Genomic DNA, 47,467 nt, shown 5'->3' with positions numbered 1-47,467 from the left:
GACCCCGGCACCGGCCGGATCGCCGTCCGCCCTTCGCCGTCCGTCCTTCGCCGCCCGCCGCCCGCTGCCCGCCCCGCTCTAGGACGGCCCCGGGCGGCGCAGGCTCAGCGGACGGAGATCGGTCCAGTGCGCCTCGACGTAGGACTCGCAGGCGTCCTCGGTGCCGGTGAAGCCGGCCGGGTGCCAGCCGGCGGGCACGGGGAGATCGGCGGGGAAGAGCCCGTGCTGCAGCTCGTCGTTGACCAGCACGGTCCAGTGCGCGGCGGGGCGGTCGTCCACGGGTGCTCCAGGCGAAGTCGGGGAGTCGGGCGGGTCGGGGGGCCGGGAATCGGGGGCCGGGCGGGTCGTCAGCGGAAGCCGCCGTCGATGCGGAGGACCTCGCCGGTGATGTAGGCGGCCCGGTCGGACACGAGGAAGGCGATCAGCTCGGCGACCTCCTCGGGACGGCCGAGCCGGCGCAGCGAGACCTGTTCGAGGGCGCGTCCGACGGCCTCGTCCGGCAGCCGGGCCACCAGATCGGTGTCGATGTAGCCGGGGGCCACCACGTTCGCCCGGATGCCGAACCGGCCGACCTCCTGGGAGAGGGACTTGGTGAACCCGATGATGCCGGCCTTGGTCGCCGCGTAGTTGCTCTGCCCGGCGTTGCCGCAGATGCCGGCGACCGAGGAGAGGTTGACGACGGCGCCGGACCGGCGCAGCACCATGCCGTCGATCACCGCACGGCAGGCGTGGTAGACGCCGCTGAGGTTGACCTGGAGGACGTCCTGCCAGTCCTGGTCCTCCATCAGCAGCAGCGGTGCGTCCCGCAGGATCGCCGCCGAGGTCACCAGGGCGGTGATCGGGCCCAGCGCGTCCTCGGCGCCGTCGACCAGCGCGCCCACCGCGGCGGCGTCGGACACGTCGGCCCGGCGGACGTAGGTGTTGCGGCCGAGGTCCAGCAGCTCCTTCTCCAGGGCCCGGGCGGACTCCGCGTCCGCCCCGTAGCACAGGGCGACGTCGAAGCCGTCCCGGGCCAGCCGCAGTGCGGTGGCGCGGCCGATCCCACGTGTCCCACCGGTGATCAGAGCCACCGGCCCGGCCGTCCTGGTCATCGTGTTCCCCTCTCCTGTCGGGTGCGGTGCTCGGTCTGCCCGGCCGAGTCCGGGGCGGGGGGTGGCGGTGCCGTGCGCTCCCGGACCAGGCGCCTCAGCTCGGCGATCCCGAGCTCCGGCCGCTGCGCCAACAGTTCGAGCAGGAACGGCCACTGGCGCATCATCACGGCCATCGCCCGCGGCTCGATCCGCTCCGGGGAGTACAGCCACAGGCCGCGCAGGCCGCCGTCGGACTCGTGCATCATCAGGTACAGGTCGGCGTTGTGCGGCCGCATCTCGGTGATCAGCTCGGGGATCACCCCGTCGTCGCCGACGTTCAGGTTCAGCGGCGCCGACTTGAGGCCGTGCAGGTCCAGCGGCTCACCCGCGACGTTGAGCAGGTTGAACAGCAGCCGCAGCGGGTTGCGGTCCTCCCCGGCGTCCCGGCGGAGCCGCCGCAGCGGCACCTCCTGGTGCAGGTGGGCGTCCAGCACGCCCGCGCGGACCGCGGTGATCAGGTCCCGGACGGTCGCGTCCGGCGAGGGCCGAGGGCGCACCACCACCGGGTTGATGAAGAAGCCGATCATCTGCTCGGTCTCCGGGTGCTCCCGCCCGGCCAGCGGGAAGCCCACGGCGAGGTCGCCGTCCGCCACCCCGCCGTCCGCGCCGCCGCCGTCCGGGCCGCCGTCGGCGTAGGTCTGGAGCAGCAGGTGGAACGCCGAGAGCAGCACGATGAAGAGGGTGACGCCCTCCCGCTGCGCGGCGTCCCTCAGAGCCCCGGTGACGGCCGGCTCCAGGACGAAGCCGGTGGTGAACCCCTCCGCCGCGCCGGCCTTCTGGTGCTCCGGCGCCTCGAACCTCGGCAGCGGTGGCAGACCGTCCAACAACCGCTCCCAGTAGGCGACGTGCTCGTCCAGCGCGCCGTCGGCCAGCCGCCGCCGCTGCCACGCCGCCCAGTCCGGGTACTGGACCATCGGCTCGGGCAGCGTGGACTCCCGGCCCAGGACCCGTGCGGCGTACAGCTCGCGCAGTTCGCGCCCGAGCAGCGCGTAGGACCACAGGTCGACCACGATGTGGTGCAGCACCAGCACCAGCACCCACTCGTCCGGGGCGGTGGCGACCAGGGTGCCCCGGACCAGCGGCCCCCCGGCCAGGCTGAACGGGCGGCTCACCTCCGCCTCGACCAGCCCCCGCAGCTCCTCCTGCCGGGCCTGCTCCGTCCCGGCCCGCAGGTCCGCGGTGGCCAGCGGCCAGCCCCCGACCGGATCGACCAGCTGCCGCCACTCCCCGGCGCCGTCGTCGACGATCCTGGTCCGCAGCGCCTCGTGGCGCCGCACGATCTCGTCCAGGCCGTGCCGCAGCGCCTCCCGGTCGAGCTCTCCGCTCAGGACGGTCGCGGTGATGACGTTGTGGTGCGCCTCGTCCGGGTCCACGGGCTGGTACATGATGTCCAGCTGGGCGAAGGACAGCGGGACGCCCCCGCGCCGGTCGGCCGGCGCGACGGCGCCGCCCCGCCGGTCGCCCCGGCCGAGGTGCCGGTTCCGGCGCCGGTCCGTCGGAGCGGGCCGGGCGACCGGCGGACCGCCCGCCCCGGGCAGGGCGGCGCAGGCGGCGACCGCCCGCAGGGCGGCGAACCAGGTCCCGGCCAGCTCGCGCACGTCCCGCTCGTCCAGCAGGTCGTCCGCCCAGGTCCAGCCGGCCGCCAGCTGCGGGCCCCCGGGGCCGTCGTAGGTGACCGCGTTCAGCTCCAGCGGGTGCGCGAGCAGGGTGACCTCCGCCTCGTCCCCGCCCGGGGCGGCTCCGGCGTCGGCCGTGACCGGTGCCCAGGGCGCGCCCTGCCCGGTGCCGGTGAAGCGCCCGAGGTAGTTGAAGGCGACCTCGGGGACGGGGAGCGCGGCCAGCGCGGCGGCGGTGTCCGGATTGAGGTGCCGCAGCAGGCCGAACCCCAGACCGTCGCCGGGCAGGGCGGCCAGCTGCTCCCTGATCCGGACCACGGCAGCGGCCAGCTCCGTCCCGGACTCCTCCACCTGGGCCCAGCCCAGCGGGCCGGAGGCGAGCCGGACCGGCTGGACGCCGGTGAACCAGCCCACGGTGCGGGACAGGTCGACCCCGGGCGCGAGGTCCTCGTGCCGGCCGTGGCCCTCCACGTCGACCAGCACCCCGCCGCCCGGTGCGCCGGGGCCGGGCCCGCCCCGGCGGTGGCGCCACTCCTCCAGGGCGATCCCGAAGGCGGCCAGGAGCACGTCCTGGACTCCGGTGTGGAAGGCCCCGGGGACCCGCCCCAACAGGGGCGCGGTGTCGTCCGGCGGCAGGGTCAGGACCAGCCGCCCGATGCCGGTCCCGGCCCGGGCGACTGGTCCGTTCCCGGCGGGTCGGTTCCCGGCGGGTCCGTTCCCGGCGGGTCCGACGGCGGCCGGTCCGCTCCCGGGCAGCGCGTTCTCCGGCCGGCGAGCCAGGAGCGGCGGGGCGCCGGCCAGCAGCCTCGTCCACTCCGGGAGCTCGGCGACGCGGTCCGGGGCGACCGCGTCGGCGGCCAGCAGACCGGCCCAGCGGCGCACCGAGGTCCCCACGGGAGCCAGCACCACCGGCCGCCCCGCGAGCACCGCCTCACCGGCGACCCGCAGGTCCGGCAGCAGGATCCGCCAGGACACCCCGTCCACCACCAGGTGGTGGAGCACCAGCAGCAGCCGCCCCGGTTCGCGCGGCCCGGCGTCGAACCAGACCGCCCGGAGCACCACCCCGGCGACGGGGTCCAGCAGCCCGCGGGCCACGGCCGCGTGTCCGGCGACCCGCGCCCGCAGCCCTGCCTCGTCCGGTACGGTCCCGCCCGGCCCGGTGACGTCCACCCGGTGCAGCCGGTCCTCGACCCGCACCGAGCCGTGCGGCCCGGCCAGGAGCGACCAGCTGCCGTCCGGCCGGACGGTCAGCCGGGAGCGCAGCACGTCGTGGTGGTCGACCAGCGCCTGCAGCACCGCGGTCAGCTGCCCCCGGCCGGTGCCCGGGGGGACCGCGACCACCGCCTCCTGGCTGAACCCGTCGATCGGGGTGTCCAGCCCGCGCAGCCACTCGACGATCGGGGTGGGGGCGATCTCGCCGGTCCCGATGTCCTCGGGACCCTCCGCCGCCTCCGCGTCGGTGGCCACCGTGGCCAGGCCGGCGACGGACTGGTGGGCGAACACGTCCCGCACGGTGACCGTCAGCCCGGCGGTCCGGGCCTGGGAGACGACCTGGATCGCCTGGATGCTGTCGCCGCCCAGGTCGAAGAACCTGTCCCCGGTCCCGACCTCGGGAAGCCCCAGCACCTGCGCGTAGATCCCGCACAGGGTCTCCTCGACCGGCGTGCGGGGCCGCCCGGAACCGGGCGCCGCCGGGAAGTCGGGAGCCGGCAGCCGCTCCCGGTCCACCTTGCCGTTGGCGGTGAGCGGCAGGTCGTCGAGGACCACCACCGCGGCCGGGACCAGGTACGGCGGCAGCCGGCGGGCGAGCGCGGCCCGTACGGCCGCGGGATCCGGCCGCGCCGCCGGGCGCGGGACCACGTAGCCGACCAGGATCCGGGTGCCGGGCCGGTCCTCACGGACCGTCACCACGGCCCGGGCGATCCCCGGCAGGGCGGCCAGGGCGGTCTCGATCTCGCCCGGCTCGATCCGGAAGCCGCGCACCTTCACCTGGTGGTCGGTCCGGCCGAGGAAGTCCAGCTGCCCGTCCGCCCGCCACCGCACCAGGTCCCCGGTGCGGTACATCCGCGCCCCGGGCGGCCCGTACGGGTCCGGGAGGAAGCGGCGTGCGGTCAGGCCGGGCCGGCCCAGGTAGCCCCGGGCCAGCCCGGAGCCGGCGACGTACAGCTCGCCCGGGACACCGACCGGCACCGGCCGCAGCCCCTCGTCCAGGACGCGCACCCGGGTGTTGGCGATCGGCCGGCCCACGGGCGGGACGCCGCCGCCCGACAGCGGCCCGGTCATGGTGGCGCACACGGTGACCTCGGTCGGGCCGTACGCGTTGACCATCCGGCGCCCGGCCGACCAGCGGGCGGCCAGCCCGGCCGGGCAGGCCTCGCCGGCGACCACCAGGGACAGCCCGGCGGGCAGTCCCCCCTCCGGTACGGCCGCCAGCACGCTGGGCGGCAGGGTCACGTCCGTGACGCCGTACGCGGCGCAGGTCCGGGCCAGCGGCTCGCCCGGGAGCAGCTCCTCCTTCGGGAGCACGATCAGCGCGGCGCCGGACAGCAGCGCGTCGCACCGCTCCGCCACCGAGGCGTCGAAGCTCGGCGAGGCGAACTGCAGCAGCCGGCTGCGCCCGTCCAGCCCGAAGCCCTCGGTCTGGGCCGCGACCAGCGCGGGGATCCCGGTGTGGGTGACCACCACGCCCTTGGGCGTCCCCGTCGAGCCGGAGGTGTAGATGACGTACGCGGCGTGCGCCGGGGTCAGGGGTTCCGCGCGGTCGGCGTCCCCGGGCGCGGTGGCGGGGCGGGCGTCGAGCTCCCGGAGCACCTCCGGCCGGTCCAGGAGCAGGAGCGGGACGCCGGTGTCCGGGAGCACGCCGCTCAGCTCCCCGGTGGTGAGCAGCAGGACCGGGCCGGCGTCCCGGAGCAGGAGGGCGATCCGCTCCGGCGGGTAGTCCGGGTCGACGGGCAGATAGGCGGAGCCCGCCTTGACCACGGCCAGCATCGCGACCACCGACCGGGCCGAGCGGGGCAGGGCCACCGCCACCGGCCGGTCCGGACCCGCGCCCCGGTCGATCAGCAGCCGGGCCAGGCGGTTGGCCTCCGCCTCCAGCCGGGCGTACGTCAGCTCCCGCTCGGCGTCGACCACCGCGGTGCTGTCCGGGGTGCGGGCCACCTGGGCCTCGAACAGCTGCGGCAGGGTGGCCGACGGCAGGTCGCGGTCGGTGTCGTTCCACTCGGTCAGCAGCCGGTGCCGTTCGCCGGGGGTGAGCAGGTCCACGGCGCCGATCGGCACGTCCGGGGCGGCGCAGACCGCCAGCAGCAGACGGCGAAGCCGGTCGGCCAGGACCTCGACGGTGTCCGGGTCGAAGACGTCGGCGTTGTACTCGACCACGCCGTCGATCCCGGCCGGTGCGCCGGCGCCGGGGCCGGGGCCGGGGCCGCGTCGCCCGGTCAGCGCGAACACCAGGTCCATCCGGGCGGTGCCGGTGCTCACCGGCACGACCTCCTCGGCCAGGCCCGGCAGGCCGAGTTCGGCGTCGGGGAGGTTCTGCCAGGCGAGCATGACCTGGAAGAGCGGGTGGTGCGCGGTGGACCGGGCGGGCCGCAGCGCGTCCACCAGGAACTCGAACGGGACCTCCTGGTGGGCGAACCCGTCCAGGCTGCGTTCCCTCACCCGGGCGAGCAGCTCCCGGAAGGTGGGGCGGCCGGACGCGTCCACCCGCAGGACGAGGGTGTTGACGAAGAAGCCGACCAGGTCCTCGGTGGCGGCGTCGGTGCGGCCGGCGACGGTCGCCCCGATCGGGAGGTCGTCCCCGCCGCCCAGGCGGTGCAGCAGGGCGGCCAGGGCGGCGTGCACGACCATGAACTCGCTGGTGTCGTGGCGGCGCGCCAGGGCGGCGACGGCGTCGTGCAGTCCGGCGTCCCAGCGGAACGCGACCGTGCCGCCGTGGTGGCTCGCCTCGGCCGGGTGCGGCCGGTCGACGGGCAGCGCGATCCGCTCCGGCAGGCCGTCGAGCGCCCGCCGCCAGTGGTCGAGCTGCCGGGCCCGGACGCTGTCCGGATCCTCCGGGCCGCCGAGGAGCCGCCGCTGCCACAGCGTGTAGTCGGCGTACTGGACGGGCAGCGGTGTCCAGTGCGGCGGCCGGCCGGCCAGGCGGGCGGTGTAGGCGGTGGCCAGGTCGCGCCCGAGCAGGGCGACCGACCAGCCGTCCGCGGCGATGTGGTGCACCACCAGGACCAGCGTGTGCCGCTCCGGGCCGTGGACCAGCAGTTCGGCGTGGAGCGGCGCCTCGCGGGCCAGGTCGAAGCGGTACCGGGCGGCGGCGGCCACCGCCTCGTCCGCGCCGGGGCCGGGGACCTCGGTCACGGCCAGCCCGGGGCGTCCGGCCGCGGGGTCGAGGACGTGCTGGCGTGGCACGCCGCCCGTGTCGGGGAACGTGGTGCGCAGCGGCTCGTGTCGGTCGGTCAGGTCCGCCAGCGCCGCCCGCAGCGCGTCCACGTCCAGGGCGCCGGTCAGACGTACCGCCATCGGGATGTTGTAGGTGGCGGAGGGGCCCTGGACGCGGTCCAGGATCCAGAGCCGCTGCTGGGCGAAGGAGAGCGGCAGCTCGGCGGGCCGCGGCCCGGGCCGCAGCGCGGGGCGGGGTTCGGGGCGCGGCGCCGGGGCCGCGCCGTCGTGTCCGACGACCTCGGGGTCGGTGCCGTCGGCGTCGGCGGCGAGGCGGTGGGCCAGGCCGGCCACCGACGGCGTCTCGAACAGCGCGCGGACCTGGACCTCCACGCCCAGGGCGGCCCGGATCTGCGAGACCAGCCGGGTGGCGAGCAGGGAGTGGCCGCCCAGGTCGAAGAAGCTGTCGTGGACGCCGACCGCGGGCACCCCGAGCACCTTGGCGAAGAGCTCGCACAGCGCCTCCTCCCGCGCGTCGCGTGGCGCGACGAAGGCCGGGCCCAGGTCGCGGCGGTCTCCGTCCGGCGGGGGCAGGGCCCTGCGGTCGGTCTTGCCGTTCGGCGTCAGCGGCAGGGCGTCGAGGAGGACGAAGACGGACGGGACCATGTAGGCGGGCAGCCGCGCGGCCAGGGCGGACCGCAGGACGGGGGTGAGCCGGCGGGCCAGGCGGCGCCGGGCGCCGTTGACGTGGCGCGCCGGGTCCTGGTCCCCGGGCGGCGGCCCGGCCGCGGGCGGCAGCCCGACGGCGGGCTCGCCGTCGGCGCCGACGCGGCGGGCGACGAGGTCCAGCGCGCCGTCCGGGCCGTGCCCGGACCAGTCGAGGTCGATCCGGTACCCGGTCCGGTCGGCGAGGGACCACAGCTCCTCCGGGTCCACGGCCCCCTGGGCCGGGGGGACGGGGGAGGCCGGAGGGTCCGCCGGGTCGCCGGCGGGCGCGGCGCCGAGCCGCCCGAGGGCGTCGGCGAGCGCGCGCACGCGGGCGTTGGGCACCCCGCGGACGGCGAGCAGGGACGGCCGCTCCGACGCCAGCCGGTCCTGCAGCGACGCCACGGTGAGCCGCTCGGCCTCCCAGTCCAGCCACGCGAAGTCCGCCGGCGGGGCCGCCTCTGCCTGCGCCTGGGCCTCCGCCCGGGCCCGGGCCTCCGCCGGCGGGTCCGTCCGTGCGGTGGTGAGGACCACGTCGTAGCGGAAGCGGGTCAGCTCGTTGTCGCAGTCGGCCCGCTTGGGCAGCACGCGGACCTCCTCGACGGCGGGGAACCGCCCCGGCAGGGAGGTGAACAGCCGCGGGTCGATCACGAGTTCCTCGTCCTCGTCCACGTGGCGCCGCACCCGCGCGAGCAACCGGTCCGCGGGGAGCCCGGGTTCGGCACGGGACAGCTGGACCGAGAGGTGGAACGACTCCAGCAGCGGCAGGCTGCGGACGTCGCCGAGGAACACCGACCCGCCCGGTGCGAGGCGGGCCAGCGCGGCTTCGACCACCCGCAGCAGGTACCGCTCGTCGGGGAAGTACTGCACCACCGAGTTGAGCACGACCACGTCGAAGAGCCCGTCGGGCAGCCGGTCCAGCCGGTCGGCCGCGCAGCGGTGGAGTTCGACCCGGCCGAAGGGGTGACCGGGGGCGTCGACGGCCGTCCTCAGGCCCGCGAGCGCGACCTCGGAGATGTCGGTGCCCCAGTACCGTTCGCAGTGCGGCGCGACCCGTTGCAGGATCAGCCCGGTGCCGCACCCGATCTCCAGCACCGAGCGGGGACGCAGGCCGAGCACGCGCTCCGCGGTGCGGTCGGCCCACTCGCGCATCTCCCCGGCCGGGATCGGCTCGCCGGTGTAGCTGCTGTTCCACCCGCGCAGGTCCTCGACGGGGATCGGTGCCGGCGCGGGGGAGCCGGCGCCCGCGAGGCCGGCGGGGGAGCGCCCGGGGCCGTCGGCGCCGGTGGGCGGCCGGCTGCCGTCCTCCTCGTCGTAGGCGGTGTCCCAGATCCGGCGCCACTCGTCGACCTGGTCCGGCCACTCCTCCGCCGGGCCGGAGCCGTCGTCGACGGCGGGCACCACGTACGCCACCAACCGCTGGTCACCGGGGACGTCCTCGCGGACCGTCACCACCGCGACCCCGACCTCCGGCCGGCGGGCCAACTCGCTCTCGACCTCCCCGAGTTCGATCCGGAACCCGCGCAGCTTCACCTGGTGGTCCAGCCGGCCCAGGAACTCGATGCCGCCGTCACGCCGCCGGCGCACCAAGTCCCCGGTGCGGTACAGCCGCTCCTGCGGCCCGGCCCCGAACGGGTGCGGGACGAACCGTTCGGCGGTCAGCCCGGGCAGACCCAGGTAGTCCCGGGCCAGCCCGGCGCCGCCGATGTACAGCTCGCCGGGGACACCGGCCGGCACCGGACGGCCCCGGTCGTCGAGCACGTGCAGTTCGGTGTTGGCGATCGGCTCGCCGATCGAGATCGGGCCCTCGCCCACCTCGGCCACCGCCGACCAGATCGTCGTCTCGGTGGGGCCGTACATGTTCCACAGCGTCACGCCGGTGGCCAGCAGCCGCCGGGCCAGCTCGGCCGGCAGCGCCTCGCCCCCGGCCAGCACCCGCAGACCCGGTGCGCCCGGCCAGCCCGAGTCCAGCAGCATCCGCCAGGTGGACGGCGTCGCCTGCATCACGGTGGCCCCGGAGGCGGTCAGCAACCGGGACAGCCGCTCGCCGTCGGCGACCGCCTCGCGTTCGGCGACCACCACCCGCGCGCCCTCGGCCAGCGGCAGCAGCAGCTCCAGCAGCGAGATGTCGAAGGAGTGCGTGGTGACCGCGAGCAGCGTCTCGTCCGGCCCGATGCCCGGCCGTTCCGCCATCGAGTACAGGAAGTTGCCGAGCGCCCGGTGCGGGATCCGGACCCCCTTCGGCTGCCCGGTCGAGCCGGAGGTGTAGATCACGTAGGCGAGGTCCTGCTCGGCCACCGGCTCGTCGAGGCCGTGCTCGGGCTCGACGAGGAGCCCGTCGTGGAGCTCGTCCAGGCACAGCACCTCGGCGCCGGTCCCGGGCAGCCGCTCCGCGACCGCCCGCCGGGTGAGCAGCACCGGCAGCCCGGAGTCGGCCAGCACGAAGGCGATCCGGTCCGGCGGGAAGTCCGGGTCCAGCGGGACGAAGGCACCGCCGGCCTTCAGCACGGCCAGCATCGCCACCACCAGCTCGACCGAGCGCTCCGTGCAGATGCCGACCGGCACGTCCCGGCCGACACCGTGCCGCTTCAGCCGGTGGGCCAGCCGGTTGGAGCGCCGGTCCAGTTCGGCGTAGCTCAGCGCCTCCCGGCCGCAGCGGACGGCCTCGGCGGCCGGGGTGCGGGCGGCCCGGTCTTCGAAGCGACGGTGGGCGAACCCCGGGTCGGGCCACTCCCGGCGAGTGTCGTTCCACCGGTCGCGCAGCCGCCGCTCCTCCTCCGCCGCGAGCATCGGCACCTGCCCCACCGGGAGGTCCGGATCGGCGAGCAGGTTCTCGACCAGCAGCCGGAGGTGGCCGGACAGCTGGTCGACGGTGGCCGCGTCGAACAGGTCGCTGTTGTAGTCGAACCGCCCGCTCAGACCCTCCGGGCGGTCGAAGACCTGGAGCTCCAGGTCGAACCGGGCGGCGGTGCTGTCCACCTCCAGCGGTTCCAGGCGCAGCCCCGCGGCGTCGAAGGAGGGCATGGCGATGTTCTGGAAGACGAAGGAGACCTGGAAGACCGGGGAGCGGGACAGGTCCCGCTGCGGGTGCAGCTCCTCCACCAGCCGCTCGAACGGCAGCTCCTGGTGCGCGAAGGCGCCCAGGCACACCGGCCGTACCCGGCGCAGGAGTTCCCGGAACGTCGGGGCGCCCGACAGGTCCGTCCGCAGCGCCAGCGTGTTGGCGAAGTACCCGATCAGCCGCTCGACCTCGGGACGGCCCCGGTTGGCGACCGGCACCCCGACGACGACGTCCTCCTCGCGGGTGTAGCGGTGCAGCAGGACCTGGAAGGCCGCGAGGAGCGTCATGAAGGGCGTGACCCCCTCGCTCCGGCTGAACGACCGCACCCGGTCCATCAGGTGCGCGGGGAGGGCGAACGGCCGCGAACCGCCCCGGGTGCTCCGGACGGCGGGCCGGGGGCGGTCGGTGGGCAGCTCCAGGGCCGCGGGCGCCCCGGCGAGGGCCTGCTTCCAGTACTCCAGCTCGGCCGCCGCCCCCTCGCCGTCGAGCCGCCTGCGCTGCCACACCGCGTAGTCGGCGTACTGGACCGGCAGTTCGGGCAGCGCGGCCTCGGTGCCGGTGGCGTACGACCCGTAGAGGGTGACCAGCTCGTCGAGGAAGACCGAGGTGGACCAGAGGTCCCCGGCGATGTGGTGGATGGTGAGCAGCAGGACGTGCTCGTCCGGGGAGAGGCGCAGGAACCGCATCCGCAGCAGCGGGCCGGCCTCCAGGTCGAACGGGCGGGAGAACTCCTCCTGGGCCAGGGCGCGGATCCCGGCCTCCCCGTCCGGCCCGTGCAGGTGCTCGCAGGGCACGACGGTGAGCTCGGGCGCGGAGCCCTCGGTGACCACCTGCACGGGCTCGCCGTCCACCTCGCGGAAGGTGGTGCGCAGTGCCTCGTGGCGCCGGGCGATCTCCCGGACGGCGCGCTGCCAGAGGTCGAGGTCCAGCGGGCCGCGTACCCGGGTCGCGCCGGAGACGTTGTAGGCGGTGTCCCCGGGCGTCAACTGGTCGAGGAACCACATGCGTTGCTGCGGGAACGACGCGGGGAAGCGGTGCTGCCGCCGCCTCGCCGCCGGCGGCCGGGCGGTCTGCTGGGGAGTGGTCCGGTGCGGGGCGGTCTGCTGCGGCGGTGCGGCCTGCTGGGGGGCGGGCCGCTGCCCGGCCTTCCTCCGGCGCAGGTGCTCGGCCAGCAGGGCCCTCTTCTCGGCGGCCGAGAGGGTGGCGGGGTCGGGGGTGGTCATCGCGCGTCCGTCCTCGTGTGTCCGGTGGCCGGCCTGCTCTCGCTCGCTCATGCCCGGTCCTCCCGGGCCCCGAGGTCGTCCGGCTCCTCGGCGAGCAGTGCCCGGAGCTGCGCCTCGACCTCGTCGTCGGACAGGTCGTCCAGCCCGTCCAGCTCGTCGAGCTCGTCGAGCTCGTTCAGCCCGTCCAGCTCGTCGAGTGCGTCGAGGTCGCCGGGCCCGGTGAGGTCCGCCTCGTCGCGGCTCAGGATCTCGATCGCGTCCCCGTCGCGGCCGTTCCCCGCGCCCTCGCCGCCGGTCGCGGCCAGCAGCCCGACGGTGTGCGCGACGGTGGGGGTCTGGAAGAAGTCCCGCAGGTCGAGTTCGGTGCCGAACCGGCTCTGGATCCTGCTGTTGATCTGCACGGCCGCCAGCGAGTGGCCTCCCAGGGCGAAGAAGTCGTCGTCGACGCCGACCTCCTCGACGCCCAGGACCTCCCGCCAGACCGCCGCGACCGCCTCCTCCTGCTCGGTGGCCGGGGCCAGGAACGGGGTGGGGAGGTCGGGCCGCGGATGGGTGCCGCCCAGTGGCGCCAGCAGGTCGATCTCCCGCGCGAGGAGGGCGGGGGTGATCGACCGGGCCAGCCGGCGGAGCGCGCCGAAGTCCTTCGGCGTGACCACCAGGTGGGCCGGGAGTACGGGTTCCGCGAGGATCCGGGCGAAGGCCGCCCGGCCGTCCTCCTCGGCGAGGCCCTCGCCGAGCGCCCGCAGGGTCCCCGCTCCGGCGGGTGCCTCCCCGGGGCCGGCCGCCGAGGGGCCCGCCGTCGAGGCGTCGGCCGGCCCGGCCGTCGGTCCGGTGCCGGTGTCGGCGCCGGTCTCCGTCTCCGCCTCGGCCTCCGCGACGGTCTGCCGGAGCTGCTCCAGCAGGGCCTCGACGTCGTTGATCCGCTTGACCGTGAAGTCGGTCACCTGGACCAGCAACCGGCCGTCGGGGTCGAGGAGTTCGAGGTCGCAGGTGAGGGTCTCGCCGGACGACCCGTCGGGTTGCCGGATCTCCACGCCGACCAGCACGGTACCGGTCAGCGGGTGCAGGACCCGCAGGCTGCGGTAGGTGAGCGGGAGGTAGTACGGGTCCTGCGCGTGCAGCCGGAAGACCCCGCCCGCCATGTCGAGCAGGGCCGGGTGCAGCGGGTAGCCGTCCAGGTCGGCCAGGAAGGCGTCGTCCAGCCGGAGGGTGGCGAGCATCCGCCGGCCGCCGGTCCGGATGGTCTTCAGCACCTGCCAGCGCGGCCCGAACCAGAACCGGAGCGGTCCGCCGCCCTCCTCGAAGCGCTCCACCCCCAGCCGGCCCCGGATCTCCTCCTCGGTGGACAGGACCTCGGTGACCTCGCAGCGGGCCAGCACCTCGGCCAGGTCGCGCACGGTGTCCGGGCCGCGGTCGTGGAACGTCGCCCAGCCGACGGCGTGCTCCCGCCACCGCGCGCCGTCGCCGGTGCGGCTCCGGACCGTGAAGTGCGGCCGGCCGTCCCGCTCCTCGATCGTGGTGTAGATCGTCCTGGTCCGCCCGTCGGGCACGATCACCGGCGTCATGAACAGCACGTCGTGGAGTTCGATCTCCCGGTCGGCGGCCTGTTCGGCCAGTGCGGCGCGGACCAGTTCGAGGTAGGCCGTGCCCGGGACCAGGCCGTGGCCCATCAGCCGGTGGTCGGCGACGATCCAGTGGTCCGCGGTGTTCAGGTCCGTGGCGTAGGTCCGGGTGGTCCCCTCGGACCCGACCCGGCGGAGCAGCGGGTGTCCGGTGTCCTGCCCGGCCGGGTCGACCGTGCCCGGCCGGGAGAGGAGCCCGGCCGCCATGCCGACGCCCTCCCAGGTGCCCCAGGCGACGGAGGTCACCGGCCTGCCCTGCTGCCGCCTGCTCAGGGCGAAGGCGTCGAGGAAGGCGTTGGCCGCGGCGTAGTCGCTCTGGCCCGGTCCGCCCAGGACGGCGGTGACGGAGGAGCAGAGCAGGAAGAAGTCCAGCGGGTCGTCCTCGCAGAGCCGGTCCAGCAACAGGGTGCCGCGGGTCTTCGCCGCCAGCACCCGGTCCGCGTCCTCGCGCGTCTTCCGCGCGATCATCCCGCTGGACGGGGTTCCGGCCGCGTGCACGACGCCGTTCAACGCGCCGAACGCGGACCGCAGTTCGGCGATCCGGGCGGCGGTCTGCTCCGGGTCGGTCACGTCGGCCCGCAGCACGGCGACCCGGGCGCCGAGCTCCCGCAGCCGGGACAGCCGCCGGATCCGGACGCCGGTCGGGTCCTGCTCCCCGTGCGTCTCCAGCCACGCGGCCCAGTCCTCCTCGGCGGGGAAGTCCGACCGGCCGAGCAGCCCCAGCACGGGAGCCTCGACGCTGCGCGCGAGCTGCTCGGCGAGGGCCAGGCCCACTCCGCCGAGTCCGCCGGTGATCAGGTAGACGCCGCCGTCGCGCAGCGGGGCCGCGGCCGGCCGGCCGGCGGTGTCGTCGGAGCCGTCGAGACCCTCGGAGTCGTTGGTGTCGTCGGGGTCGTCGGAGCCGTCCGCCCCGAGCCGGAACGCATCGAAGTCGCGGACCCACCAGTGCCGTCCGCGCAGGGCCAGTTCGCGTTCCCCGGTGCCACGGACGAGCAGGTCGTGGACGGCGCGGACCGATCCGTCCGGCGGGGCGGCCGGGTCGGTGCCGGTGATGTCCAGCAGGCGGCACTCGACGTCCGGCAGCTCCTGCGGGACGACCGTGCAGGGGCCGGCCAGGGTGGCGTTCTCCGGCTGCAGCGGCTCGTCCCCGGTCACGCCGTGGACGCCGCGGCAGAGGACGTCGATGGTGATCGGCACCGACGGGCGGGCGTCCTCGATGCCCTGGGCCAGCGCGATCAGGCTGTCGAAGCCGACCCGTCGTGCCTCGTCGAGCCGTGCCTCGTCGAGCCGGGCCCCGTCGAGCGCGTCGGCCGGGCCGCCGCCCAGGCTGAACAGGTGCACGATCCGGAGTGCTGCCGCGCCCCGCACGTCCGGTGAGCGGAGGAGCTCGGCGAAGTGGTCACGGTCGGCCGGGTCCAGTGACCAGGACCGTTCGCCGCGGGAGCGGAGCCCGTCGTCGGCGCCGACCCGGACGACGGAGGCGCCCCCGTCCTCCAACCGCCGGGCCAGGGTGCGGCCGAGACCGAGGTCGTCGCCCAGCACCACCCAGAGCGGCTCCGGGCCGTCCCCGGGCCGCCGGCCGGTGCTGCGCGGTGCGAGGCGCCGCCAGCCGGGGGTGCGGAACCAGTCGCCGAGCGGCACGGCGGCGCCGTCCGCCGTGCCGTCCGCGGGGGTCGTGGTGGCGGTGGTGGCGACGGGATCGGGGTCCACCCAGTACCGCTGCCGCTGGAAGGCGTAGCCGGGCAGGCGCAGTACCCGGCGGCCCTCGGACGGCCGGACGGCCGCCCAGTCGACCGGGACGCCGGCGCTCCACAGCGAGCCCAGGGCCTCCAGCAGCCGTACCCGGTCGTCCGTCCGTTCGTGCGGGTGGCGCAGCGAGCCGGTCACGGTCCGGTCGTCGCGCCAGGCGCGGTGCTCGCGCACGAAGTTGCCGAGGGTGTGGCCCGGGCCCACCTCGACCAGGACCCGGGACGGGTCGGCCAGCAGCAGTCCGGCGGCCTCGGCGAAGCGCACGGGCTGCCGCAGGTGACGGCCCCAGTACTCCGGGCTGGTGGCCTGCTCGTCGGTGATCCAGGTGCCGGTCACGTTGGAGCAGAAGGGGATGCGCGGGGGGTTCAGCCGGACCTTGCGGACCTCCTCGACCAGCGGTCCGACGGCGCCGTCCATGGTGGCGGAGTGGAAGGCGTGCGAGGTGTGCAGCCGCCGGCAGGGGATGCCCGCGGCCCTGAGGCGGCGCTCCAGCCCGTCCACCGCGCCGGTCGGGCCGGAGACCACGCTCAGGGCGGTGGAGTTGACCGCGGCCAGGGCGAGGGCGGGACCGTCGCCGTCGTCGCCCAGCCAGGGCGCCAGCTCGTCCTCGGAGAGGAACACGGTGAGCATCGACCCGGCGGGCATCGCCTGGACCAGGCGGCCCCGTGCCGCCACCAGGCGGACGGCGTCCTCCACGGAGAAGACGCCCGCGAGGCAGGCCGCGACGTACTCGCCGACGCTGTGGCCGACCATGGCCTGCGGGCGGACGCCCCAGGCGGACCACTGGCGGGCGAGGGCGTACTCGACCAGGAACAGCGCCGGTTGGGCGAACTCGGTCCGGTTCAGCCGGGCTTCGGCCTCGGCCGCTCCTCCGGGCCGGGGGAAGAGCGAGTCGCGCAGGTCCGCGCCCAGCTCCGCGGCGAACAGCTCGGCGCAGCGGTCGAGTTCGGCGGTGAACACCGGCTCGTGCCGGTACAGGTCGCGGGCCATGTCGACGTACTGGGTGCCCTGGCCGGGGAACAGGAAGGCGACGGGAGCCTCGTCGGCCGTCCCGGCGGTCCCGGCGGCGGTGACGGCGCGCAGTGCGGCGACGGCCTCCGCCCGGTCCCGGCCCACCACGGCCCGGCGCCGACCGAACGCGCGCCGCCGGCGGGCCAGCGTGTGGGCGACGTCGTCCAGGGGTGTGCCGGGGTGTTCCTCCAGGTGGTCGGCGAGCCGGTGCGCGGCCTGCTCGACCGCCTCCGGGGTCCTCCCCGACAGCGGCAGCAGGACCGGACCGGCGGGGGCGCCGGACTCGCGGGAGGGCGTGCGGCGGTCCTCCGGGCCGGCCTCCGCGTCGGTGTCCGGGCTGGGCCGCTCGGCGGGGGCCTCCTCCAGGACCAGGTGCACGTTGGTGCCGCCGATGCCGAACGAGCTGACCCCGGCCCGGCGCGGCCGGGACCCGCGGGGCCACGGCCGCAGCCGGTCGTTGACGAAGAACGGGCCGGACTCCAGGTCGAGTTCGGGGTTGGGCTTGGTGAAGTGCAGCGACGGCGGAATGGCCTCCTGGCGGAGCGCCAGCACGGTCTTGATGAGCGCGGCGACCCCGGCGGCGGCGTCCAGGTGTCCGATGTTGCCCTTCACCGACCCGACCGCGCAGTAGCCGGTGGCCGCGGTGTCCTCCCGGAAGGCGCGGGTCAGCGCGGCGATCTCGATCGGGTCGCCGAGCGGGGTGCCCGTGCCGTGGGCCTCCACGTAGTCGACGGTGTCGGCGCCCACCCCGGCCATCGCGAGCGCCTCGGTGATCACCGAGGACTGTCCGTCGACCCCGGGCGCGGTGTAACCCGCCTTCAGTGAACCGTCGTTGTTGACCGCGGAGCCCAGGATGACGGCGTCCACGGTGTCGCCGTCGCGGCGGGCGTCGGCCAGCCGGCGCAGGACCACGACGCCGGTGCCGTTGCCGGGCACGGTGCCGCCCGCCGCGGCGTCGAAGGGGCGGCAGTGCCCGTCCGCCGAGAGGATGCCGCCGGGCTCGTACAGGTGGCCCTGGCGCAGCGGCGAGCCGACCGAGACGCCCCCGGCGAGTGCGAGGTCGCACTCGCCGCCCAGCAGGCTCTGGCAGGCCAGGTGGACCGCCGTGAGGGAGGTGGAGCAGGCGGTCTGCACGGTCAGTGCCGGGCCCGTCAGGCCGAGCTTGTACGCGACCCGGGTGGTGAGGAAGTCCTTGTCCCCGGCCAGCAGCGTCTGGTAGGGCCCCGCGGCCTCGAAGACCCGGCGGTTGGCCGTCACGTTGTACAGCAGGTAGCTGTTCATGCCGGCCCCGGCGAAGACCCCGATCCGCCCCTCGAAGTCCTCCGGGACGCAGCCGGCGGACTCCAGGGCCTCCCACGCGCACTCCAGGAACACCCGGTGCTGCGGGTCCATGATCTCGGCCTCGCGCGGGCTGTAGCCGAAGAAGGCGGCGTCGAAGCGGTCGGCGCCGTCCAGCGCGCCCTTGGCCCTGACGTAGCCGTCCTGGCTCAGCAGGGCGGGGCTCACCCCCTCGGCCAGGAGTTCGTCCTCCGAGAAGACGGTCACGGACTCCCGGCCCTGTTCCAGGTTCCTCCAGAACGTGTCGACGTCGGGGGCCCCGGGGAAGCGGCCGGCCATACCGACGATGGCTATCTGGTCGAGCTCTTCGGACATCTCCGACATCGGGTCACCTATCGCTCTCGGGAACGGGCGCGGCGTCCGGCCGCCTGTCGCCGCCGGGCGTCGGCCCGCCGGCGGTTCTCCGCGCGCTGGCGCGCATCGGGCCCGGGGGTCGCGGCCGGACCCTCCGGTCGGCTCAGGTACGCGGCCAGCGACGCGACCGTGGGGTGCTGGAACAGCTCGACCATCGAGACCCGGTGTCCGGCGTCCGAGGCGAGCAGCGACCGCAGCTCGGCCATCAGCAGCGAGTGCCCGCCGAGGTCGAAGAAGTTGTCGTGGGCGCCGACCCGCTCGACCCCCAGGACCGCGCACCACAGTCCGGCCAGGGTGTGCTCCAGGCCGGCCGCGGGCGCCGTGAAGCGGGCCCCCGGCTCCGGCCGGCCGCCGCTCGGCTCGGGCAGGGCCGCGCGGTCCACCTTGCCGTTGGGCGTGAGCGGGAGGGCGTCCAGCACCTCGAAGACGGCGGGCACCATGTACGCGGGCAGGTGGCGCCGCAGGTGGCCGGCCAGCTCCGCGGGGCCGGGCACCCCGGGGCCCCGCGCGGTGAGGTGGGCCACCAGCCGGAGGTCACCGCCCCGGTGCGGGCGGGCGGTCACCACCGCCTCGCGCACGGCGGGGTGCGCGGTCAGCACGGCCTCGATCTCGCCCGGCTCGATCCGGAAGCCGCGCAGCTTGACCTGGTGGTCCAGCCGGCCCAGGAACTCCAGCGCGCCGTCCTCGCGGAAGCGGGCGAGGTCCCCGGTCCGGTACAGCCGGGCTCCCGGGTCCGCGTCGAACGGGTCCCGGACGAACCGTTCGGCGGTCAGTCCGGGCCGGTTCAGGTAGCCGCGGGCCAGACCCCGCCCGCCGAGGTGGAGCTCCCCGGGCACCCCGACCGGCACCGGCCGCAGCGACCCGTCCAGCACGTACACCCGGGTGTTGGCGATCGGCCTGCCGATCGGCACCGGCCGGCGGCCGTCCTCGGGCGTGCAGGTCCAGTGGGTCACGTCGACGGCTGCCTCGGTCGGGCCGTACAGGTTGTACAACCGGGCCCGGCAGCGGGCCAGGAAGCGGTCCTGGAGGTCGCGCGGCAGCGCCTCGCCGCTGCAGACCACCCGGCGCAGGGTGGTGCACTCCTCCACCGGCTCCTGGAGGAAGACCTGGAGCATCGACGGCACGAAGTGCACCGTCGTCACCCGCTCCGCCCGGATCGTGCGGGCCAGGTAGCCGCCGTCGCGGTGACCCTCCGGGCGGGCGACCACGAGCGTGGCGCCCGTCGTCAGGGGCCAGAAGAACTCCCACACCGACACGTCGAAGGAGAACGGGGTCTTCTGCAGCACCCGGTCGGTGGCGTCCAGCCCGTAGGCGTCCTGCATCCACAGCAGCCGGTTGCGGATCCCGGCGTGCACGTTCATGACGCCCTTGGGGGTGCCGGTGGAGCCGGAGGTGTAGATCACGTAGGCCAGGTCCTCGCCGTCCACCGCGACCTGCGGGTCGTCGTCCGGCTCGCCGCCCGGTGCGGCCTCGAACTCCTCCACGCACAGCACCTCGGCCTCGGCGGCGGGCAGTCGCCCGAGCTCCTCGCGCCGGGTGAGCAGCACCGGGACCCGGGCGTCCCGGACCATGTGCTCCAGCCGGGCGGGCGGGAGGCCGGGGTCCAGCGGCAGGTAGGCGCCGCCCGCCTTGAGCACCGCCAGCAGCGCCACCACCAGCTCCGGCGACCGTTCCAGTCCGACGCCCACCACGACGTCCCGGCCGACCCCGAGCCGCAGCAGCCGGTGGGCGAGGCGGTTGGCCCGCCGGTTCAGTTCCCCGTAGGTCAGCCCGCGGCCCTCGAAGCGCACCGCCTCCGCCCCGGGGTGCCGTCGCGCCTGCTCCTCGAAGTCCTCGTGGATCCAGCCCCTCCCGGCGGGCCACTCCCGCGCGGTGGCGTTGAACTCCTCCAGGACCCTGCGGCGTTCGTCCCCCTCCAGCAGCTCCAGCCGGTCGACCGGGCGGTCCGGGTCCGCCACCACCTGTTCCGCCAGACGGCGGAAGTGGGCGGCGATCCGGGCCACGGTGGCCTCGTCGAAGAGGTCCCGGTCGTACTCGAACCAGCCGCTGAGCCCGCCGTCGCGGTCGAACGCCTGGAGTTCGAGGTCGAAGCGCGCGCCCTCGCTGCGGACCGGTAGGCGGTCCAGCTCCGCGCCGTTCAGGGTGAGCTGCGGCACCGCCTCCCGGCCGTAGGCGAAGCTCACCTGGTAGACCGGCGGCCGGCCGAGGTCGCGCGAGGTGTTCAGCTCCCCGACCACCAGCTCGAACGGCACCTCCTGGTGCTCGTAGGCGCCGAGGCAGGCCGTCCGGACCCGGTCGAGCACCTCGCCGAAGGACGGTTCCCCGCCCAGGTCGGTCCTGATCGCCAGGGTGTTGACGAAGTAGCCGATCAGCGGCTCCAGTTCGGGCCGGTCCCGGACGGCCATGGGCACGCCCACCACCACGTCCTGCTGCCGGCCGTACCGGGACAGCAGGACGGTGAAGACGGCCAGCAGCGCCATGTAGGTGGTCGCGCCGCTGCGGTGGGCGAGCCGGCCCAGCTCCCGCATCAGCGGTTCGGGGAGCTCGAAGGGCAGCGTGCCGCCGTTGAAGCCCTGGACCGCGGGGCGGGGCCGGTCCGTCGGCAGCTCCAGGACCGCCGGGGCCCCCGCCAGGCGCTCCCGCCAGTAGGCCAGCTGCTCCGCCCACCGTCCCTGGTCCCGCTGTTCCCGCTGCCAGACGGCGAAGTCCCCGTACTGGACCGGGAGGTCCGGCAGGGGCGAGGGCCGGCCCGCGGCGAACGCCTCGTACAGGGCTGCGAGTTCGGACAGCAGCACCCACACCGACCAGCGGTCCGAGACCAGGTGGTGCAGGGCCAGCACCAGCACCGACTCGTCGTCGGCGGTCCGCAGCAGCGTCATCCGCACCAGCGGCCCGGTCTCCAGGTCGAACGGCTCGCCGATCGCCGCGGCGGCGATCCGCTCGTCCAGCGCCGTCCCGGTGAGCCGGTCCTGCCGCAGGTCGATCTCGGGCAGCTCCACCGTGAGCCGGGGCCGGACCAGTTGGGCCGGCCGGCCGTCGAGCAGCCGGAAGGCCGTGCGCAGCGCCTCGTGGCGCCGGACCACCTCGTTCAGCGCGTCCCGCAGGACCTCGGCGTCCACCGCCCCGCGGACGCGGACCGCGCCCGGCACGACGTACGCCGGGTTGCCCGGCCGGACCTGTTCCAGGAACCACATGCCCTGCTGGAACACCGAGAGCGGGAAGGCGTCCTCGGTCGTTCCGTCCTCCGCGAGCCGGCGGTCCGCGAGCAGTTCCGCGAGCCGCGCCCGCTGGGCCGGGGAGAGTTCGGCCAGCCGCCGTTCGAGGTCAGTCATCGGCCCGCTCCGCCCGCTCCGGGGCGCCCGCCCCGCCCCCGGACGCCCGGGCTCCGGGCGCCTCGTCCCCGGACACCTGGTCCAGGAGGGCCAGCAGCTCCGCCGTCCGGTCCCCGGCCCGCGCCACCCGCCGGATCGTCGGCACCTCGCCGCCGCCCGCCGTCCCCTGCCCCGCCGGGCGGCCCGCCAGCTCGCCGGCCACCTGCTCGGCCAGGCCGCGGACGGTCGCGCCCTTGAGGAAGTCGGCCACGGTCACCTTGATCCCGAGTCGGCTCTGGACCTCGTTCCTGAGCTCCACCGCCATCAGCGAGTCCAGCCCGAGACCGGACAGCGGCGCGTCGGGATCGACGGTGGCCGCCCTCGAACCCAGGGCCGTCCGCACGCTCGACGACAGCCGCTCGACCAGCGTGCCGACGCGTTCCCCGGCGGGCACCCGCAGCAGTTCCTCGGCCGTGGGGAGCCCGCTCGCCGCGGACCGGCCCGGCGCGCCGGGGATCCGGTGCGGCGCGGGCTGCCGGGCCGGCCGTTCCTCGACGCGCCGTTCGTCGACGCGCCGTTCCTCGCCGGTCCGTGTCTCGCCGGTCCGTGTCTCGGTGCCCCGGCCGGGGCCCGGCCGCTGACCGCCGGGGCGATCCCCACCGTTGTCGCGGGCTCCGCCGGGGCGGGCCCGGCCGGCCCCGGCCGGAGCACCGCGGTCGGTCACCGGCGCCCCGCCGCCCGGTTCGTGCCAGCAGCGGGTGGCGGCGAAGGGATAGTGCGGCAACGGCGCCCGGGAGCGGGCGTAGTCACGGTCGAAGCCGGCCCAGTCGACCTCGGCGCCGTCGGCGTACAGCCGGCCGAGGCTGCCGAGGAGGACCTCCCAGTCGTCGTACGAGGGCCGCAGGCTGGGCAGCGTCCGCACGTCGTCGCCGGTCAGGACCTCGCGCACCAGGCCCAGCAGGGTCGGCGCCGGACCGATCTCCAGGAAGGTGCGGTACCCCAGGTCGTACAGGGCCCGGACCCCGTCGGCGAAGAGCACCGGCTGCCGGGCGTGACGGAGCCAGTAGCCGGTGTCCAGGGCTTCGTCCCACGGCCACAGCCGGCCGGTCAGGTTGGACAGCAGCGGGATCCGGGGCGCGCCGAAGGAGACCTCGTCCAGGGCCTTGCGCAGCGGTTCCAGGACCGGTTCGACCAGCGGGGAGTGCGACGAGGTGGAGATGCGCAGCCGCTTGACCTCCGCGCCGCGGGCGGTGAACGTCCCGCAGACCGCGTCGACCACCTCCCGCACGCCGGAGACCGTGGTGTTGGCCGGGCCGTTGACGGCGGCGACCGAGATCAGGGCGGCGTCGTACCGGGCGAGCTCCTCGGCGACCTCCTCGACCGGGGCGGAGACGGCCGCCATGGCGCCCGACCCGGCGAGCCGCTGGAGCAGCCGGCCGCGCTCGGCGACCAGCCGCAGGCCGTCCTCCAGGGACATCGCGCCCGCGAAGCAGGCGGCGGTGTACTCGCCGAGGCTGTGGCCGATGACGGCGGCCGGCTCCACCCCCCACGAGCGCCAGAGCTCCGCCAGGGCGTACTCCACGGCGAAGAGGCCGGGCTGGGCGTACTCCATGGTGTTGATCAGGTCGGACTCGGCGGGCGGCCCGGGCCGCTCGGGGTGGAGGACGGAGAGCAACGGCACCGGCAGGACGTCCCGCAGGATCTCGTCACAGCGGTCGAGGGTCCGCCGGAAGGACGGCTGGGTCTCGTACAACTGCCGTGCCATGCCGGCCCGTTGTGGGCCCTGGCCGGTGAAGAGGAAGACCGTGTCACCGGTCGCGGCGCCGGCGCCCCCGGCCGGGCCCGGCACCAGACCCTCCGCGGGGTCGTCCCGCACGAAGTCCGCGAGCCGGTCCGCGATCTCCCGGGGCGAGGCCCCGACGGCGGCGAGCCGGTGCGGGAAGTGCGAGCGCCCGGTGTTGGCGGAGAAGCACAGGTCGGCCGCAGCCTCCGGCTCCGCCGTCGCCAGCCGGTCCTGGTAGCGCCGGGCCAGCTTGAGCAGGGAGCTCCCGCTCTTCGCGGACAGGGCCAGCAGCGAGAGGGGGCGCCGCCGGTCAGGTCCGGGCGCCGGGCGCTCCGGGGCCTGTTCCAGGATCAGGTGCGCGTTGGTGCCGCTGAACCCGAAGCTGCTCACGCCCGCCAGCCGCGGCGTCCCCTCCCCGGTCGGCCACGGGGTGAGGCCGGTCGGCACGGCGAAGGTGGTCCCGTCGAAGGAGATGTGCGGGTTGAGCTCGTTGAAGTGCAGGTTGGGCGGGATCAGGCCGCGGTCGAGGCAGAGCGCGGCCTTGATCAGCCCGGCGATCCCGGCCGCCGCCTCCAGGTGGCCGAGGTTGGTCTTCACCGCGCCCAGGTAGAGCGGCGCGCCCTCCGTGCGGCCGTAGACCTCGGCCAGCGCCGCCACCTCGATCGGGTCGCCCAGCTTGGTGCCGGCGCCGTGCGTCTCGATGTAGCCGAGCCGCTGCGGATCGACCCCGCCGGCCGCCAGCGCGCGGCGGAACAGGTCGCGCTGCGCGGCTCCGTTGGGCGCGGTCAGGCCCGAGCTGCGTCCGTCCTGGTTGACCGCGGAGCCGCGGATCACCGCGAGCACCCGGTCCTCGTCCCGCAGCGCGTCCGACAGCCGCTTGAGCACCACCACGCCGCAGCCCTCGCTGCGGACGAAGCCGTTCGCGGCCGCGTCGAAGGTCTTGCAGCGGCCGTCGTCGGCCAGCATCTCGGGGAACTGCGAGAAGGAGATGGCCGCCTCGGGCGACAGCACCGCGTTCACCCCGCCGCTGATCGCCAGGTCGCACTCGCCGAGCCGCAGGTTCTGGCACGCCTGGTGCACGGCGACCAGCGACGACGAGCAGGCGGTGTCCACCGAGACGCTCGGCCCGCGCAGGTCCAGCAGGTAGGACAGGCGGCCGCTGGCGATGCTGTGCGCGATGCCCGTGCTGGCGTGGGCCGTGATGTCCTCCGGCTCCCGGAAGAGCAGGCCGGCGTAGTCGTTGCTGCAGATCCCCAGGAAGACCCCGGTCCGGCTGCCGGCCAGCGCGTGCGGGGCCTGCCCGGCGTCCTCCAGGGCCTCCCAGGCGACCTCCAGCACCAGCCGCTGCTGCGGGTCCATGGACACCGCCTCGCGCCGGGAGATGCCGAAGAACTCGTGGTCGAAGCGGTCGATGCGGTCCAGGAAGCCGCCCCAGCGGGTACTGGTCCGCCCAGGGCGGCGCGGCTCCGGGTCGTAGAACGCGTCCACGTCCCAGCGGTCGGCCGGCACCTCGCCGATCGCGTCGGTGCCGCCGCTCAGCAGCTCCCAGTACGCATCGGTGTCGGTCACCCCGCCGGGGAACCGGCAGCCCACGCCCACGACGGCGATCGGCTCGGACCGGGCCTGCTCGTAGGCGTCGATCCGGTGCTGCATCCGCTCCATCGTCAGATAGGCGCGTTTCATCGCCGTCATCGACGCGGACCCGCCGTCCCGCGTGGTCCCGTCCCGGTCGGTCTCGTCCCGTGTGGTCATCGTCCCTGCCCCCGCTCGATCGGATCGGCACTGGCGTCGAACTGCTCGGTCCTGGCGAGGAGGAGCGCTTCGAGCTCGCGCTCCGAGAGCTCGTCGAGATCGAGCGCCGGGTCCGGACCCGGACGGGGCCCCGTCGTGGCGGCCGGGGTGTTCCCGGGCTCCCGGACCGGTGGCGGTGCCGCCACGGCGGCCTCCAGCGCGATGCCCATCCGCTCGGCGAGGAAGGGCACCAGCGCGTCGAGCGTGGGGTACTGCCAGCCGAGCGTCGACGGCAGCGCGACCCCGAGCGAGAGCTCCAGCCGCGAGCGCAGCTCCAGGGTGCGCAGCGAGTCGAAGCCGAGGCCGGCCAGCGGCGCCGTGCCGTCGATCGCGGCGGCGTCCGGGGCGGCCCCCTGTTCCCCGAGCACCCGGGCGGCGACGTCCCGGCAGTGCCCGGCCAGCAGGGCCCGGCGGCGCCGGCCCGGCTCGACCGCCAGCAGCTGCCGGCGGATCGCGTCGGCGTCGTCCGGGGCCGGTGCGTCGCCGTTGGGCCGGACCCGGGCCACCACGGCCCGGCTGCCCAGCAGCCGGCCGAGGGCGGCGACGCCCTCGCGGTCGACACTCAGGGCGGGCAGTCCGAGGGCCCGGCGGTGTGCGGCCAGGGCGTCCAGGAAGGCGCCGACCGCGGCCTCCCGGCCGGGCGGGGCGGTGGGGGAGCACAGCACGAAGAAGTCCAGTTCCCTGGCGGCGGTGGCCAGATGGAGCTGCCACGCGCCGGCGGCCCGGGCCGCGGTGGAGCGCAGGAGCGCCTCGGCCGCCGGCACCGCGCCGTCGTGCGAGCCGTCCGCCGTGCCGTCCGCCGTGCCGTCCGCACCGCCGTCGTCCGTGCCGTCGTCCGTGCCGTCGTCCGGGGCGTCCCCGGTGTGGACGACACCGGCCAGCGGCGGCCCCGAGGCGTCCAGCCCGGCCAGGAGGTCGGCCACCTCCTCGGCGCGGGACAGGTCCACGACCGGCCGTGCGATCTCGACGCCCCGGGACCGCAGTTCGGCCAGCACCCCGGCCGCCCCCGCGGCACCGGCCGAGGCCCGGGCGTCCGGCTCGCCGTCCCCGCCGGGGGAGGGCGCCCCGACCAGCACGATGCGGCGGGCACCCCGGTCGGCGAGCTGCCGGGCGGCCTCCAGGGCCGCGGCCGACGCCCCACCGGTGACCAGGTACGACGCCTCCGCCCGGACGGTCCGGGCCGGGGGCACCGCGATCTCCGGTGCCTCGTCCGGCCGGAGCACCAGCTTCCCGGTGTGCCGGGCCCGGGCCATCCGGGCGAAGACCTCCCGGGCCTCGGAGAACGGGTGGACCGTGACCGGGAGCGGCTCGAACTGCCCGCTGTCGAAGCCCCGCACCACCTCGTCGAACAGCTCGGCGAGCAGCGCCGGCTGCTCGTGGAAGGTGTGCTCCAGGTCGACGGCGAACAGCGAGCGGTTCCGCTTGAGGAAGCCGAGGCCGACCGGACTGTCGTCGTGGATGTCGCGCTTGCCGAGCTCCACGAACCTCCCGCCCGGCGCCAGCAGGGCCAGGCTGCGCCGCAGTGCCTCGCCGGTCAGCGAGTTGAGCACCACGTCGACGCCGCGGCCGTCGGTGAACCCGGTGATCTCGTCGGCGAAGGCCAGTGACCGGGAGTCCATCACCCGCGCCACGCCCAGGTCGCGCAGGAACCGCCGCTTCTCCTCGGTCCCGGCCGTGGCGAGGACCTCGGCGCCGCACCGGCGGGCCACCGCCAGCGCGGCCAGGCCCACGCCCCCGGACGCCGAGTGGATCAGCACCTTCTCGCCCGCCCGCAGCCGGGCCAGGTGGCAGAGCCCGTACACGGCGGTCAGGAAGGCGACCGGGGTGGCTGCCGCCTGCTCGTCGTCGAGCGCCGCCGGTCGCGGCGCCACCAGGTGCGCCTCGGTGGTGGTGTACGCCGCGAGCGCGGACGGGACCACCGCCATCACCGGGTCGCCGACCCGCAAGCGGTCGACGCCCTCGCCCACCGCGCTGATCCGGCCGGCGCACTCGACACCCAGCGGGACCGTCCCGGTGGCGCCCGGGTAGGCGCCCATCGCCTTGAGGACGTCGCTGAAGTTGAGCCCGGCCGCCGTGACCTCGATCTCGACCTGGCCCGGCCCCGGCGCGGCCCGTTCCCACCGGGTCGGCGTCAGGCTCTCCAGGATGCCGGGCCGCACGGCCAGGATCCGGTGGTTGGGATCGCGCCGAGGGTCGAACGGCCGCCGCGGCCACGCCGCTTCGGTTCCGTCCGGGGTGACGTGCGGGACCGGGACGGGGGAGTGGCGGGCCGGGCCGCGCAGGGCGGTCCACGGCTCGTCACCGGGGCGGATCAGCAGGTCGAGCAGCCGGGCGGCGTCGTCCCGGGTCGGCTCCGGGTCGAGGTCGACGACGACGGGGCGGAGGCCGCCGAGCGCGGCGGCGGACGCCACGGCCGGTCCCGTCAGCAGCGCCCGGGCGGGCGCGGGAGCCGGGTCACCCTCGACCACCCGCTGGGCTCCCCGGGTCAGCAGCGCGACGCGCGGGCCGCCCGGCAGGCCGTCACGGGCGAACTCCTCGATCAGCCGCAGGGCCGGGAGGGCGACGCCCTCCTGTTCCTCCGACGGCGGGAACGTTCCGGGGCCGCCCGGGGGCGGGCCGCCGGCGGTGTCCAGGCCCCAGGCGTACACCAGCCCGGTCAAGGGCTCGTCCCCGGCGGCGCGCACCTCCTTCAGCAGCGCGGTGAGATCCTCCGGGCGCAGCGGGTCGATCTCGTGGTGGAGCGGGTCCACCAGGTGGTGGTGCGGCCCGGGGGTGACGGTCACGCAGCTGCCGCCGCGGGCGGTGATCTCGGCGCGCAGCGCCTCGCCGACCCCCGTGCCGTCGGCGAACAGCAGCCACCGGCCGGGCGGGCCGGCGGGCGGCGCGCCGGCGTCGTCGTCCCGCCGTGCCCACTCCAGGGTGACGAGGGGAGGGCCGGCCGGCCGCTCCCGCCCGGCCGCCGGGGCGGTCGCCGGGTCGGTGGCCGTCGCCCCTGCGGCGGCCCCGCCGACGGCGGACCCGGCGGGGACCGGCCCGGTGACCGGTAGGGGCCCGTCCGCCGGCTCGGGTGCGTGACGCCGCCGCTGCCAGGGGTAGTTCGGGAGGTCGACGACGGCCCGGGGCAGGGCCCGGGAGCCGTCGTCCGCGCCGTCCGCGTCGTCCCGGCCCGGGTCCCGCTCGGCGAGGACCACGCCGGGCGGCGACCCGCCCTCGGCGAGCCCGTGGAGCGCCCGCAGCGCGGACGCCCGGTCGGGTGCGGTGACCCGCGCCTGCCAGCGGTGCCGTGCACGACCGGCACCCACCGTGTACGCGAACGCCGGGTAGTGGCCGTCGTCCGGCAGCGCCGCGAGGCTCCGGTGGAACCCGGCCGCCAGGGCGCGCACCGCCTCCGGCGTCCGCGCCGAGACCACGAAGCCCCGGACCGGCACCGCCGCGACCGCAGCACCGGCCGGGCCGCCGCCCGCGTTCCCGCCTGCGCTCCCGGCCTTGCCCCCAGCCGTGTTCCCGGCCGTGTCCTCGGCCGCGCCGAGGACGACATGGGCGTTGGTCCCGCCCATCCCGAAGGCACTGACCGCGGCGTGGCGGCCACCGCGCTCCGGCCACGGCCGCAGCGCGGTCGGCAGGGTGATGCCGGTGCCGTCGAGGTCGATCAGCGGGTTCAGCGTGGCGAAGTGCACCAGCGGCGGCACCGCGCGCCGTTGCAGGCACAGCACCGCCTTGACCAGCGCGACGACCCCGGCGGCGGACTCCGGGTGGCCCAGGTTCGCCTTGACCGAACCGACCACCAGCTCGGCCCCGCCGTTGCGGCGGCCCAGCGCGGCGGCGATCGCCTCCATCTCGATGGTGTCCCCGAGCGGGGTGCCGGTGCCGTGCGCCTCCACCAGGCCGATGTCGGCGGGGGCGAGCCCGGCGTCCGCCAGCGCCGTCCCGATCAGCGCGGCCTCCGACAGCACGTTGGGAGCGGTGAAGCCCGTCGAACGGCCGGTCTGGTTCACCGCCGAACCGTGGATCACGGCGTGCACCCGGTCACCGTCGCGCCGCGCGTCCTCCAGCCGCTTCAGGACCAGCACGCCGCAGCCCTCGCCCCGGGTGAAGCCGTTCGCCCGGGCGTCGAAGGGGCTGCACCGCCCGTCCGGGGACAGCGTGCCCGCCAGCCGGTGCAGCCGGGTCGCGCGCGGCGAGAGCACCAGGTTCACCCCGCCGGCCAGCGCCACGTCACACTCCCGGCGGGCCAGCGCCTGCCGCGCCAGGTGGACCGAGACCAGGGACGAGGAGCAGGCGGTGTCCACCGTGACCGCCGGACCGGCCAGCCCCAGTGCGTACGCCAGCCGGCCCACCGTGAAGCAGTGGCCGTTGCCGGCGGCCCAGTGGGTGTCCGGCTCGCCCCGGTTCCAGTCCCAGTACTCCTGACCGGTGATGCCGACGAACAGCCCGGTCCGGGCGGCGTCCAGCCGGTCCGGGGGGAGCGCGGCGTTCTCCAGGGCCTCCCAGGCGACCTCCAGCAGCAGCCGCTGCTGCGGGTCGACCCCGCGGGCCTCCTCGGCGCTCATCCCGAAGAACTCCGCGTCGAAGTCCATGACCTCGTCCAGGAAACCGCCCACGTGGGGCAGCCGCTCCCACTCGGCGGCGAACGGCCCGCGCCGCCCTTCGGGCAGCGGACGCACCAGGTCGCGGCCCTCCGCCAGCGCGCTCCAGTACCCGTCCAGGTCGGCGATGCCGCCCGGGAGCCGCAGGCCGATCCCGACGACGGCCAGCGGGCCGGTGCCGTTCGCGGCGTCGAGCTGCGCCCGCAGCTTCCGGACGGTGTCGAGCGCCCTCGTCAGCGGCGTGGGCGCGGCCGCGGTGATCTCGCGCTGTGCCTCCACGGCCCTCAGCCCTCGCCGTCCGTGGCGGCGTCCTCGCCGGCCGCCGGGTCACCGAGCAGCCGCTCGACCAGCACCGTGGAGAGCGTCCGGGCGGTGCCGTACGTCCACAGCAGGGTCGGCGACAGCCGCAGCCCGAACGCCGCCTCCAGCCGGTTGCGCAGTTCGAGCCCCATCAGCGAATCCAGCCCGAGCGACTTGAACGGCGTGTCCCGGTCGATCGCCCCGGCGTCCAGCCGCAGCACCCGGCCGGCCAGTTCCTGCACCTTGGCCTCCAGGAGTTCCTGCCACCGGTCCTGCGGGACGGACCGCAGCTCGGCGAGGAACGCCGCACCGGCCGTCGTGGTGCTCCCGTGCCGGGCCAGCTCCCGCAGTGCGCCCCAGCTCTCCAGGGTCGCGGTGTCCGGGTACGCCTCCAGGTACTGCCGCAGGTCGATCGGCACGTACGCGACGACCTGCTCGTCCCCGCCGAGGAACCCCTCCAGGGCCCGCCACGCCTCCCCGGTGGTGAAGCCGGCCATCCCGCGTTCCGCCAGCCGGGCACCCCGGTTGTCCTCCCGGGCGGCCAGACCGACATCGGTGAACGGGCCCCACTGCACGCTCAGCGCGGGGAGTCCGCGCCGGCGCCGGGCCACCGCGAGCGCGTCCATGAAGGCGTTGCCCGCCGCGTAGGCCGCCTGCCCGGCGTTGCCGAACAGCGCCGCCGCCGACGAGAACAGCAGGAAGAAGTCCAGCGGGTCGCCCTCGGTGGCCGCGTCCAGGTTGAGCGCGCCGTCCACCTTGGGCGCCAGCACCCGCCGCAGCTGCTCCGGCGTCAGGTTCTGGACGGTGGCGTCGTCCAGCAGACCGGCCGCGTGCACCACCCCGCGGAGCGGCGGCAGCTGCGCCCGGACCCGGCGCACCGCCTCCGGGTCGGCGACGTCGGCCCGGAAGGTCTCCACCTCCACGCCGAGCGCCCGGACGGCCTCGATCCGCGCCACCGCCTCCGCCGACGGGGCCGAGCGCCCGACCAGCGCCAGCCGGCCCGCTCCGCGCTCCGCCAGGAACTCCGCCAGCGACAGGCCGAGGGCGCCGAGGCCACCGGTGAGCAGATAGGTGCCGTCTCCCCGGAAACGGCCGTCCCGCAGCGGTTCCGGAGCCACCGAGGTGACCGTGGCGGGGTCCGACAGCACGAACTTGCCGATGTGGTTGCCGCGTGACATCTCGCGCAGCGCCTCGGGGGCCTGCGCGAAGGTGTACCGCAGCAGCGGGACCGCCCCCAGCTCGCCCGCGCCGACCCGCTCCCACACCTCGGCGAACAGCCGGGTGAACAGCGCGGGACGGCGGGCGATCACACCGGCGAGGTCCAGCGAGGCCAGACCGATGCCCTTGCGGAACGCGCCGAGGCTCAGCGTGCGCCCGCCGTAGATGTCCTGCTTGCCCACCTCGACGAAGCGCCCGCCCTCCGCCAGGACCTCCAGGCCCAGCGGAATCGCCGCGCCGGTCAGCGAGTTGAGGACGACGTCCACGCCGCGTCCGTCGGTGGCCGCGCGCACCTCCTCCGCCCAGGAGAGGTCCCGGGAGTCGAAGACGTGCCGGATGCCGAGCTCCCGGAGCCGGCGGCGCTTCTCCTCGCTGCCCGCCGTCGCGACGACCTCGGCCCCGAGCAGCCGGGCCACCTCGATCGCCGCCAGACCCAGCCCCCCGGCCGCCGAGTGGATCAGCACCGTCTCGCCGGGGGCCAGCCCGGCGAGGTGCCGCAGCCCGTACCAGGCGGTGATGGTCACCGCCGGGATCGCCGCCGCGGTGGCGTCGTCCATCGACTCCGGCACAGGGTGGGCGTGATCGGCCCGCACCGTCTGGTGCGAGGCGAGCGACCCGCCGGCGGTGCACGCGACGACCCGGTCGCCGGGGGCGAAGCGCGACACCCCCTCGCCCGTCCGGGTGACCACGCCCACACCGTCCAGGCCGAGCAGCCGGGCGTCGGCCGTCGGGTCGGGGTAGGTGCCCATCACCTTCATCACGTCGATGAAGTTCAGCGCGGCCGCGCTGACCGCGATCTCGACCTCCCCGGGGCCGGGCGCGCGCCGCTCCAGCGGACGGAACGCCAGCCCGTCCCAGGTGCCCTGGTGAGAGGGCGCGAGCCGGAAGGGCTGCTGCTCCACGGAGCGCCAGGCCGGCCGCGCCGGGTCCTGCCCGGCGTCCTCCGGCGTACCCGCTCCCCGCACCAGCCGGCCGACCAGCCGCTCCCCACCGCGCAGCACCACCTGGTCCGCGCCCTCGGCCGCGAGCAGCTCCGCGGCGCAGTCCGCCGACCAGCCGCCGTCCGCGGACCCGACGTCGACGAGCACGGACCGCAGCTCGGGGTGCTCACGGCGGAGCACCCGGCCGAAGCCCCAGTAGAGGGCCGCCCCGGGGTCGCAGTCACCGGCCACCGCCGGCACGGGCTGCGCGTCGGCCGTGACCACGGCCAGCCGGGGGACCAGCGGGCGGGACGTGCAGGCCCGGACCAGCGCGGCCAGCGCCGCCAGGCCCTCGCGCCGGGCCCGCGGTCCGGCGTCGGCGCGCGGGGCCAGGAAGACCACCCCGCCCAACTCCTCGACCGAGCCCAGCTCCTGCGCCCACGCCTCGGTCCGCGCGGCCTCCTCGCCGGTGACCGTGCGGACCACGGCGCCGCCGCCCCGCGCACCCAGGGCCCCGACCAGCTCCCCGGCCGCCGGGTCACCGGGTGCGCCGGGTGCGCCGACCGTGCAGACCGCCCAGCGGCCGGTGAACCCGGCGGCCCCGCCGCCCTCCGCGCCCGCGCGGGCCTCCGGCCGGTACTCCAGCCGGTGCACCCGGTCGGCGTCCGCGACGGACGGGTCGGCCGTCGCCGCGAGGGTCTGCATCCGGAGCCCCTCCAGCGTCATCAGCGGCCGGCGGTCCGCGTCGAACAGGAACAGGTCGACCCTGCTCCGGTCGCGCCGCACCGCGTGCGACCACAGCGCGGTGACCGGCCCGGCCAGGTCCTGGTGCAGGTGGACGCGGTGCACCCCGACCGGGACGGCCGCCTCCTCACCCGGGTAGAGCGGGACGGAGGCCTGGAGCGCGCCGTCCCACAGCGCCGGATGGAGCCGGTGCGGGTGGCCGCCGGCCAGGCAGCCGTCCGGCAGCCGGACCTCCGCCAGGCTCTCCTCCGCACCACCGCGCAGCTCCACCACGCCCTGGAACGCCGGACCGTAGTTCAGCCCCCGAGCCGCGCAGTCCGCGTAGAACTCCGCGGCCGGCACGGCGGCCAGGCCCAGCAGCTGCCCGGGGAAGGCCGGCACGCCCGTGGCCGTGTCGTCCGCCAGCACCCGCGCCGAGGCGTGCCGCACCCAGCCGTGCGCGCCCGCCTCCAGCGAGGAGAGGGTGAAGCTGCCGCCGCCGGTGAGGTCGTCCCGCCAGCCCAGACCGACCGTCACCGGTTCCTCGGTGAGCGTCAGATCGCTGTGGAAGGAGACGTCCGCGAGCGTGCGGTGCGGGCCGCCGGTCCGCGCCAGCGCCGTCCGCAGCGCCAGCTCCAGCATCCCCGTGCCGGGCAGCACCACCGCGTCGTACACCCGGTGGTCGCGCACCCAGGGGATGTCCGCCGGGGCCAGCTCCAGCGTCCCGTTCCAGGCGCCCTGCTCGGCCATCGAGGGGATCAGCACCAGGTCGTCCCCGGCGCCGTGAGCCGTGCGCCGCCGGACCGTCTCCACCCAGTGGGAGGTGCGCTGCCACGGATACGGCGGCACCGGCGCCCAGGCGTCCCGCGGCAGCCCGTGGAACGGTTCGAGACCGCTGACGTAGGCCCGGGCCAGCGCCTCCCGGACCAGCTCCGACGAGCTCCGGTCGCGCCGCAGGGTCGACAGCACCTGCGGCGGGACCGGACGCTGCGCCGCCAGCTGTTCCAGGGACGGGGCGAGCACCGGGTGCGGGCTGATCTCCACGACGTGGGTGACACCGGTGTCGAAGAGGCGCTCCATCGCGTCGGCGAACATCACCGGCCGGCGCAGGTTGTCCATCCAGTACCGGGCGTCCAGCTCGGGGCCCTCCACCGAGGCCACCCGCACCGTCGACATCAGCTCGACGTCGCCCCGGCCCGGACGCACCGTCCGCAGGGCCGCCAGCAGGTCGTCCTCCAGCTCGTCCATCTGCGGGCTGTGCGAGGCGTAGTCCACGTTGACCAGGCGGCAGAACGTCCCCTCCGCCTCCAGCAACTCCTGGAGCGCCAGGACCAGTTCGGTGTCCCCGGAGAGCACGCAGCTGTTGGGCCCGTTGTTCACGGCGAGGGACACGCCCTCCTCGAACCCGGACAGCGCGGCCTTGGCGGCGTCGAGGTCGAGGTCCACCGCCAGCATCCGGCCCCGGCCCGAGGTGCGCCGGGCGATGGCGCTGCGGCGGGCCACCACCATCGCGCCGTCCTCGTACGACAGGATGCCCGCCGCCGTGGCCGCGGTCACCTCCCCCTGGCTGTGGCCGATCACCACGTCCGGGACCACGCCCGCCGCCCGCCACACCTCGCACAGGCCCAGCGAGACCGCCCACAGGGTCGGCTGCAGCATGTCGATCCGCGACAGCCACTCCTCGCCGGCCTCGCCCGACACGACCCGCGCCAGGTCCCAGTCGACGTACGGCTCCAGGGCCTCGGCGCAGCGGTGGATCACCGCGGCGAACACCGGGTCGGACGCCAGGAGTTCACGGCCCATGCCGTGCCACTGCGAGCCCTGCCCGGGGAAGACGAAGGCGGTGCGGCCCCGGTCCGCGGCGCGCCCGGTGAACACCTCGGGCCCGGGGGAGCCGGGGTCGGCGGCGAGCCGGTCCAGCTGCGCGACGGCCTCGGCGGCGTCCGCGGCGGTGAAGGCCGCCCGGACCGGGAGCTGGTCGCGCTGCCAGGCCAGCGTGCCGGCGAGCGCCGGGAGCGGGTGGGCGCCGGAGGCCAGCGCGTCCCGGAGGTCCCGGGCCCGCTGCGCCAGCGCCGGTTCCGAGTGTGCCGACAGCGGCAGCAGGACCGGTGCGCCCGGCCCGGGGGAGGAAGCGGAGGAGGCTGACGAGGGCGCGGGGTGCTCGGGGGCGGGCGCCCGGGTCAGCACCACGTGGGCGTTGGTGCCGCCCCACCCGAAGCTGCTCACCCCGATGAAGGCCTGGTCCCGGGCCGGCAGCGGCAGGGGCTCCCGGACGACCCGCAGGTTGAGTTCGTCGAACGCGATCTCGGGGTTGAGCTCGGCGGAGTGCAGGCTCGGCGGCACGACCCCGTGCCGGAGCGAGAGCAGGGCCTTGAACAGCCCCGGGATGCCGGCGGCGGCCTCCAGGTGGCCGATGTTGGTCTTCACCGACCCGATGGGCAGCGGGCCCGCGTCCGCGCTGCGGGCCTGCCCCAGGACCCGGCCGGCCGCACCGGCCTCGATGGGGTCGCCGAGTGCGGTGCCGGTGCCGTGCGCCTCCAGGTACGCCACCCGGTCGGCCGGGATGCCCCAGTGCCGGTAGGCGTCGCGGAGCAGCTGCTCCTGACCCCCCGGGCTCGGCGAGACGACGCTCTGCCCGCCCCCGTCGTTGTTGACGGCGGTGCCCGCGATGACACCGTGGATCCGGTCGCCGTCCGCCAGCGCGCGGGCGACGGTCTTCACGTACAGGGCGCCGACGCCCTCGCCGCGCACGAAGCCGTTCGCCCCGGCGCCGAAGGCCTTGCAGCGGCCGTCCGGCGAGAGCCCGCCGAAGTGGGTGAGGCCGATCGACGCGGTCGGATCGAGCATCAGGGCGACGCCGCCCACGATCGCGGCGTCGACCTCGCCGGCGCGGAGCGCCTGGGCGGCGAGGTGCGCCGCCACGAGCGCGGAGGAGCATCCGGTCTCGACGACCAGGCTGGGCCCGGTGAGCCCGAGGAAGTAGGAGACCCGGGCGGCGATCATGTCGAGCGCGTAGCCGGGGGCGGTGTGCTGGGTGACGCCGCTGCCGCTCTTCCGGCCGACGTGCTCGTAGTCGTGCCACCCCGCGCCCACGTAGACGCCGGTCCGGGTGCCGGCCAGCGTGCGGGCGGGTGTCCCGGCGTCCTCCAGGGCCCGCCACGCGGTCTCCAGCATCAGCCGCTGCTGGGGGTCGAGCATCTCGGCCTCCCGGGGGGAGATGCCGAAGAAGGTGGCGTCGAACCGGTCGACGTCGTCGAGGAATCCGCCGACGGCCTGGATCTCCCGCTGCGGGTCGAGTTGCGCGGTGGCGTCCCAGCGGGTGGCGGGGACGGGGCGGATGGCGTCGCCCTCTTCCAGCAGCAGGCGCCAGAAGCTCTCGACGTCCGGGGCTCCGGGGAACCGTCCTGCCATGCCGATGACGGCCAGGGCCTGGGTCGGGTCCTGGACCACGTGATCTGCGTGCATGTCCTCTTCCTCGGCATCCGTGGTGAGCCGGCTCGGTCGGGAGCCGGCTCCCCGGGCGGCAGGTGCGCGGGCGGGCAGGTGCGTGGGTGAGCGGGGTGCGTGGGCACGGAGGCGTCCGTCGGACGGGTGTCCGGGCGGGCACGTGTCGGCTCGCTCCGGGGGCGATGGGCCGGGGACGGGCCGGGGACGGTGAGGTCGCCCGGCCCGGGCGGGTGAGGCCCGGAGCGCGTGCGGCGGGTGAGGGTCGTCGCGTGCGGGGAGAGGCGGCCCGGTCGGGCCGGTCGTGCGGTGCCTGGGGGGCGGACGCCGGGGGGCCGGCGTACCCGTGCGGGGCGATGCGGACGGCGGTGAGGGGTCACGGGGCGGACGACGGACCGGCGTCGGCGCGGACGCACACCGCGACGGCCGTCGATCACCAGTGCGCATGGTGGTCCGGGCCGGTTGCGGCGGACAAGGCTTTGACCTGCTTTTACTGACACTTGTCACGTCCATGCGCCGGGAAGGTCGGGTCGGCGGGGGAGCCGGGATACGTTGAAGGGTCACCAGTGACACGCGTAGACCCGCAAAGGTCCAGCAGGCAGGCCCCGGATCCGCCAGTCCTGCTGAGGACATGTCCGCTCGCGGACGTCCGGATCCGTCGACGGGGTCGGCGGGCCGGCCACACACTGGGCGCGGACCGGATCGATCACCATGAGTTCCGTTCACGGGATCCCAGGGGGGACCTAGTGATGACCATCCGTGTGTTGATAGCCGACGAGCACCTGCTTCCCCTGGAGGCGATCGCCGAGGTGCTCGCGGCCGTGTCCGACTTCGAGGTCGTCGGCGCGGTGAGCAGGAGCTCGCTGATCGTCCCGATGGCGGTGCGCCGGCGGCCCGACGTGGCCGTGCTGGGGATGGGCACCGCGCAGGGCGGCTTCCGTCTGGTGCGGGAGCTGGGCAAGCGGCTGCCCGACTGCCGGGTCGTCATCATGACGGCACGGCCCACCAGGGCTCTGGTGGACCGTGCCGTGTCGGCGGGGGTCCTCGGGGTCATCCCGAAGCAGACGAGGATCCCCCGCCTGGTCGACGCCATCCGGGCCGCCGCCGCGGGCGGCCGGGCGACCGCGTCCGCGCAGCCGTCCCCCCGGGCGCCGGTCGCCGATCAGGTCCTGAGCAACCGCGAGCGCGAGATACTCCGGCTCACCGCGACGGGCGCCTCGGTGAAGGAGGTGGCCCGCGAGCTCTATCTGGCGACGGGAACGGTTCGCAACCTCACCTCGTGCGCGATGAGGAAGCTCGACGGGAGGAATCGGTTCGACGCCGCGCGGATCGCCTTCGAACGGGGACTGCTCTGAGGGCGTTCGCCTCCGGAACGTCCGTCTCCGGAACGCCCCTCCCGGGGCCGGACTTTTCCGGAACGGCTTTTTCCGGAAGGGGGATTTCCGGAAGGGAACTTTCCGGAACGGGAGTTTCCGCCGAATGGCGACTGCCGCGGCCGGAAGCGGGGAGGCACCCGGATTTCACGGCGCCATTGCTTCCTGTTCGAGAAGTCCGAGTCGGGTGGCCCGCACCATGCCCGTGAGTCTGTTGTCGGTCTCCAGAACGCGGAGGATGTCGGCGACGAAACGCCGCACCGTCCGGTCGGAGTACCCGAGATGACGGGCGATGGACTTGTCGGTGGCCCCGGCGGCCATCATGCGCAGCACCAGCCTGTGGGTGTCGGTGAGGACCGGCGCCGAACCGGTGGTCCTGCGCCGGCGGGTGTACGGTGCGGCGGTGGACCAGCTGTGCTCGAAGACCCGGGTGAAGATCTGGGCCAGCAGGCCGCCGTTGATCACCACGTTCCGGCGCAGCCCTTCGAGGTGCGACTGGGTGGCGACCTTCTCCCGGTCGAGGATGACCAGGCGCAGCGGCAGCGACTCGGCGGTCCTGATCTCGGCGCCGGACTCCTGGAGTGCACTCACGTACGCGGTGGCGGCCGGGCTGTCGAGGGCCGAGGACGGCGCGATGAGCCGGTAGCGGACTCCCCGTCTGAGCAGTTCGACGTCCTCGCGGAGGCAGAGTTCCAGGGACTCCTGTTCGGTCAGCGTCGGCAGCATCAGCGACACCTCGTACCTGCTGGACGCGTGCAGGTCCCCCAGTCTTCGGCGCAGTTGGTCCCTGGACGCGATGACCTCGACCGCCAGGCCCTCCCGCTCGGACGCCGGCATGGTCAGGAACCCGTTCGTCAGGTCGGCGATCAGGTCGTTGGTGCGGGTGAGCTCGGTGATGCGTTCCTGCTGATCGGCGAACAGGCGTCTCAGGACGCTCTGCGGGGTGGCGACCGGGGTGGTCGAGTCCCGGTCGAGGAGGCCGTTCCCGGTCAGCCACTCCACGGCTTCGTGGACCTGGTCGAGTTCGAGGCCGAGGTTATCGGCAATTTCTTCGTGGCATATGCCGCCGTTCTCGGTGCGGAGAAGTGAGTGGTAGACGCGGTACGCGAAGCGAGCGCCGATCTCGGTTGCCGCGGTCATCGCCGTGTACTCCAGCCGTAGATACGGATCATGAGCGGGGACGCGTGGTTGAGCACGAAAGAAATCCGGAGCGCCTGGCCCCGGCTGGCGACATTACTTGAACCACTTGACCGCCGGTCAAGGGGGCGCGGACGCGGTACCGGTCGTGCGACGGGCGACAGAAAGGCCGCCCGTCGGGAGGGGCCCCAGGTCAGTGGCGGCCCGCGGGGGACGGTGCCGGAATCAACAGGGTGTTGTTCGTGCGCCGCCGGAAACCGCGAGGGGTCGCGGTGGCCGGATCCTTCGACGGGCCCCGTGCGGTCGGTCCCCGCCGGGGATGCCCGGCGGGCCCGTCGGGGCCCTGGGTCGACGGCTGGTGCGGCCGGCCGCCCGAACCCCGCGAGGTCGGGGCCGCGATGCCGCCCCTCGTTCCTGCCGCTGCCGCTCGTGCACCGTGTCCGGACCCACCCTCGCCTGCGGACGACCCTCATGGTGGGACGCCTCCGGCGAACGGTCCGGCCGCCTCGCGGGCGGGCGTCGGGGTGGCCTGGTCCGTCGGGCCGAATCGATCCGTCGTCTACGAACTCTCGTGCCGGATGCGGATCTTTTCGGGGCGCGCCCGCCGAAGCCCTCCGAATGGTCCACCGTGGAATTTCGGCCGGCCGGTGCGAATGTCCCGGTGCCTCGCGGCGGCCCCTTCCTCGCCCGGTTTCCCCGCCGTGCTCCACGCGGATCCACGAGCGCGTCATCGACGTCGTCCGTGTCCCGGCGCCGCACCGGTTCCCGCCTCACGGCACCCGGACCGGGCCGGATCCGGGGGCTGTCGGCCGGCACGGCCTGCGCCTGTTCCGGGAGGCCCGACCGGACGATCCGTCGCGGCCGTGAGCCCGTGCGACGGAATTCGTGCACCGGGCGGACCCGGATGCGCCCTTGTCGGAGTAACCTGGAAGGTGCCGGAGAACTTACCGGAAGGACGCAATCGCGAGGAGGATCATGTGCAGACTAGTGGAGCAGGAGCCCTGATTCTGCGACTCGTGATCGCGAAATCCCAGCCCAGCCGTTCGGCCGGGAGATGACGGGATTACCGAGATGTCGGGGGGCGCAGGTGACAAATCCTGTTGTTCAGCGTAAATGCAGGGTGTGGGCCGTTTTCGCAGAGATGCGAAGGCGGCCTTTTTGTCGTCCGTCCTCCGGTGGGCGCAGCGGGACCCAGCAGGGGGAGCCGGGAGAACGTCGCCTGCTCCGAGGGGCCCCCACCGAGGTCGAGGCCGTCGGCCGACTCCGGGGACACGGCAACGCCGGCATCGCGCTGTTCGGCGGCGCGGGTGTCCGGTCCGGGCCGGCGCTGGCGGTCACCGGTCGCGGTGGGCCTCGGAGGGCTCACCGACCGCGGTGCGCACCCAGTCGTGAGCACGGCCGGGGTCGAGGGTGGCGAGAAACTCCGTGAGAGATCCGTCCCAGCAGTCCTTCGCGCGTTCTGCGGCCGCCGCGGCGATCAGGCCCCGCGTCTCCGCGTCCTTGCAGCGCACCAGCGCGATGGCGGCGCGGGGACCGGCCTCCACGAGGATGCTGTGGATCCTCTGCGCGTCGGATCCGACGTGCCTCTGGCGCACTCCGGCCGCGTGGGCCCCGACCTTCGCCCCTTTCAGGGTGGAGACCAGACCCATGAACCCGACCGTCCAGGCGAGGGCGACGCGGAACAGCGCGTCCGTGAGGCCGCCGGCCGTCAGCACGCGGGACTGGTTCAGCCTCAGCGAGCCGTCGGCGTTCCCCCGGATGACCACCGCCGTCGTGCCCACCCCTGCGGCCTTCTTGCGGAAGCCCCGCCCGAGCGAGGCCAGCATGCGTTCGGCGTGCTGGTGGGTGTCGAAGCTGGCGACGACCACCGAGTCCTGCCCGGATGGCGCGACCGAGGCGGTCTCCGACGTCATGGGGTGCCCTTCGAAGCCGGGTGACCGAGATCAGGACCGACCGGCAGCACAGCCGGACCAGCTCGTGGGTGTGCTGTCCCATTTTAGCCGTGCAGGGGCCCGCTACTCCGTCGGCCGGTCTCCCGCCCTCAGCTCGGTGGCGATCTGACGCCGGCCGGACACGAACGCCTCCAGGACCACCCCCGCACAGATCAGCAGGGCCAGGCCCGCGGTGGGCAGCAGCACCGGCATCAGGAGCGGGGTGAGCGAGCCGCGGGCCTCGGAGCCGACCAGCAGCGACAGGTCGAACGCCGGGCCGAGGAGTCCGACCGCCGCCGCCGCGACCACCCCGCCGCAGACCGCCGCCGCCAGGGTCTGCGGGATCGTCTCGGTGATGATCAGTGCCAGCCCCTGGCGGGGGCGCAGGCCCATGGTGCGCAGCCGGGCGAGCAGCCCGGCACGGTCGGGGGACGCCCGCAGCAGCGTCATCAGGACGGCGAGCAGCGCGAATCCGGCCCCGGCGGCGACCGCGGACCGGAACAGCCGCGCGGCGGAGCGCTGGAGCGGGTCGGCGGCGAGTTCGGCGTCCACCTCGCCGCTGGTGCGCACCGTGTACCCGGCGGGCACCTTGTCCGGGTCCTCGCTGACGGCCCGGGCCTCCTCGCGCAGGAGTCCGGCCACGCCGGTCACCTCGGTGAGGCCGCGCTCCATGACCAGGGACCTGAGCCGGCCCGGGTCGATGTCGCCGGCGGCGAGCCAGCTGGTGGCCCCCGCGAGCGCGGGAACCCGTGCGACGGAGGGTCCCGCGGGCACGACGACGAACGCGCGGACGGCGTCCGGGATCGCGGGAGTGGCGTCGACGCGACCCGCGACGCCGGTGAGCAGTTCGCCGCCGGGGACGCGCAACCGCTGCGGGCCGTCGGACAGTTCACCGGCGAGGCCCGTGCTGATCAGCGCGGGCACCGGGGTGTCGGGGCCGCCGTGCGGGCCGGCCAGCACGGCGGGGTCGAAGGTGCCGGCGCCGGTCGTCCGGGCGATCTCGGCGTACGCGGTTGGCTCGGCCACCACCAGGGTGACCTGGAGGGCGGTCCGGCCGGAGCGCAGGACGTAGGTCTGCCCCTCGACCCGGACCGCGGTCGAGGCCCGCACGCCCGGCATGGCCGAGGCGGCCGAGGTGAACGCCGCCGGGAGGGTGGCGTCGAGCGGGACGGACACCGCGGCATCACCGCCCACGGCCGTCCGGGCCGCCTGCAGCCGGACGCCGTCGAGGGTGGCGAGCACGGTGGTTCCGAAACCGGCGGTGCTGACGGCCAGCAGCAGGGCGAGGGGTGCCAGCACCGCCGGCCGGTGGCGGCCCGAGGCGTCGCGGGTGGCCCGGGCGAGGCCGAGGAAGCCGGTCAGGCCGCGGCCGTGCCGGGCGAGCAGGGCCAGCCGGCCGGCCACGAGCGGTTGGACGCGGGCCAGCAGCAGGCCGCCGGTGAGCGCGAGCAGCAGGGGCGCGGTCACCAACAGCGGGTCGGTGCCGGTACCGGGGGCGAGGCCGCGCCGGCGGACCTCGACCACGGCCGCGACGGTGACGGCCAGGACGGCGAGTTCGCCGACGATCCGCCGCCGGCCGTTCCCACCGGCGGCGGTGCGGGCCCGGCCCAGGGGGAGGACGGCCCGGACCGGGAAGGCCAGGACCGCGAGCAGGGTGGCGGTCACGGCCGCGAGTACGGCCGCGCCCCACCGGGGGGTGGGCAGCAGCGTCATCGCGAGTGCGGTGGCGACGGCGGCGGCGGGCAGGACGGTCACCGCGCCCTCGCCCAGCAGCCGCAGCAGGATGCCCGGGCGTGAAGCGCCGCGGGCCCGGAGCAGCCGGACCTCGGTGGCGCGCCGGTCGGCGGCGAGGGCGGCGGCCAGGCAGAGCACCACGGTGGCGACGCCCGCGACGCCGGCCGGGCCGATCGCCGCGAGCGGGGCGGCGGCCTCGTACCGGGTGGTGGCGCCGGCGAGGACCTCGGTCAGGAAGGTGCTGAACTGGAGCTCGGGCCGGTCGGTCACCTCGGCGACCTTGAGGGAGCCGGGCCCGGACAGGTACGAGGCGAGCGCGGAGCGCGTCTCGGCGAGCCGGTCCGCGCGCAGGGCGTGGGGGTCGATGGGCAGGCGCCAGAAGTTCTCCCCGCCCTCGCCCCAGGCGGCCAGCGCGGACAGGTTCTCGCCACCGGTGAACCCGCTGGTCACCCACCGGATGCTGCCGTCCTCCCGGATCTTCAGGCAGGCGCGTTCCGGGCAGGTGAGGACCTCCCAGAAACGGTCGTCGGGGTCGTCGGCGCGGTAGAGCCCGACGATCCGGGCGCGGGCCGGGCCGCCGTTGTCGACGAGGTCGCCGATCCCGGCGTGGACGGTCTCGGCGGCGGCCCGGCTGAGGACGACGGGCAGGGGCTCGCCCGGTGCCGAGGGGCCGGGCCAGACGCCCTCGGTCAGGGTCGCGTGCTCGGCCAGGCCGTGCAGGTAGAGCACGGAGAGCACGGGGGCGTCGCCGTGCGGGCGGTCGTACCCCTCGTTCAGCATCGGCCGGTCGATCCGGGCGCGGGTGCCGTAGTTCTCGCCGTCCCGGGTGAGCGGGAGGTTCGGGGTGATCTGTTCGACCAACCGGTCGCGCAGGGCGTCGAGTCGGGCGCCGTCCTCGCCGGGCCGCGGAGCGACGCCGGCCTGCAGGGTGGTCCCGTTGACGCCGCGGTCCAGGACGAACTGCCGCAGCGCGCCGTCCGCGCCCCGGTCGGCGGCGCGCGGGAGGGCCACCGCGAGGAAGACGGTGAGGAGCGTGAGCACGGCCGTGAGCAGGGAGGCGACGGGGGCCGAGCGCAGCCGGGTGCGGACCCAGGGCGCGGGCCGGTGGGCGTCGGTCGGGACGGGCGCGGTGGCGCCGGCCTTGGTGGTCACATCTCCTCCACGGGGCGCCGCCGGGCGGCCACGTTGCGACGGCGGCGGCCCCGTCCGGCAGGGGCGCACGGCACAGCGGTCACCGGATAGCGGACGATCTTTTCAGACGCGGTCCGGGAACGGAAGGCGTGTGCGTGAAGGGGTAGGCAGGTCTGAATTCCCCGCACGGGCGCGGCTGCACCTTCGGGCATCGGGCATCGGGCGTCCGGTACGTCGCGCGAGGACGCCGGACGCCGGACGCCGGTCGCCTCACGCCGGGCCCGGGCGGCGGCCTCGGCGCCTGGCCCTGGTCCGCGTCCGACCCCACCGCGCACCCCCGTGCGGTGCCTCCGGTGCGTCCCCGCTCCTGCCCACGGCCCCGCGGGCAGCCACTACCGCCCCGCGCGCGGATCCGGGATGATCGGCGAAGGCGAACCGACGGGGGGCGGCGGCGCACATGGCACGGCGACGGCACACGGGCGGGCGTCCCGGCGCAGCGGACCTCGACGGCCCCAGGCCCTGGGCCCGACCGGCGGAGACCGGCGCGGAATCGGTGACGCCGGAGGAGCGGGCCGGGACCGACACCCAGCGACACACCGGCACCGAGCGGCGCGCCGCGGACGGGGCCGACGCCCCCGACGCGGGGATCCTGTACCCCGTCGTCGGTGTGATCGTCACCGACCCGGAGGGACGGATCCTGCTCGTCCGCCGCTCCCCGGACGAGATCCCGGCCGGGATCTGGGAGATCCCCGGCGGCAGCGTCGACGAGGGCGAGGACGTCGAGGACGGCGCCCGGCGCGAGCTCGCCGAGGAGACGGGCATCGCCGGTGCCGAGTTCACGGGATACGCCGGGGCCGTCGACTTCACGACCGTCCACGGCCTCCGTGCGCGCCGGCACGTCTTCACCGCCCGGGTCCCCGCCGGGCAGCCGGTCGCCCTCAGCGACGAGCACGACCGCTTCACCTGGGCGGCACCGGGCGACGAACGGGTCGCCGCGCTCCGCACCCCGCGCCCCTGACTGGCGGCGGCGCACCCGTCCGCGCCGCCGGGCGTCAGGAAGGCGTCAAGGACGGGCCGGTGGGCGTAGACCGTGCGTCAAGGGGGCGGCGCCCGGCCCGCGGCGGGTCTCCACTGGAACTGCGGGCGCCCGACCGGTGCCCGCGACCCCACCGGAAGGACGCCCCCCATGAGTGAGATCCAGGCCGTCGCCACCGCCGTCACCGTCGCGAGGCCGCCGTACGGGACCGGCCGGAACGTCCCGGCGCGCCGTGCCGACCGGGCTCCGGTCCGTGAGATCCGCCCGGTCCGGGGCGAGGGCGAGGGCGCGGGCGAGGGCGAGGGCGAGGGCGAGGGCGCGGGGCCGACGTCGGGTCCGGGCGCGGACGAGGCCGTGGACGCCGACCGGCGGCCGCGCGGGCGTGCGGCGCACTGCCGGATCGCCATGTGGTACGTCGACTGACGCCGTCCGCAGCCCCCCGCGAGGCCCGCCCCGCCGCACCCCGAGACCCTGACAGCAGGAGCCGCACGCCATGACGAAGCAGGTCACCGCCCCGTTCACCGCCCCTGCCACCGCCCCGTTCGCGGTCCCGCTCGCGGCCCTCCCCGCGCCCGGCGCCGCTCCGGCCGCCGCTTCCGTCCGACCCTCCGGCCCCTCGGCGGTCGGCCGGACGGGAGCGGCCGAAGCGGTCGGCACCGGACCCTGGCCGGCCTCGGCGCGCCCGGGACGCGGCGGGGACCTGACGGTCGGGGGCGTGTCCCTGGCCGAGGCCGCCGACCGCTTCGGCACCCCCCTCTACGTCCTGGACGAGGCCGAGGTGCGTGCCCGTGCCCGCGCCTTCCGGCAGGCCCTGCCGCAGGCCGACGTGCTCTACGCGGCCAAGGCCTTCCTGTGCAGCGCGATGGCCGACTGGGTCTCCGAGGAGGGGCTCGGGCTGGACGTCTGCTCGGCCGGTGAGCTCCGGCTGGCGGTCGCGGCGGGCTTCCCGGCCCGGCGGATCGTGCTGCACGGCAACGCCAAGACCCCGGAGGAGCTGAGGCTCGCCCGCCGCCTCCGGGTCGGCCGGATCGTCATCGACGGGCCGTCGGAGATCTCCCGGCTGGCGGCCCTGGTGGCGGCGGACACCCCGCAGCGGGTGCTGGTCCGCGTGGTCCCCGGGATCGCCGCCGGTCATCACGAGGCCGTGCGCACGGGCGTCGGCGGCCAGAAGTTCGGCTTCCCGATCGACGGCGGCGACGCGGCGGACGCCGTCGCCCGGGTGCTGGCCCAGCCCGGCCTCGACCTCGCCGGCCTCCACTGCCACCTGGGTTCCCAGATCACCGAGGTCGAGCCCTACCTCGCCGCCGTGGACACCGTCGTGCGGTTCCTGGCCGGGGTACGGGCCCGCCACGGCGTCGAACTGCCCGAGCTGGACCTCGGCGGCGGCCACGGCATCCGGTACCTGCCGGGGGACGACGAGCTCGACCCCGCGGACTTCGCCGACCGGGTGACCGCCCGGCTGGCCGCCCGCTGCGCCGAGTCCGGCCTCGCCGTGCCGCGTCTGGTGGTCGAGCCGGGCCGCGCGATCGTCGGGCCGGCCGGGGTGGCGGTCTACCGCGTGCTGTCGGTGAAGCACACCGCCGACGGCCGGGTCTTCGCCGCCGTCGACGGCGGCATGAGCGACAACCCGCGGCCCTCGCTCTACGGCTCGCGCTACACCGTCCGGCTGGTGGGCCGGTCCTCCGACGCCCCGCCGGCCCGGGCCGACGTGGTCGGTCGGCACTGCGAGGCGGGCGACGTCCTGGTCCGGGACGCCCGGCTGCCCGCCGACCTGCGCGCCGGTGACCTGCTGGCCGTCCCGGCGGCCGGCGCGTACCAGCTCTCGATGGCCTCCGGCTACAACCTGGTCGGCCGCCCGGCCGTCGCCGCGGTCCGTGACGGCCGGGCCCGCCTGCTGATCCGCCGGGAGACGGTCGAGGACTTCCGGGCCCGTGAGGTCGGCCGCTGACCTGCGGGCCGCGTGCCTCCGCCGCCGTCCCGGGACCCCCCGTCTCCCGGGCGGGAGCGGCCCGCTGCCGTCGCCTCCTGGGCCGGTCCGGTCGGGCGACATCGGATTCGTCTGATTACCAGCCCGATCAGCGGGCAGGCGCTCCGACGGTACGGAACTGCTGTGCCGCTCGATTCGGAAGGAGACTGTTGTGAGCACCGTGAAGGAGTCCATCGACGTGGACGTCCCGCTGCACAACGCCTACAACCAGTGGACGCAGTTCGAGGAGTTCCCGCGCTTCATGGACGGAGTCGAGGAGGTCCGCCAGACGGACGACCGGCACTGCCACTGGACGACGAAGGTCGCAGGCGCCCGCCGCGAGTTCGACACCGAGATCGTCGACCAGCTCCCCGACGAGCGGATCGCATGGCGCACGGTGGGCGGTGACGTCCAGCAGATGGGCGTCGTGACGTTCCACCGCATCGACGACTCGCACACCACGGTGAGTCTGGCCATGGAGTTCGAGCCGCACGGCATGGCCGAGAAGGCCGGCGCGATGCTGGGAGTCCTGGACCGGCAGGTCAAGGGCGACCTGAAGCGCTTCAAGGGCTTCATCGAGGAGCGGGGCCGGGAGACCGGCGGCTGGCGCGGCCGGCTGGCGCCGGACGGCAGCGGCGGCCCGGTCGGCGGCGCGGACACCCCGGCCGCCGGTGGCGGCCCGGTCGGCGGGATCGGCGACGCGCCCGTGCGGGAGACGCCTCAGGCCCGGATGACCGGCGAGGGCGCACCGCCCGCGCCCGACGGCCGGGACGACCCCCGCCGGGGCTGACGCCGGCGGCGTCAGGACACCCGAGCCCGCACGACCACGTTACCATGGATGGACGGGCCGCCACCGACCCGAGCGCGCCCGTCCCCGCAAGACCGGAGGAGGCTGACCGA

Annotated in this window: 15 protein-coding genes and 1 pseudogene; 5 read left to right on the top strand and 11 right to left on the bottom strand. The window is 75.8% G+C overall.

Going from position 1 to position 47,467, the window contains the following annotated elements:
* Positions 1-78: 78 nt before the first annotated feature.
* The 8 genes from ACFWOG_RS10250 to ACFWOG_RS10215 all read right to left on the bottom strand — a co-directional run bounded on the left by ACFWOG_RS10250 (position 79) and on the right by ACFWOG_RS10215 (position 36,280).
* Positions 79-279: an MbtH family NRPS accessory protein gene (locus ACFWOG_RS10250; protein WP_329881452.1), complete on the bottom strand. Its 201-nt coding sequence runs from the start codon at positions 277-279 to the stop codon at positions 79-81.
* 68 nt (positions 280-347) lie between these two features.
* On the bottom strand, positions 348-1,091 hold the full coding sequence (gene fabG / locus ACFWOG_RS10245; RefSeq protein ID WP_329948500.1) for a 3-oxoacyl-ACP reductase FabG: 744 nt from the start codon (positions 1,089-1,091) through the stop codon (positions 348-350).
* Positions 1,088-12,160 carry an amino acid adenylation domain-containing protein gene (locus ACFWOG_RS10240; RefSeq protein ID WP_380356676.1) on the bottom strand — a complete coding sequence of 3,691 codons (11,073 nt, stop codon included), beginning with the start codon at positions 12,158-12,160 and terminating at the stop codon, positions 1,088-1,090. The genes fabG and ACFWOG_RS10240 overlap by 4 nt, the downstream gene beginning before the upstream one ends.
* Positions 12,157-18,153, bottom strand: a complete 5,997-nt coding sequence (locus tag ACFWOG_RS10235) for an SDR family NAD(P)-dependent oxidoreductase (protein ID WP_380356673.1) — start codon at positions 18,151-18,153, stop codon at positions 12,157-12,159. Before ACFWOG_RS10235 ends, ACFWOG_RS10240 begins: the two co-directional genes overlap by 4 nt.
* Positions 18,154-18,161: 8 nt before the next feature.
* Positions 18,162-21,515 (bottom strand): amino acid adenylation domain-containing protein, encoded by a 3,354-nt coding sequence (locus ACFWOG_RS10230; protein WP_380356670.1) that lies wholly within the window; start codon positions 21,513-21,515, stop codon positions 18,162-18,164.
* Positions 21,508-25,029 carry a type I polyketide synthase gene (locus ACFWOG_RS10225; RefSeq protein ID WP_380356667.1) on the bottom strand — a complete coding sequence of 1,174 codons (3,522 nt, stop codon included), beginning with the start codon at positions 25,027-25,029 and terminating at the stop codon, positions 21,508-21,510. The genes ACFWOG_RS10230 and ACFWOG_RS10225 overlap by 8 nt, the downstream gene beginning before the upstream one ends.
* Positions 25,026-29,933, bottom strand: a complete 4,908-nt coding sequence (locus tag ACFWOG_RS10220; protein WP_380356664.1) for a beta-ketoacyl synthase N-terminal-like domain-containing protein — start codon at positions 29,931-29,933, stop codon at positions 25,026-25,028. Before ACFWOG_RS10220 ends, ACFWOG_RS10225 begins: the two co-directional genes overlap by 4 nt.
* Positions 29,934-29,938: 5 nt before the next feature.
* Positions 29,939-36,280 (bottom strand): SDR family NAD(P)-dependent oxidoreductase, encoded by a 6,342-nt coding sequence (locus tag ACFWOG_RS10215; RefSeq protein ID WP_380356661.1) that lies wholly within the window; start codon positions 36,278-36,280, stop codon positions 29,939-29,941.
* 728 nt (positions 36,281-37,008) lie between these two features.
* Here ACFWOG_RS10215 and ACFWOG_RS10210 point away from each other — a divergent pair.
* A complete protein-coding gene (locus tag ACFWOG_RS10210) occupies positions 37,009-37,614 on the top strand; it encodes a response regulator transcription factor (protein ID WP_329881444.1) in 606 nt (201 codons plus the stop codon).
* Positions 37,615-37,779: 165 nt separating this feature from the next.
* Here ACFWOG_RS10210 and ACFWOG_RS10205 read toward each other — a convergent pair whose 3' ends face one another.
* The 3 genes from ACFWOG_RS10205 to ACFWOG_RS10195 all read right to left on the bottom strand — a co-directional run bounded on the left by ACFWOG_RS10205 (position 37,780) and on the right by ACFWOG_RS10195 (position 43,586).
* Positions 37,780-38,772 carry a LuxR C-terminal-related transcriptional regulator gene (locus ACFWOG_RS10205; RefSeq protein WP_329881443.1) on the bottom strand — a complete coding sequence of 331 codons (993 nt, stop codon included), beginning with the start codon at positions 38,770-38,772 and terminating at the stop codon, positions 37,780-37,782.
* A gap of 1,331 nt (positions 38,773-40,103) precedes the next feature.
* Complete coding sequence (locus tag ACFWOG_RS10200; protein WP_380356656.1) at positions 40,104-40,682, bottom strand: hypothetical protein; 579 nt, start codon at positions 40,680-40,682, stop codon at positions 40,104-40,106.
* Positions 40,683-40,784: 102 nt separating this feature from the next.
* Positions 40,785-43,586 (bottom strand): hypothetical protein, encoded by a 2,802-nt coding sequence (locus ACFWOG_RS10195; RefSeq protein ID WP_380356653.1) that lies wholly within the window; start codon positions 43,584-43,586, stop codon positions 40,785-40,787.
* Positions 43,587-44,118: 532 nt separating this feature from the next.
* On the opposite strand from ACFWOG_RS10195, the gene ACFWOG_RS10190 reads away from it, so the two are divergent.
* The 4 genes and pseudogenes from ACFWOG_RS10190 to ACFWOG_RS10175 form a co-directional block, all read left to right on the top strand.
* Positions 44,119-44,583 carry an NUDIX hydrolase gene (locus tag ACFWOG_RS10190; protein WP_380356650.1) on the top strand — a complete coding sequence of 155 codons (465 nt, stop codon included), beginning with the start codon at positions 44,119-44,121 and terminating at the stop codon, positions 44,581-44,583.
* Between the two features lie 168 nt (positions 44,584-44,751).
* Positions 44,752-45,024, top strand: a complete 273-nt coding sequence (locus tag ACFWOG_RS10185) for a hypothetical protein (protein WP_380356647.1) — start codon at positions 44,752-44,754, stop codon at positions 45,022-45,024.
* Positions 45,025-45,094: 70 nt separating this feature from the next.
* On the top strand, positions 45,095-46,549 hold the full coding sequence (gene lysA / locus ACFWOG_RS10180; RefSeq protein ID WP_329948489.1) for a diaminopimelate decarboxylase: 1,455 nt from the start codon (positions 45,095-45,097) through the stop codon (positions 46,547-46,549).
* A 190-nt stretch (positions 46,550-46,739) separates the two neighbouring features.
* Positions 46,740-47,192: pseudogene (locus ACFWOG_RS10175) on the top strand (SRPBCC family protein); the annotation flags it as partial.
* Between the last annotated feature and the right edge of the window lie 275 nt (positions 47,193-47,467).

It is taken from the genome of Kitasatospora sp. NPDC058406 (assembly GCF_042722765.1).
In the GTDB taxonomy this organism is placed as follows: Bacteria; Actinomycetota; Actinomycetes; order Streptomycetales; family Streptomycetaceae; genus Kitasatospora.
Note: the sequence above shows the minus strand (reverse complement) of the source record. Positions and strands in the feature narration are given on the sequence as shown.

Excerpts from the sequence above, each read along its gene's own strand:
- lysA (WP_329948489.1), top strand. The coding sequence starts at position 45,095 with ATGACGAAGCAGGTCACCGCCCCGTTCACCGCCCCTGCCACCGCCCCG.
- ACFWOG_RS10185 (WP_380356647.1), top strand. The coding sequence starts at position 44,752 with ATGAGTGAGATCCAGGCCGTCGCCACCGCCGTCACCGTCGCGAGGCCG.
- fabG (WP_329948500.1), bottom strand. The coding sequence starts at position 1,091 with ATGACCAGGACGGCCGGGCCGGTGGCTCTGATCACCGGTGGGACACGT.
- ACFWOG_RS10240 (WP_380356676.1), bottom strand. The coding sequence starts at position 12,160 with ATGAGCGAGCGAGAGCAGGCCGGCCACCGGACACACGAGGACGGACGC.
- ACFWOG_RS10225 (WP_380356667.1), bottom strand. The coding sequence starts at position 25,029 with ATGACCACACGGGACGAGACCGACCGGGACGGGACCACGCGGGACGGC.
- ACFWOG_RS10210 (WP_329881444.1), top strand. The coding sequence starts at position 37,009 with ATGACCATCCGTGTGTTGATAGCCGACGAGCACCTGCTTCCCCTGGAG.
- ACFWOG_RS10215 (WP_380356661.1), bottom strand. The coding sequence starts at position 36,280 with ATGCACGCAGATCACGTGGTCCAGGACCCGACCCAGGCCCTGGCCGTC.
- ACFWOG_RS10230 (WP_380356670.1), bottom strand. The coding sequence starts at position 21,515 with ATGACTGACCTCGAACGGCGGCTGGCCGAACTCTCCCCGGCCCAGCGG.
- ACFWOG_RS10205 (WP_329881443.1), bottom strand. The coding sequence starts at position 38,772 with ATGACCGCGGCAACCGAGATCGGCGCTCGCTTCGCGTACCGCGTCTAC.
- ACFWOG_RS10200 (WP_380356656.1), bottom strand. The coding sequence starts at position 40,682 with ATGACGTCGGAGACCGCCTCGGTCGCGCCATCCGGGCAGGACTCGGTG.
- ACFWOG_RS10235 (WP_380356673.1), bottom strand. The coding sequence starts at position 18,153 with ATGTCGGAGATGTCCGAAGAGCTCGACCAGATAGCCATCGTCGGTATG.